The sequence below is a fragment of the Prosthecobacter sp. genome (assembly GCF_044236155.1).
In the GTDB taxonomy this organism is placed as follows: domain Bacteria; phylum Verrucomicrobiota; class Verrucomicrobiia; order Verrucomicrobiales; family Verrucomicrobiaceae; genus Prosthecobacter.
Genome location: NZ_JBIIHA010000006.1, coordinates 57,672 through 114,344, shown reverse-complemented (window position 1 = coordinate 114,344; position 56,673 = coordinate 57,672). Strand labels below are relative to the sequence as shown.

General features: G+C 61.0%; 49 protein-coding genes (2 of these 49 running past the window's edge). 10 read left to right on the top strand and 39 right to left on the bottom strand.

Annotated elements, in window-relative coordinates:
- The 4 genes in view from ACILSE_RS07425 to ACILSE_RS07410 are tightly spaced (at most 47 nt apart) and all read right to left on the bottom strand, a layout consistent with a single transcriptional unit that may run on beyond the window.
- Positions 1 to 146, bottom strand: the 5' end (the start) of a protein-coding gene (locus ACILSE_RS07425; protein WP_395716739.1) for a DUF1501 domain-containing protein. 1,264 nt of this gene lie to the left of the window's left edge; 146 of the gene's 1,410 nt are visible here — the first part of the coding sequence; its start codon is at positions 144 to 146; the stop codon falls past the left edge of the window.
- Positions 143 to 841, bottom strand: a complete 699-nt coding sequence (locus ACILSE_RS07420; protein ID WP_395716738.1) for a DUF1080 domain-containing protein — start codon at positions 839 to 841, stop codon at positions 143 to 145. Before ACILSE_RS07420 ends, ACILSE_RS07425 begins: the two co-directional genes overlap by 4 nt.
- Before the next feature lie 4 nt (positions 842 to 845).
- On the bottom strand, positions 846 to 3,158 hold the full coding sequence (locus ACILSE_RS07415) for a PSD1 and planctomycete cytochrome C domain-containing protein (RefSeq protein ID WP_395716737.1): 2,313 nt from the start codon (positions 3,156 to 3,158) through the stop codon (positions 846 to 848).
- A 47-nt stretch (positions 3,159 to 3,205) separates the two neighbouring features.
- Positions 3,206 to 4,441 (bottom strand): hypothetical protein, encoded by a 1,236-nt coding sequence (locus ACILSE_RS07410; protein WP_395716736.1) that lies wholly within the window; start codon positions 4,439 to 4,441, stop codon positions 3,206 to 3,208.
- Positions 4,442 to 4,516: 75 nt separating this feature from the next.
- Between ACILSE_RS07410 and ACILSE_RS07405 the strand changes: the two genes are divergently transcribed.
- Positions 4,517 to 7,228, top strand: a complete 2,712-nt coding sequence (locus ACILSE_RS07405; protein ID WP_395716735.1) for a PQQ-binding-like beta-propeller repeat protein — start codon at positions 4,517 to 4,519, stop codon at positions 7,226 to 7,228.
- A 31-nt stretch (positions 7,229 to 7,259) separates the two neighbouring features.
- On the opposite strand, the gene ACILSE_RS07400 is transcribed toward ACILSE_RS07405, so the two are convergent.
- The 14 genes from ACILSE_RS07400 to ACILSE_RS07335 form a co-directional block, all read right to left on the bottom strand.
- On the bottom strand, positions 7,260 to 8,237 hold the full coding sequence (locus tag ACILSE_RS07400; protein ID WP_395716734.1) for a galactose oxidase: 978 nt from the start codon (positions 8,235 to 8,237) through the stop codon (positions 7,260 to 7,262).
- Entirely contained in the window at positions 8,234 to 9,160 is a 927-nt protein-coding gene (locus tag ACILSE_RS07395; protein WP_395716733.1) for an aminotransferase class IV, read from the bottom strand. The genes ACILSE_RS07400 and ACILSE_RS07395 overlap by 4 nt, the downstream gene beginning before the upstream one ends.
- A complete protein-coding gene (locus ACILSE_RS07390; protein WP_395716732.1) occupies positions 9,157 to 10,341 on the bottom strand; it encodes an exo-alpha-sialidase in 1,185 nt (394 codons plus the stop codon). The genes ACILSE_RS07395 and ACILSE_RS07390 overlap by 4 nt, the downstream gene beginning before the upstream one ends.
- A 4-nt stretch (positions 10,342 to 10,345) precedes the next feature.
- Positions 10,346 to 11,449 carry a lactonase family protein gene (locus ACILSE_RS07385; RefSeq protein WP_395716731.1) on the bottom strand — a complete coding sequence of 368 codons (1,104 nt, stop codon included), beginning with the start codon at positions 11,447 to 11,449 and terminating at the stop codon, positions 10,346 to 10,348.
- 23 nt (positions 11,450 to 11,472) lie between these two features.
- Complete coding sequence (locus ACILSE_RS07380; protein WP_395716730.1) at positions 11,473 to 12,909, bottom strand: Gfo/Idh/MocA family protein; 1,437 nt, start codon at positions 12,907 to 12,909, stop codon at positions 11,473 to 11,475.
- Positions 12,910 to 12,972: 63 nt separating this feature from the next.
- Positions 12,973 to 13,965, bottom strand: a complete 993-nt coding sequence (locus ACILSE_RS07375) for a WD40 repeat domain-containing protein (RefSeq protein WP_395716729.1) — start codon at positions 13,963 to 13,965, stop codon at positions 12,973 to 12,975.
- Positions 13,966 to 13,978: 13 nt separating this feature from the next.
- Positions 13,979 to 15,217: a DUF1501 domain-containing protein gene (locus ACILSE_RS07370; protein WP_395716728.1), complete on the bottom strand. Its 1,239-nt coding sequence runs from the start codon at positions 15,215 to 15,217 to the stop codon at positions 13,979 to 13,981.
- 4 nt (positions 15,218 to 15,221) lie between these two features.
- Entirely contained in the window at positions 15,222 to 16,910 is a 1,689-nt protein-coding gene (locus ACILSE_RS07365; RefSeq protein WP_395716727.1) for a DUF1549 domain-containing protein, read from the bottom strand.
- A 27-nt stretch (positions 16,911 to 16,937) separates the two neighbouring features.
- Positions 16,938 to 17,933, bottom strand: a complete 996-nt coding sequence (locus ACILSE_RS07360; RefSeq protein WP_395716726.1) for a Gfo/Idh/MocA family protein — start codon at positions 17,931 to 17,933, stop codon at positions 16,938 to 16,940.
- Positions 17,934 to 17,935: 2 nt separating this feature from the next.
- Entirely contained in the window at positions 17,936 to 19,246 is a 1,311-nt protein-coding gene (locus ACILSE_RS07355) for a hypothetical protein (RefSeq protein ID WP_395716725.1), read from the bottom strand.
- Positions 19,247 to 19,297: 51 nt separating this feature from the next.
- Positions 19,298 to 20,572: a dGTP triphosphohydrolase gene (dgt, locus tag ACILSE_RS07350; RefSeq protein WP_395716724.1), complete on the bottom strand. Its 1,275-nt coding sequence runs from the start codon at positions 20,570 to 20,572 to the stop codon at positions 19,298 to 19,300.
- A gap of 51 nt (positions 20,573 to 20,623) precedes the next feature.
- Positions 20,624 to 20,818: a hypothetical protein gene (locus ACILSE_RS07345; RefSeq protein WP_395716723.1), complete on the bottom strand. Its 195-nt coding sequence runs from the start codon at positions 20,816 to 20,818 to the stop codon at positions 20,624 to 20,626.
- Positions 20,819 to 20,849: 31 nt separating this feature from the next.
- Positions 20,850 to 21,218, bottom strand: a complete 369-nt coding sequence (locus ACILSE_RS07340; RefSeq protein ID WP_395716722.1) for a CoA-binding protein — start codon at positions 21,216 to 21,218, stop codon at positions 20,850 to 20,852.
- On the bottom strand, positions 21,215 to 21,568 hold the full coding sequence (locus ACILSE_RS07335; protein ID WP_395716721.1) for a hypothetical protein: 354 nt from the start codon (positions 21,566 to 21,568) through the stop codon (positions 21,215 to 21,217). The genes ACILSE_RS07340 and ACILSE_RS07335 overlap by 4 nt, the downstream gene beginning before the upstream one ends.
- 97 nt (positions 21,569 to 21,665) lie before the next feature.
- Here ACILSE_RS07335 and ACILSE_RS07330 point away from each other — a divergent pair, with 97 nt between their 5' ends.
- From ACILSE_RS07330 to ACILSE_RS07310, 5 genes are all read left to right on the top strand, one after another.
- Positions 21,666 to 22,442 (top strand): creatininase family protein, encoded by a 777-nt coding sequence (locus ACILSE_RS07330; protein WP_395716720.1) that lies wholly within the window; start codon positions 21,666 to 21,668, stop codon positions 22,440 to 22,442.
- A complete protein-coding gene (locus ACILSE_RS07325; protein WP_395716719.1) occupies positions 22,439 to 23,359 on the top strand; it encodes an ABC transporter permease in 921 nt (306 codons plus the stop codon). Before ACILSE_RS07330 ends, ACILSE_RS07325 begins: the two co-directional genes overlap by 4 nt.
- Positions 23,356 to 24,225: an ABC transporter permease gene (locus tag ACILSE_RS07320; protein ID WP_395716718.1), complete on the top strand. Its 870-nt coding sequence runs from the start codon at positions 23,356 to 23,358 to the stop codon at positions 24,223 to 24,225. Before ACILSE_RS07325 ends, ACILSE_RS07320 begins: the two co-directional genes overlap by 4 nt.
- A gap of 77 nt (positions 24,226 to 24,302) precedes the next feature.
- On the top strand, positions 24,303 to 24,656 hold the full coding sequence (locus tag ACILSE_RS07315) for a hypothetical protein (protein ID WP_395716717.1): 354 nt from the start codon (positions 24,303 to 24,305) through the stop codon (positions 24,654 to 24,656).
- A gap of 101 nt (positions 24,657 to 24,757) precedes the next feature.
- Complete coding sequence (locus ACILSE_RS07310) at positions 24,758 to 26,389, top strand: peptide ABC transporter substrate-binding protein (RefSeq protein WP_395716716.1); 1,632 nt, start codon at positions 24,758 to 24,760, stop codon at positions 26,387 to 26,389.
- A 65-nt stretch (positions 26,390 to 26,454) separates the two neighbouring features.
- Here the strand turns inward: ACILSE_RS07310 and ACILSE_RS07305 are convergent, their stop codons facing one another.
- The 9 genes from ACILSE_RS07305 to ACILSE_RS07265 all read right to left on the bottom strand — a co-directional run bounded on the left by ACILSE_RS07305 (position 26,455) and on the right by ACILSE_RS07265 (position 36,758).
- The gene (locus tag ACILSE_RS07305; protein WP_395716715.1) at positions 26,455 to 28,287 is read right to left on the bottom strand and encodes a heparinase II/III family protein; all 1,833 of its coding nucleotides are present in this window, start codon (positions 28,285 to 28,287) and stop codon (positions 26,455 to 26,457) included.
- Positions 28,287 to 30,419: a bi-domain-containing oxidoreductase gene (locus tag ACILSE_RS07300; RefSeq protein ID WP_395716714.1), complete on the bottom strand. Its 2,133-nt coding sequence runs from the start codon at positions 30,417 to 30,419 to the stop codon at positions 28,287 to 28,289. Before ACILSE_RS07300 ends, ACILSE_RS07305 begins: the two co-directional genes overlap by 1 nt.
- A 16-nt stretch (positions 30,420 to 30,435) precedes the next feature.
- Entirely contained in the window at positions 30,436 to 31,821 is a 1,386-nt protein-coding gene (locus ACILSE_RS07295) for a phenylacetate--CoA ligase family protein (protein ID WP_395716713.1), read from the bottom strand.
- 49 nt (positions 31,822 to 31,870) lie between these two features.
- The gene (locus ACILSE_RS07290) at positions 31,871 to 32,659 is read right to left on the bottom strand and encodes a hypothetical protein (RefSeq protein ID WP_395716712.1); all 789 of its coding nucleotides are present in this window, start codon (positions 32,657 to 32,659) and stop codon (positions 31,871 to 31,873) included.
- Positions 32,660 to 32,733: 74 nt separating this feature from the next.
- Complete coding sequence (gene larB, locus ACILSE_RS07285) at positions 32,734 to 33,501, bottom strand: nickel pincer cofactor biosynthesis protein LarB (RefSeq protein ID WP_395716711.1); 768 nt, start codon at positions 33,499 to 33,501, stop codon at positions 32,734 to 32,736.
- Positions 33,498 to 34,298: an ATP-dependent sacrificial sulfur transferase LarE gene (gene larE / locus ACILSE_RS07280; RefSeq protein ID WP_395716710.1), complete on the bottom strand. Its 801-nt coding sequence runs from the start codon at positions 34,296 to 34,298 to the stop codon at positions 33,498 to 33,500. The genes larB and larE overlap by 4 nt, the downstream gene beginning before the upstream one ends.
- The gene (locus tag ACILSE_RS07275; RefSeq protein ID WP_395716709.1) at positions 34,295 to 35,008 is read right to left on the bottom strand and encodes an exosortase-associated EpsI family protein; all 714 of its coding nucleotides are present in this window, start codon (positions 35,006 to 35,008) and stop codon (positions 34,295 to 34,297) included. Before ACILSE_RS07275 ends, larE begins: the two co-directional genes overlap by 4 nt.
- Positions 35,005 to 35,970, bottom strand: a complete 966-nt coding sequence (locus ACILSE_RS07270) for an exosortase/archaeosortase family protein (RefSeq protein ID WP_395716708.1) — start codon at positions 35,968 to 35,970, stop codon at positions 35,005 to 35,007. The genes ACILSE_RS07275 and ACILSE_RS07270 overlap by 4 nt, the downstream gene beginning before the upstream one ends.
- A complete protein-coding gene (locus ACILSE_RS07265) occupies positions 35,967 to 36,758 on the bottom strand; it encodes a class I SAM-dependent methyltransferase (RefSeq protein WP_395716707.1) in 792 nt (263 codons plus the stop codon). The genes ACILSE_RS07270 and ACILSE_RS07265 overlap by 4 nt, the downstream gene beginning before the upstream one ends.
- Here ACILSE_RS07265 and ACILSE_RS07260 point away from each other — a divergent pair.
- On the top strand, positions 36,757 to 37,788 hold the full coding sequence (locus ACILSE_RS07260) for a glycosyltransferase family 9 protein (protein ID WP_395716706.1): 1,032 nt from the start codon (positions 36,757 to 36,759) through the stop codon (positions 37,786 to 37,788). The two genes, ACILSE_RS07265 and ACILSE_RS07260, sit on opposite strands and share 2 nt — an antisense overlap.
- On the opposite strand, the gene ACILSE_RS07255 is transcribed toward ACILSE_RS07260, so the two are convergent.
- From ACILSE_RS07255 to ACILSE_RS07205, 11 genes are all read right to left on the bottom strand, one after another.
- Entirely contained in the window at positions 37,766 to 38,500 is a 735-nt protein-coding gene (locus ACILSE_RS07255) for a class I SAM-dependent DNA methyltransferase (RefSeq protein WP_395716705.1), read from the bottom strand. The two genes, ACILSE_RS07260 and ACILSE_RS07255, sit on opposite strands and share 23 nt — an antisense overlap.
- Positions 38,497 to 39,648, bottom strand: a complete 1,152-nt coding sequence (locus ACILSE_RS07250; protein WP_395716704.1) for a glycosyltransferase — start codon at positions 39,646 to 39,648, stop codon at positions 38,497 to 38,499. Before ACILSE_RS07250 ends, ACILSE_RS07255 begins: the two co-directional genes overlap by 4 nt.
- Entirely contained in the window at positions 39,645 to 40,751 is a 1,107-nt protein-coding gene (locus ACILSE_RS07245; RefSeq protein WP_395716703.1) for a glycosyltransferase, read from the bottom strand. Before ACILSE_RS07245 ends, ACILSE_RS07250 begins: the two co-directional genes overlap by 4 nt.
- Positions 40,744 to 42,303: a hypothetical protein gene (locus ACILSE_RS07240; protein WP_395716702.1), complete on the bottom strand. Its 1,560-nt coding sequence runs from the start codon at positions 42,301 to 42,303 to the stop codon at positions 40,744 to 40,746. The genes ACILSE_RS07245 and ACILSE_RS07240 overlap by 8 nt, the downstream gene beginning before the upstream one ends.
- Before the next feature lie 3 nt (positions 42,304 to 42,306).
- Positions 42,307 to 43,638 (bottom strand): flippase, encoded by a 1,332-nt coding sequence (locus ACILSE_RS07235; protein ID WP_395716701.1) that lies wholly within the window; start codon positions 43,636 to 43,638, stop codon positions 42,307 to 42,309.
- 21 nt (positions 43,639 to 43,659) lie between these two features.
- On the bottom strand, positions 43,660 to 44,241 hold the full coding sequence (locus ACILSE_RS07230; RefSeq protein ID WP_395716700.1) for an SIS domain-containing protein: 582 nt from the start codon (positions 44,239 to 44,241) through the stop codon (positions 43,660 to 43,662).
- Between the two features lies 1 nt (position 44,242).
- Complete coding sequence (locus tag ACILSE_RS07225) at positions 44,243 to 45,232, bottom strand: bifunctional heptose 7-phosphate kinase/heptose 1-phosphate adenyltransferase (RefSeq protein WP_395716699.1); 990 nt, start codon at positions 45,230 to 45,232, stop codon at positions 44,243 to 44,245.
- The gene (locus tag ACILSE_RS07220; RefSeq protein ID WP_395716698.1) at positions 45,229 to 46,293 is read right to left on the bottom strand and encodes a 3-deoxy-7-phosphoheptulonate synthase; all 1,065 of its coding nucleotides are present in this window, start codon (positions 46,291 to 46,293) and stop codon (positions 45,229 to 45,231) included. The genes ACILSE_RS07225 and ACILSE_RS07220 overlap by 4 nt, the downstream gene beginning before the upstream one ends.
- Before the next feature lie 374 nt (positions 46,294 to 46,667).
- Positions 46,668 to 47,267 carry a translation elongation factor Ts gene (tsf, locus tag ACILSE_RS07215; protein ID WP_395716697.1) on the bottom strand — a complete coding sequence of 200 codons (600 nt, stop codon included), beginning with the start codon at positions 47,265 to 47,267 and terminating at the stop codon, positions 46,668 to 46,670.
- 36 nt (positions 47,268 to 47,303) lie between these two features.
- Complete coding sequence (gene rpsB, locus ACILSE_RS07210; RefSeq protein ID WP_395716696.1) at positions 47,304 to 47,996, bottom strand: 30S ribosomal protein S2; 693 nt, start codon at positions 47,994 to 47,996, stop codon at positions 47,304 to 47,306.
- A 204-nt stretch (positions 47,997 to 48,200) separates the two neighbouring features.
- Positions 48,201 to 49,580, bottom strand: coding sequence for a DUF1501 domain-containing protein (locus ACILSE_RS07205; protein WP_395716695.1), 1,380 nt, complete (start codon positions 49,578 to 49,580; stop codon positions 48,201 to 48,203).
- A gap of 55 nt (positions 49,581 to 49,635) precedes the next feature.
- Here ACILSE_RS07205 and ACILSE_RS07200 point away from each other — a divergent pair, with 55 nt between their 5' ends.
- Positions 49,636 to 51,891 carry a PVC-type heme-binding CxxCH protein gene (locus ACILSE_RS07200; RefSeq protein ID WP_395716694.1) on the top strand — a complete coding sequence of 752 codons (2,256 nt, stop codon included), beginning with the start codon at positions 49,636 to 49,638 and terminating at the stop codon, positions 51,889 to 51,891.
- Between the two features lies 1 nt (position 51,892).
- Here ACILSE_RS07200 and ACILSE_RS07195 read toward each other — a convergent pair whose 3' ends face one another.
- Complete coding sequence (locus ACILSE_RS07195) at positions 51,893 to 53,308, bottom strand: GDSL-type esterase/lipase family protein (protein ID WP_395716693.1); 1,416 nt, start codon at positions 53,306 to 53,308, stop codon at positions 51,893 to 51,895.
- 122 nt (positions 53,309 to 53,430) lie between these two features.
- Between ACILSE_RS07195 and ACILSE_RS07190 the strand changes: the two genes are divergently transcribed.
- On the top strand, positions 53,431 to 56,568 hold the full coding sequence (locus ACILSE_RS07190) for a PSD1 and planctomycete cytochrome C domain-containing protein (RefSeq protein ID WP_395716692.1): 3,138 nt from the start codon (positions 53,431 to 53,433) through the stop codon (positions 56,566 to 56,568).
- Positions 56,565 to 56,673, top strand: the 5' end (the start) of a protein-coding gene (locus ACILSE_RS07185) for a DUF1501 domain-containing protein (RefSeq protein ID WP_395716691.1). The gene runs 1,316 nt beyond the window's last position; 109 of the gene's 1,425 nt are visible here — the first part of the coding sequence; its start codon is at positions 56,565 to 56,567; the stop codon falls past the right edge of the window. The genes ACILSE_RS07190 and ACILSE_RS07185 overlap by 4 nt, the downstream gene beginning before the upstream one ends.

Here is a 56,673-nt window from a genome sequence, read left to right as displayed (position 1 = left end):
ACGCTCTTCGCCTTCGCGGGGAAGTGCGTCTTCTTCGGCGTCAGCGCGTCCTCACGCGCCAGAAGCTGCGAAAGCGCCATCGTGCCGACGCCGACACCGCAGCGGCTGAAGAAATGACGGCGTGTTTGGTGAAGAAGGGGATTCATGGCAGTTCGCGGATGCGGAGTTTGCGGAAAAGAATGGGAGAGCCTTCACTTTCGAGGCACAGGAAGCCCTGGGCAGGGTTGCAGCCGGTGCCGCCGCTGACTTCCTCACCATTCACCCAGAGGCGCACCTCGCCATTGATGGCGCGGATGTAGTAGTGGTTCCATTCGCCGTGGCCTTTCGCAAGGTGCTTGCGCGGGAAGCTACGGCTGCCATCGGGTGAGAGCGGCGGGAAAGGCGTCATCTTCACGCCCACAGGAAACACATCGCCATTCGTGCCGAACCAGTCGGTTTTGCCGCCCGCGGCCTTAACCTTGTCTGTGTAACCATGATCGAGCACCTGCACCTCGATGCCATGAGGCAGGCCGGGCTTTCCAGCCGCAGTGAGCTTCTCAATCGACGCCGGAGTGGCCCAAACAAACACGCCGGAGTTCCCGGCCGGCTTTTGATGGCTCCACTCGACGACCATCTCGAAGTTTTTGAACTCCTTCACCGTGCGCATCACGCTCACGGGCTTCCCGGTGCAGTGCAAGACACCATCCTTCCAGTTCCAGGTGTCATCGGCGCTGTTCACCTTCGTAAAATCCTCCGCCTTCAAATCGCGGAAACCGGGCTGAGTGTCGTCGATGAAGGCGCGAACAGCATCATTGGCGAACACGGTGAATGCGGTCAGAAGGAGGGTAAAAATCAGTTTCATGGTCTTATTCACGGGTGATGGTTTCATCCAGATTTAGCAGCGTGCGGGCCGCATTGAGCGTGTCGAGCTTCTTCAGCACCGCGAGCTCGTCCGGCTTCGGCGAGCGGGCGGTGCAGCGTTTGAAGGCGGCTTCGAGGCCGTCTTTCTTGATGATCTTCTCCAACGCGGTCGCGAACTCGTAGAAGCCGGGATCGTTCATCAGCGTGAGCGCCTGCAGCGGTGTGTTGCTGCGGATGCGGCGGGTGCAGCTGTTGAAACCCTCTGGCGCGTCGAAAACCGTCAGCTCTGGCGGTGGCGAGGCTCGATAGACGAAGGTGTAGAGGCCGCGACGGTATTTGTCTTCGCCCTTGCTCACGGTCCACACGCGCTTCACCTGCCCCTGGCCCATCACGCCATCCGGAATGGGCGGGTACACCGGCGGACCGCCAATTTTCGACGATAGCAGGCCGCTGGCCGACAGGCAGACATCGCGCACGAGTTCAGCGTCGAGGCGCAGACGCGTCTGCCGGGCAAGAAGGTAGTTGTTGGGGTCCTTTTCGATGAGTTCCGGCAGGTTGGAGGAGCTTTGGCGATAGGTGTGCGAGGTGACGATGAGGCGATGCAGTTCCTTGAGGCTCCATTTCTTCGCCAGGAACTCGGTGGCGAGCCAGTCGAGCAATTCCGGGTGCGAAGGCAGCGTGCCCTGCGATCCGAAGTCGTTGTCCGTCTCCACGATACCGCGGCCAAAGTACTGCTGCCAAACGCGATTCGCGATCACACGCGCCGTGAGCGGGTTCTGCGGGCTGACGATCCATTTGGCGAGATCGAGGCGATTGGGTTGCGGATTGGTTTTTTCAAACGCGTGCAGCACTTTCGGCGTGCCAGGCGTCACTTCATCGGCGGGACGTGTGAAGTCACCTTTGATGAACACCGTCGTCTTGCGCGGCTTCGGCAGTTCTTTGAGCACCATCGTCGTCGTGCCTTTGTTCAGCAGCGTGTCGAGTTCCTTGTGCCGGTCGTTCAGGATGCGCAGCGGATCGCTCGGCTGCGTGAAGACGGTGAAAATGGTGATGTTATCGGCGAGCGAACGCTTGGCCTCTGGCTTGTCCACGGCCTTCTTCACCGCGGCAGTGAGCTTCGTGCGGAAATCGGGAGCCATTTCCTTCTCCCAGCGGCGCTCCTCGTCATAGCGCTCCTTGATGAGCGCGTTGAGCCTCTTCTCGACGTCTTTGAACTCGGCCGCGAGCGCTTTCACATTCACCTTCGGATCAAAGACCTTCAGTTCCGGCTCGTCCTGGTTGTTCAGGAACGCAAACATGCGGTAATACTCCTTCTGCTCGATCGGATCGAACTTGTGGTCGTGGCATTGCGCGCAGCCGACCGTGAGTCCGAGCCAAACGCTACCAGTCGTCGCCACGCGATCGAACACGCTGTCGATACGGAACTGCTCCTTGTCGATGCCGCCCTCCTGATTGATCTGCGTGTTGCGATGGAATCCGGTGGCAATGACCTGGCTCTCACTGGCCTTCGGCAGCAGATCGCCAGCGAGTTGCTCGATCGTGAACTGATCGAAGGGCATGTCCTTGTTCAGCGCATCCACCACCCAGTCGCGGAACTTCCAAATCTGACGCGGTGCGTCGATGGAGTAGCCGTTTGAGTCCGCGTAGCGCGCCTGATCCAGCCACCAGCGGCCCCAGCGTTCTCCATAGTGCGGGCTCTTGAGCAGGCGATCCACCAGAGCGCGGTATTTTTTGTCGGACCAGGTCGCCGCGTCGGCCAAATCAGCGGGCGAAGGCGGCAAGCCGGTCAAATCGAGGCACACACGCCGAATCAGCGTGGCTGGATCGGCTTCGAAAGAGGGCTTCAATTTCTCCTCCGCGAGCCGCTTCTGAATAAACCGGTCAATCGGATGCGAAGCACCCTCGATAGCAGGTGGATCCTCACGCTTCGGCGGCTCAAAGGCCCAATGGCGCTGGTAAGTAGCGCCCTGCTCGATCCACGCCTTCAGAATCTCGCGCTGCTTGCTGCTGAGCGGCTGTTTGTGCGACTTCGGCGGCGGCATGACCTCGTCCTTGTCGTCGCTGATGATCCGCTGCCACGCGTCTGATTGGGCCAGATCACCCGGCACAATGCCGCGTGAGCCATCGCGGTTCTCCGTGGCTCCCTCGAACGTATCCAGCCGCAGCCCGCCTTCACGATGCTTCGGATCGAAGCCATGGCAGGCAAAGCAGTTCTCAGACAGGATCGGGCGCACGTCGCGATTGAACTCGACCTTCACCGGCGCGGCAGGCAGCGAGGTCAACGTGGCGGCAAAAAGGACAAGAAGGGGGCGGATCATGGGCACTCCAAGAATACGTCAAAAACGTGGCCTGTCTGGCGCTGGAATCACGTTAGCAGCCCTTCGATGTCGATCAGGTGAAGCTGGCGACCGTTCGCCCCATCGGGAGCGTCGATGCAGACGAGCTTCTCATCGCGGCTGCTGCGCGGATGGCAGTCGCAGCGCCACTCGCCTTTGTATTCCGGCGGCTGCGGGAAGTAGCCCAGGTCGATGCGTTTCTTCGAGGCGATGTGATACAGGTGCGGCGTCTGGATGCGGCGCACGCCTTGAGCGTAGGTGTCGTTGAGAATCCACTCGTTGTTCTTGAGGTAGGTGAGGTGCCCGCCTTTATCGAGGATGCCGTGACCGATCTCCTCCACGATGCCGCTGTCCTTGTCCTCAAACAGGAAATCACCCCAGTCGTTGTTTCCCAGCCAGCCCTTCGCCTGTGAGAGGATGTGCGTGGCATCCCGCCAGATGAAATGAGACGCGTAGCCATTCGGGATGACGATGCGCAGGTCGCTGCCGTCCATGTTTGCCGTGATGAGTCGCGTCAGATGACCGCCCTTTGGCTGCGTCCAGCGGTGCAGCATGATGAAGCGCTTCCCATCCGGCCCCACGAGCAAATGATACGCGTGATGCTTCGAGTCCGGGTGATTTTCCATCACCGGGCCGGTGTTCGCGAGCGTCTTGTGGCTCACGATGAGCTTCTCCGCTCCTGTTTCGAGGTTCACATGCGTCACGCCGCTGCCCTCGGGAGCCATGTCTTCGAAAAAGCGGTCCTTGATACCCGCGTAGCCATATCCAGGACGGCAATCGGCCACGCGGGAAAAGTCGCAGCTCACGCCTTCCTTGCCGTTCGGGCTCAAAGCATAGACCGGGAAGGGAAGGGTGTGCTTCTCCATCGTCTTCACATCGAGGATGTGGCTCACGAACTTGTCCTTCTCGCGGTCATTCCAGATAACCTTCGACTCCGTGCCTGGAATCCATTGCAGCATGCAGCCTTGCTGCCAGTTCCACGCGTTCGATTTGCCGAGCGGAATCCATTTATCGCCATCCTGAATGTCCACCATGCCGACTTCGATCACATCGTCCGCCGTCGGCGAGCGATGCTCGAAGCTGACCTTGTTCGACAGCACGAAGCGGTTGTCCGGCGAGAACTGCAGCTTGTCGTAGTAGGCGAACCAGTGGAATCCCGGCCCTTTCGTGATCTTACGGGTCGGCGGAAACGTTGGCGCGTCCTGGCTGCGGGCGGCGAGAGGGGCCAAAGCGATTGTGGAGAGAAAGTGGCGGCGGTTGGGCATGCGGTAGGTAAACACGATAAACAGGAAGATTCTTCAAGTTGCGAGTTCGGCCGCCTCATTTCGTATTCTCAGCCCATGAAGCGCCTGCTCCTGTCTTTTGCCCTCGTTTTCAGCTTGAATGCCTCCGCCGAGGACTGGCCGCAGTTCATGTTCAATGCCGCCCACAGCGGCAATGCGGCTCAAATCGACCTTGATGTCGAGAAACTCGGCCTGCAAGGCGCGGTGGCGATGACGGATGGCATTTACACCTCGCCGGTGGTCGCGAGTGAGAAGGTGTATGTCGTCGATGGATCGGGCTGCGCGGCTTGTTTTGATGCGAAGACGCTCAAAGAGCTCTGGCGATTCCAAAGCAAGGGTGGGAAGCAAAACGTCAATAATGTCAGCTCGCCTGCCATCGCGGGAAAGTGGCTTCATTTCGGCACGACGGCTGGAATCTACTATGTGCTGGACCGCGACAGCGGTGCCGTGGTGGCCGAGATCGACTGCGGCGAGCCGATTTTCAGCACGCCAGTCGTGGCGAAGGATCGCGTGTATGTGGCCACGCTCGGGGCGCAGGTGCTGGCGATGACGTTTGAAGGCAAGCAGCTCTGGAAATGGGATTTCGTGAAGGAAGTCGTCGGCTTCGATGGCAACCGCTGGAGCGGCGAGTCCTGGGCCGCGTTTTGCGAGAAGCGCATGCTCGCCACGCTCAAACCGGGCACCAAACCGACCTCCAGCGATGGTCGCGTGACGTGGAAGGATCACTTCGTTTGCTCGCGGGACATTTGTCTGATCAAAGGCAATGTCGTCGTCATTCCCGCCGGTGGTCGCACGCTCTTCCTTGAAGACACCGGTGCTGCGCCGAAGCTCAAAGCCACCGGCGAGATCCCCGAGTGGTCCGGCAAGGAATTTCCCGCCACCTTCGGCCAAAGCGCCGATGACGACGGCAACGTCTATGTCCAATGGCACCGCCGCGACAACGCCGGTCGCGTGGACATCATGCGCCTCGAAGGCGACACGCTGAAAACCGGCGACTTCGTGCCCGGCACCGACACGAACATCCGCATGGATGGCTTGCTGAGCTTCTCGCCGGTGGCGATTCGGGGTAGCGAGGTGTTTCGCGTGAAACCGGAGACCGCACGCGGCCTCATCCGGCACGATATGACCTCCAAAGAGCTGAAAACGCTGAGCGGAGCCGGAGCCATCGCGCCGCCGGTTCTGACGAAGCGGCATGTGATCTTTGGTAGTTTGGATGGAACGCTTTATGTTGCCGCACTTAGCGGCGACGTGCCTGTAACAAAGCTGGGTGTAAGTACAAACTCGATCTCAACCCCGGTCGCTGTTGCCGATGGCAGTATCTATGTCACCGACGAAGGCGGACACCTCTCCAGATACGCTCCTTATAAAACGGATCAGCTTGTGACGGGTCACAACGTCACCGGCACTGCCACTTACCCCATCCGCTCCCCGCTCACCGGCAAGCTCGCCGATGCGAAATACGACTGGTACACGAACTACGGCAACTTCGCGGGCCAGAACTCGAACAACCAGGACCTCAAGCCGCCGCTGCGCATGCGCTGGGCGCGGCGCCTTGAAGGCACGGTGAAGCATCTGCCGGTTTGCGGCGGAGGGCGGATGTACACGCACACGGCGGAGGGCCAGATCATCGCCTGCGAGCAGGACACGGGGCGTTTGCTTTGGCGGAAGTGGTTTCCGGATGTGTATTTGAGCTTCACCTCGCCGCTTTACATCGACGGCAAGCTGCTGGTGCCGCAGGCGGGCATGAAGAAGTCGTTTGTGCGCTGTCTCGATGCTGCGACGGGGAATCTGCTGTGGGAAGCGCCTTTCACCGGTAGCCCAAGCTGGAGCCGCCAGTTCCCGCCAGTCGTTTCAGGCAAGGTGGCGATCTACGCCAGCGGCAGCGGCGATTACGCGCCGCAAGGCAGCGAGAAGCCCTACACCTTTGGCGGCACGCCCGTGGTGCCTGCGGACGGCAGCGAGGTGATGAGCTTCATCTACTCGAACGACAACCCGTATTACCCGAAGAACCATCATCCGCGCCTCTGGGCCTGGGATTTGGACACGGGCAAGGTCGTGTGGGAGAAGGACTTCTTCGAGTTCGGGCGCGGCGGCAATGACTGCGGCATCTGCGTGCTAGATGGAAAGCTCTACTACAGCGTCTTCTTCGGCTACGATGCCGAAACGAAGCGTCGCCGAGGCCTGCCCGTCGAAAACAACGGCCTCACCTGCTGCATCGATCCCGCGAGCGGCAAGGTGCTGTGGCAGACGAATGAATACTACGTCACCTCCAAGTGCACGCTCAGCGCCCGCGATGGGAAGCTCTACATCGGCGGCTACAACAAGGCGAACGCCAGCACCGAGGACCGCCACGTGTGGTGTCTCGACGCTAAAACCGGCAAGCTCGTGTGGAAGAGCGACGCCGTGACCTCCGCGCTCAACGTGGTGAGCGTGGGCGAGAAGTTCATGTTCTCCAACGCCCTGCGTGGCAAAGGCAACGTCTTCGACAGCGCCACCGGCAAGGTCGTTTACAGCATCCAAACGAACTACGCCTGCTGCCGCTTCACCATGAGCGAGCCGTATGTGCTCGGTGCGAACATGGACATGATCGATCTCTCCCAAGACGGCAAACTCGTCTCCACCGGCCCCGCCATCGATTCCCGCGAGTGCCTCGGCGCCGTGGTGAGCAATGGGCGCATCTTTTACACCTCACAAGCCAGCGGCTTCATCGTCTCGCAGACGTATGGGCCGGAGTCGAAGGACTTGCCGCCTGCGTGGGAGGTGCGGTGATTGCCTGCGCCAGCGTCCTCACCTGCTGTCTTCACGGCTTCCAATCCTTCGGCAGACTCAGCGACCACACCTCGCTCGAAAGCGGCCGCGCATGACCACCCGCGACCCACAGTTTGTCCTGAAAGACGAACACCGAATGCTCATGTCTCGCTTTCCAACACGTCTTCGTCTCAAGACGCTGCCAGTTCTTGCCATCGGCGCTGTGCCACACGTCGCCAAAGTTGTCTTTCTCTTTGGACCAGCCGCCGAGCACCCACATGCGCCCGCGATACACCGCAGAGCTGAACCACAAACGCGGCTCCCACGGCGCGGACTCGGTCTCGCAGGTCCAGTTCACGCCATCGCTCGATGACCAAACGTCGTTCTTCGCGTGATACGACGGCACGTAGTTCCCGCCGCCGAGGACGTAGATTTTGTCGTTCAAAACAACCGCTTGATGATACGCCCGTGGTGACCATGGCGCTTTCAATGTCTCCTGCTTCCACGTTTTGGCATCCGCCGATGACCACACGTCATTTTTCAGGCTCTTCTCGTCGCCAAAGTAGTAGTTCTCCGTGCCGCCGAGCATCCACATCCGGCCGCGATGCTCTACGAGGCCAGCAGCGAGCCGTGGTGACCATCCAGCGCGCGCGGTGACCTGCTCCCACTTCACGCCATCACTCGACGACCACACTTGATTGCTCGCCGAATGCCCTGGCAGCCGTCCTTTGTGCCAGCCGCCCATGATCCACATTTTGTCGGCAAAGGTGACGTTCATCGGCAGATCGCTGTGCAGCCACGGCGCGCTCTTTTCGATCAAAGACCACGTTTTGCCATCGGCGGAGGCCCACACATCGCGCGGCGGCTCCGCATAGGACTGAAACCACCCACCGCCGATCCACAGCCGGTCTTTGAAGACCCACTCCGCCTGCGAATCCCGCGCCTGCCACGGTGCGGTGCCTTCGAGCACCCAATCTGGCTCGGCACTGGCGATAGTGATTCCCAAGATTAACCATGCCAGCAGCTTCATGATGAAACATCGCCTCCCATGATCTGCGCTTCGATATTCAGGTCCACACGCTCGCTCCACGCCGTTATCATCTTCCTGAACCATGGTCCCGGCTTGCCATCGCCAATTGGGCTGTTGTTGATCTTGGTGCATGGGGCCAAGCAATAGGGCGTTGTGGTCAGCCACGCCTCATCAGCATTCACCACGTCGTAGGGCTGGAAGTCCTTCTCCACGAACTTCATGCCGATCTGCGGCGCGAGTTCCTTCACCGTTTCCAGACTCACGCCCCGCAGGATGTTCCGTGTCGTCGGCGAAAGGATCGTATTGCCTTTGATGATGACGAAATTGGAGCCCGCACACTCGGTCACGTTGCCGTCGAGGTCGAGTAGCAGCGTGATCGCACGTGGATCGACGGTCTGCGACTGCTTGTCAGCCAGCCACCAGTGCAGACGGCTGCGGTTCTTCGTCTTGGGCTCGATGCACTGCGGAGGGATGTGCCGGATCGATGGCGTGACGACATGCGCGCCCTCGATGAACAGATGCCGCCACATCTCAAAGAGGAGCGGGAAGCTGTGGATGCAAATGGTCGGCCGCAAAGGCCCTGAAGCGCCTGCACTGCCGGCGTAGAGCGCGTTTTCGCCCGGCGTGATGAAGTGCACAATGCCGATGTCTTCGTTGGGACCGATGAGCTGGCAGTTCGCCTCCGCCAGCTCGTTCGTGCGGACCAGCATCTCCTCCGGCGGGAGTGGCACCGTGATGCCAGAGAACTTCAGCGAGCGATACAGCCTCGCCACATGGTCCTCCGCGCGAAACGGCCGGTGCCGGAACGTCCGCGTCATCTCCGTCAGCGTCGCGCCAAGCACGATGCCGAGGTCGTAGATGTTCAGCTTCGCCTGCGAGGCGGGCATGAAGCGGTCATTGAGATAGACAAGCGGTTCGCTCATGGGCTTGGTGGGTTCGGCTTCGACCACAGGATGCGTGCCACAAACGTCGCACCCTCGGCACCGCGGGCTTTGGAGTCCTTCATGAACATGCCTTCGCACACGGTCACCCACGATTCGTTCTCGTTGATGCGGGCGCAGCCGAAGTTGCCCATCTCGGCGCCGCGCTCGGGGACGACGACTTTTTCGGTCGCGCGGATGACTTGAAGCTTCTCGGGATCGACGCGTGCCATGAACAGCGGCGCACGGTGACGGACGATGTGGTCGTTGTTCGCGCCGCGGCGGGTATAGACGAGGAAAAGGCCGTCGCGATGCGCCAGCCAGTGCTGCTGCGTGTTGTAGCTGCCGAGTTCCACGCCGTCGTCGAAGGTCCACGGCTTCGGTTCGGCAAAGTGCAGGCCATCATCGCTCACGCTGACATAGCCACGCACATCATTGCGCAGCGTGAGGTAGTAGCGGCCGCCAAACGCGATCAAAGATGGCTCATAAAGCCCACGAGCCACGTCGAGGCGCAAAACGTTGCCGTTTCGCTCATAGACGAGCTTTTCGCCATCGAAGCGGCACTCGGCCACGGTCGTGCTGTAGCGGTCTTTGGCGCTTTTCGCGATGTAGAGCGGCACGAGCAGTTTCCCGTCGCTTTTCACGACCCACTGCGCGCAGGCGTTGCGGGCGAAATTGAACTCCTCGACCTCCGGAAGCTCCAAAACCTGCCACGGCGTCCACTTTGAGGTTTTCGGATCGAAGACGGCATACACGGTCTGATGCGAGCGCTTCACGTCATCGAGTTGCTTGCCCTTTGGGCTGTAGCGCACGCGGCAGCCGATGGCGATGAGTTTGCCCGTCTGCTCATGCCAGCCCGGCGTGACATCGGCCACGCTAAGCGTCACGCCATCCGCCTGCGGCTGCCAGTCGATTTCTGGCGGCAGCACCGGCCCGCTCCATGCGCCATCCAAGCCCTCGCGTCGCATGAAATACAGCCCGGAGTAATAATCGGAGACCTTCAGGTGCTTCTGGATCGTCATCACCACGCCACCCGGCACCGGCGCGGCGCGTGGATGAAACCACAGGAACTTCCCATCATCATGCTTCATCACCGTTTCGAGTTTCACCGTGAAATCGAGCGGCTCGGCGGCGGGCAGAGCTTGCACCGCTGAGATTAAAAGGACGCAGAGAAGTTGTTTCATGATGTTACTCCATCCAACGGATGCACGAGGCCATGGGCACTTCGACGGAATCGCCCTTCGCGGTGAGCGAGCCGCTGGCGGAATCGATCTGGAAAACGACGACGTTGTTGCCGGGCATGTTCGCGCACAGCAGCCAGCGGCCGTCGGGGGTGATGAGGAGGTTTTGCGGGCCTTTGCCACCGCTGGGTTGGATGGTGAGCAGCGTGAGCGTGCCGTCGGGGGCGATGCGGTAGCTGGCGAGGCTGTCGTGGCCGCGGTTGGTGCCGTAGAGATGTTTTCCGTCGGGTGTGATCTTCAGATCGGCGGTGTAGCTCTTGCCGGTGAAGTCTTTCGGCAGCGTGGCGATGGTTTGTTTCTCCTTCAGCGTGCCAGCGGCGGCAGTCCAGTCGAAGACGGTGATCGTGTTGGCGAGTTCGTTGATGACATAGACGAGCTTGCCGCCGGGATGAAAAGTCAAATGCCGCGGGCCGCTGCCGGGCGTGAGCTTGGTGAAGGGCTGCGTGGCATGCGGGGTGAGCTTGGCGCTGGCAGCGTCGAGCGTGTAGATCATGACCTTGTCGATGCCGAGATCGCAGGCGAGCGCGTGTTTAGCATCGGGGCTGATGATGAAGCAGTGCGCGTTCGGTCCTTTCTGGCGCTCCGGATCGGCGCTGGAGCCGCTGTGCTGGAAAAAGGAGGCCGCTACACCGAGCGAGCCGTCGTTCTTCACCGGAAACGAGGTCACATCACCGCTGCTGTAGTTAGCGATGAGCACCGACTTGCCCGTGGGATCGACTTCGACAAAGCACGAGGCCGTGCCGCGTGTGTTTTGGCGGTTCAGCGGTCGCAAATCCCCGCCACGACCTTCAATCGCAAAAGCAGCGACGTAATTGTCCTTCCCGCCAAACTCGTCGATCGAATACAGGAACCGCTTGTCCGGCGAGATCGCGATGAAAAACGGGCTCTGAATGCCCGTGGTGCGTTTCAGCGGCTTTAGCGTGCCAGCTTCCGAATCGAAGCCAAACGCATGAATCCCTGCCTTTTCGCCCGAGGCAAAGGCCGAGACAAAAACGACAGGTTCAGCTGCAAAAGCAGGCACGGCGAGCAAAGCGAGGAGGATGGAGCGCATCAGGTCCAAACGGACTTGGCACCTCAAATCTCACTCAGCTTCGGCACCACAAACGGTGCACGATACTCGCGGGTGAGCAGCGCATTTGCAGCGGCGTTGTCGAGGAAGCTTTCCTTGTCGCCATCGACGCGGAGATGCTGGCCGAGGGTGACTTGGGTCTTTTCGAGATCGACTCCGGCTTCGGCGAGGTAGTGCTTTGTGCGTTCCAGCGTGTCCTGCACATCTTCGTGAGCTTGGATGTCGCTGAGACGCTTCGAGATGTCGTTCACGGAGGTTTTGGAGCCGAGGCGATACGAGATGTTCGCGATGTGACAGAGCGCGGTGCTTTGATGGCCTTCTTCGATGTCGGCGGCGAGGTCGGTGTGTTTGCGACTGCGCACGGCGCGGAGGAAATTGGCAAAGTGGTTCTCCGATTTGCCTTCGAAGGCGCGGACGAGATTGCCTTTGGGATCAAAGAGGCTGGTGTCGGCAATGATGCCTTCGCTGCCGTAGAAGAACCACATGGATTTGATCGTGGGATGAAACGGCGAGGTTTTGAGGCCGCGTGTTTCGGAGACGATGGTCTTGTCGCCGAAGTCGAAGATGCCGACCTGCGAGTTCGGTGTCTCGGCAACGTCGGTGTAGCCGAGGCGACCGCCGTAGCTGAGCACGCTGCGACCCAATCCGGTCACGCCGAGGCCCCAGCGGCAGATGTCGAGCGAGTGGACGTTGTTGTTGCCGATCTCGCCGTTACCGGTGTCCCAGAACCAATGCCAGTCATAGTGAAACTTCGGCCGCGTGAGCTTCGTCATCGGTGCGGGGCCGGCCCAGAGGTTGTAATCACAGCGCGGCGGCATCACGCACTCCGCCGGGCCGCCGATGCTGCCGCGTCCGCTGTAGATGATGCTCTTCGCCAGCTTCACGTCGCCCAGTTTGCCCTCGCGCATGAATTTCACCGCCTCGGCCAAAGCACCGCGCGAGCGGTTCTGCGTGCCCGTTTGCGCGATGCGCCCGAGCTTCCGCGCCACCTGCACGATGCGGCGGCCTTCCTCGACATTCTGGCTCACGGGTTTCTCGACATACACATCCTTGCCCGCCTGCATCGCCCAAATCGCGGCCAGCGCATGCCAGTGGTTCGGCGTCGCGATGAAAACGACATCGACGGCTTTGTCTTCGAGCACCTTCCGCAAGTCCTGCACCTTCTTCGGCATCGGCCGCTTCAGTTCGACCATCAAAGCACCCACTTCATACGCACGGTCGAGATCGGGATCGCAAACATACGCCACATCGCACTCCGCGAGCCTCGCCAACTCCCGTGCATGCGCCTTCCCGCGAATCCCACATCCAATGATGGCAGCGGTGATCTTCTCATTCGCTGAAACCGGTGCCGGATCGGCACCGAGCAAATTTTTCGGCAGAGCGACCGCCGCAGCGGCCATGAGCGAGTCTTCAAAAAAGCGTCGGCGTGTAGGTGTGAGCATGGTGGTGTTGGTTTACGGGTTTGTAGAAGGATGTCTGTGAACTTTGTTGAGGTGATCCATGATTCATGCCTGCCACTCGTAGATCGCCAGTACGCCCGTTTCAGGATATGAACTTTTTCCAATGGCTTGAGTGATGGCGAAGCGTGTGCTGTCGGGGTGAATGTCGAGAGCGGTGCAGGGGCCTGCTGTGGCAGTGTCGGCGAGGGATTTGTCCTGATCGGTCTTCCAGGCACGAAACTCGCCCTTGGCGATCTCGCCGCTGGCGGCCATGACAAAGCCATCGCGATGACAGCGGGCGCTGTAGCAGAATCCTTTGAGCGTGGAGGAGAGTTTGCGGTGCAGTTTGCCGCTGGTGATGTCGTAAAGCAGCATGCTGGCCGGGCCGTCATATCCTGCACGTCCGCAGGCCATGATCAGGCTGCCATCTGCGGAGAGCGTGAGGCTGCGGATGCCGCCCCACTCGATGTCTTCCACGCGTCGATAACCAGAGAGCTCGGGCACTTCGATTTTCAGCAGCTCTTTGCCACTGGCGATATCCCATACCTGAATCGTTGGCTTTTGCGGTCGGCGGTCAGCGGTGATGATGCGTTTTCCATCCGGGTGCAATGCGAGTCCATAGATGGGATGCTCGCTCTTGGGGAACTCGCGCATCATTTTGCCATCGCCGCTCTGCCACAGACGCACGGTGCCATCGCGGTCTCCGGTGGCGAGGATCTTGCCATCGGCACTCACTGCGAGAGCGCGAATGGTGCTGGGATGGGCCGCGATTTTCCAGCGCAGCGCGGGCAATTCTCCGCTGCAATCCCATGCGATGACGCCTCCGATGTAATCGCTGGTGAGCACCAGATCATCGCCAGCACGTGCCATGTCGCCGACCCAGCTCTCATGTCCGGTGAGCATCGTTTTTTTACCACTGGCAACCTCAATGCACACAACTCCGGCATCGCGTCCACCCGCCAACAGATGCCTGCCGGTTGGCGAAAAGACGCAGCTCATCAGCGGCACCTCGTGCTTGTGCTCGATGATGAGTTTGGTTTTGGTTGGGTTGACGGGCATAAGCGCGAGTGGTTTACGCCAGCACGGCTTTGATTGGCCTGGCAGCAGGATCGGCGACGGGATTGGTCTGGCCGTTGAGATGGTAATCGGCGCTGGAGTCGATGCCGAGCGCGGTGAGGTAGGTGTGAAAGAGATCACCGATGCCGACTTCGTCCTCTTTGACCTCTGTGCCGAGGTCATTGGTCATGCCATGCACCACGCCCTGTTTGATGCCACAGCCCGCCATCGCCACGGACCACGCACGGCCCCAGTGATCACGTCCGCCGAAGTTGTTGATCTGCGGCGTGCGGCCCATCTCGCCAGTGACGACGACGAGCGTGTGCTCCAGCATGCCGCGCTGTTCCAGATCATCGAGCAGCGTGACAAAGGTGCGGTCAAACTCCGCACAGCGCATCTGGTGCCAGTAGAAGTTGTCCTGGTGTGCGTCCCAGTCGAAATGCACCACGCGCACGCAGGGCACACCGGCTTCGAGAAGTCGGCGAGCGAGCATGCAATTCTGGCCGAAGTCGTGGCGGCCATAACGCTCGACATCCTTGGGCGACTCGGCCTTGAGATCAAAAATCTCGCGTCGCTGCATGAGTGCCCTGGCTTGGTCAAAGGTCGTGCCGTAGCCGTTGATCGGTGCCTTGGCATGGGTGCGGAGGAAGCGTTCATCCGCAGCGCGGCGTGCGGCATCGCGTGTCTGGAGCGCAGCGGCATTGATGCCAGCGGGAACGATGAGATTCTCCGGTGGCAGGCCATTGATGACGCGCACGCCTTCATATTTCGCGCCGAGAAAGCCAGCATCACCTGTGTCTGTGTAGGCTTTCGGTCCATCGCGTCGCAGGGTGATGTAACCGGGCAGCACATCACCGGGTTGCTCCAGCAGCTTCGCCACTGCCGATCCGAGCACCGGATAGCCAGGGGCCAGGCGGCCGGCTTGGATCGCGTAGTGGCCTTTTTCGTGATCTGGCAGATTCGAGTTCACACTGCGCACCACAGCGAGCCTGTGCATGATCTTCGCCGTGCGCGGCAGCAGCTCGCCGATGCGCACGCCATCGAGTGAGGTGTTGATGGCACGAAACGGGCCACCGAACTTGGTGCCTGGCTTCGGGTCCCAGGTCTCCAGCTGACTCGCGCCACCGGAGAGAAACAGCACGAGCAGTTGCTTCCGATGCGGCGATGCCGCGAGGGCCGATGGTGCCATGGCGGCTGCTCCGGCGAGTCCGAGCGTGCGTGCGATGGCTTGGCGGCGGGTGAGGTTGAGTTGCATACGATCAGTGGTTAAAACGAAACTCCGCCGATAAGAGCAAACCCCACACGAGCGGCTGCAAGGCTTCCGCCCGCTCCTTTGGCGTCTTGGTGCTTTTCACGAGGCTGGTGACTTCCTCCGTCTCTGGCGCAACGGGTCTGCGATTCAAAAGGCTGAGATAAAGATCCTCAGCGAGTGCCGCTGGATCACTCAAAGCCGCCCAGCGATCAAACGCGGTGCCAGGAGCCACTTTGGTGAGCTCGATGATCTTGGGGCTGTTCAGCAGGAAGAGCGCGTGATCGACGACAGGATCGATCTTGCTGTCATCGGTGCCCGGCAGAGGAGAAAAGGCGGCAATCACGGCGCTGGATTGCTTTTCGAGCATTTCGTAGCCGTCTTTCTTCCAGTGCCAGTCTTTGAGCTTGGTTTCGACCTCAGTGGGCTTGGTCTTTTTGAGCTGTTCCAGCGTGCGGATAAAATGAATATCAATGCGACCCGTCGCCTGGAGCAAGGACCAGCGCATCTGCTCTGGCGTGAGCGCCCGCATAGCCGCAGCAGCAAATGCGTCCACTGGAGACTCGACCCCGCCCGGCAATTCACTCGATAGCTGATAGCAACGACTCAGCGCGATCTCGCGCAGGCATCCCTTGATGTCGTAGCGGTGCTGCACCAACCACTGCTCGATGGCTGCGAGCACTGCCGGGTGCGATGGCGGATTCTTGGCGTGATGCAAGTCGAGCGGATGCACCAGTCCCCGGCCAAACATCAGCGCCCAGAGCCTGTTGCCGAGGTTTCTGGAAAAACCCGGCGTCTCCGCACGCGGCATCTGTTCGGCCAGTTGCTTGCGCCGACTGTAAACCGGCACTCCTCGTGCCGAGTTGCTCGGTGCCATCAGATACTCCTTCCCCTTCTCCAGCTTCGGATCAGCGATCATCTGGCCACCCGGAAGACGCGGGTCCGTCTTGCCCTGCTTTGTCGTGAAAACGGAGGTGAAGGTCACATCGCCCATCGCTTTCTCGCCGACGAAGGAACGATTCAGTTTGTTGTCGCGAAAGAACGAAAGGCGGCTCACGAACGCATAGATGCCGAAGTAGTCCGCCTGCTTGTAGTCATCGAACCGGGGATCATCGTGGCACTGTGCGCACTGCAAGTCCGCACCGAGAAATACGCGTGCTACATCACGCGTGATCTGATGAGGCTCAGCATCACGAGCGACATAAAACTTCACCGCTCCAGGCTGTTTCTCATCGCTGCCATCGCTCGCCAAGATCTCACGCGCCATCACATCCCAGGGCTTGTTTGCCGCGAAGGACTCCGCCAGATAGCCCCGCCAAGCCGTAGCAGCGACATCATACGACTTCACCGCAGGCAGCCGACGCTCAGCGAGGATCACGTCAAACACTCGTGCCATGTGCAGCGCATACTCAGGCCGTGAGAGCAGTGCATCGATTGCTCGAGAGCGCTTATCAGGCTTTTGGTCATCGAGGAACGCCTTTGTCTCGGACTGCGTCGGAATCACGCCATTCAGGTCTAGATTCAGTCTTCGGAAAAATTCAGCATCCGTGCTTGTGACTGCCGGTGTGATCTTTGCTGCCGCCCAATCCTTCATCATCAAGCCATCGATTTGCTCATGCAAGTGCACGGCTTCTCCCGCCGACAAGCTGGTGCCCGCCATGAGGCTTAGCAGCTTTAGAAGGCGAGAGATGCGGTTCATGAAGTGCGTCCGAGCTTGCTGTGTTCGTCATTCGCGGATGAGTTTCGCCGCTTCCTCCTTCGCCTTCGCGAGCACATCAGCTAGGGCGACAGGCTTGCCGCCGTGGCGGAGGCTTTCGTCGGCGGCTTCCATGAAAGTGAAGATTTCGAGAGTCTCGGCTTCGCTCACGGGTGGGGTGCCGGTGCGGAAGAAGGTGCCGATCTGACGGCAGAGGGCCTCGTAGCTGATGGTTTTGGCTCCTTGGCGCACACCGGCGCTGCCGAAGACAAGCGCCCCGAACTCCGACTTGCCTTTCACGATGCCGCGATAGGTGCCGACGCGTCCGTCTTTCCACACGCCAGTGACTTGATCAGTGACAGGGCCTTTGGTGCGTGAAACGGTCTCGCAGCCGGTGCCCATTAGCGCGAAGAGCGACTCGATGCCGTGGATGGCGTAGAAGAAGAGGTCCGGAGTGCCGCTCTGATACGAGCACGGACCCCAAGTCGTCACGCTGAGGATGTCGCCGATCTCGGGATTCGTCTTCATGGCGATCAAATCAGCCCCGAAGCGCGAGGATGAGCTCGACCAGATCTTCACGTTGCTCTTCTTCGCGAGTTCAAAAATCGCGATGGCCTCGGCGAGCGTGCCTGCGACGGGTTTGTCGATGAAGACCGGTTTGCCCGCTTTGAAGATCTCCCGTGCTTCTTGCAGATGGATGCGGCCATCCACGCTCTCCAGCAGCACCACATCGACCTTCGCGAGCAGTTCGGGAATGGTCGGCACGATCTCCACGCCCATGTCGCGAAGCTGCTGGGTGAACTTCTCTTTGCGGTCCTTGCTGGCCGGCATGTCCGTGCCGCCGGTGTAGCCGATGGTGATTTTGATGCCTGCGAGTTCGCCCTCGGTCTCGCCTTTGTTGAAGAGCTTCGTGAAGGCCGGGACGTGGGAGGTATCGAGACCGATGATGCCCGCACGCAGCGGTTTGAGGTCGTTTTGAGCGAAAGCGGTGCTGGCGACGAGGAGTGAGAGGAGGAGGCGTTTCATGGTCATTTCTTCAAAAGGTCCGAGAGGGTCTGTTTGATCACTTTTTCGGAGTTTGGGGCCGCATAGGCCTGTGAGGGCTCGTAGCCGCCTTCTTTGAATGAATGCTCCAGCGGGATGTAACCCGTCACGCCATCGCCATAGCTCGCGGTGCAGACAAAGCCACCTGCCCGCTGCTGCTGCGCGAAGAGTTGATACTCGACAAAGCTCTCGCCGGGCAGATGCACGAGGCACACGTCGTCGCCGAGATGCAGGCTGGTGAAGGGAATTGGCTCGCGATGGCGGATGAAGCCGATGCGCAGGGCGGCGGCGATGCGTGTGGTGGGCGCGGTGGCGGTGTTTTGCATCACTTTGAGCATGCGCTCCTCGGGGAACTCGGGATCGGGCTGCAAGACGACGGGCACATGCTTCCAAGCGAGCTTGGTGAGCGGCACACGCTTTGCATTTTGCTCGGACGCGACCATCGCGGCGTGGATGCGGCCCGCGAGCAAGGGGCGCATCGGCGGCGTGCCGTCGTTGTATTTGCCTGCGCCGATGTTGCCGCCGCAGGCGGTGAAGTAGATGTGCGGCACGCCATCCTCCTGCGTGCGCTTTTCGCGAGCGATGCCAGCGAAGTCGTGACTGATGATGCCGTCGCCGTAGTAGCTCATCGGGTGCGTGGCGTAGTAGTGCAGCGCGGCGAGTTTCCTGTCGCCATTCCAAAAGCTCACGGTCTTCAAAAACGGGTCGATGAGGCCTTCGGGCAAGGCACGCAGCACCGGGTCTTTGCTGCCGCTGCCGCGCATTTTGCCCACTTTGCCGTCGATGACCTGCACGCGTCGGTTTCCGGCCACTTCGAGCACTTTGGCCTCGCCGGTGGAGATGTGCGTCACGGTCTGCGGAGCCTTCAAAGCGGCTTCGATGCTCGCTGCGATGCCGACGAGTGCTTTTTCGGTCGCTGCGGCATCGAGGATGCCGATCTCTGGCAGGAGCTTTTGCGCCGCGTTGTCCACGAGAGGTGCGTTGTGTTGATGCAGCGAGTGCAGGGCAACGCGTTCGGGCGTGGTGGCGGCGGCTTTGGCCAAAACCTCGCGCCAGTGGATGTGATCCGCGCCGCGAATCTCACAGAAGTCGATAGCGCAGAGCACGACGGGCTTTTCATTGCTCAACAGCACGATACCAAGCGCCAGCAAGGGCTCGCTGACACCTGCGGCCGGTTTGACGAGGCCACCACACAGCGGTGCGCCGATGGGCGGCGTGACAACGGCACGGAAGGTCGCAATCTGAACCGCGAGCACGTGAGCAGCCGAAAGGAGGAAAAGTGTGAGGAAGCGCATGACCACAATACGTTCCGAACCTCGGGAACAAGCAGGCCACGCACGATAAGCTCACACGAAATCCGTGATCGAGCCAAAGTCGGCGTCGAAAAGGCGGCGGTAGGTGCGGAACGCGAAGTGGTCGGTCATGTTGGCGATCCAGTCGCAGACGAGGCGGGCGCGTTCGTTTGCGGTTCCGGCCTTCTGAATCTCCTTTTCGATCGACTGCGGCATCAGGTGCAGGCCTTTCGGCTGCGAGGGTTCAATGTAGCGTTCGCGCAGCACCTCGAACACACGTTTGAGGATGAAGTCGGCCTTGTGATCGAGCTGCTGGAGCTGCGGGCTGCGGAAGACGAGATCGAACGCGATCTTCTTGTGCAGATCGGCCCGGCGGCGTTGCGCGGGATCAATCTCCAGCGCGAACTGATGCCGCTTCGTGCTCTGGCTGAGGAAATTCGCCGTCGTTGCGAGCTTTATGGCACGGATGCATTCTCCAATGAGACGATTGAGACGGCCTTCGACACGGCCGTCACGCATCGCTTTGCAAAGGAACTCCACGTCACCGCTGTCATCGCTGCTGAGCGTTTGCTCCGCCGCCCAGCGTTCGACACGACTCACGTCGATGAAGCCCGCGTGGATGCCGTCGGCGAGATCATTGAGGGAATACGCGGTGTCATCCGCCCAGTCCATGATCTGGCATTCGATGCTCTTGAAGCTGTTGCGCGCCTTTCCCGGCGTGAGTTCGACAGGAAACGCCTGATTGCCCATCGCGAAATCGAGCCAGCGCTCCTGATCGTTGTAAAGGTAGTGGTTGGCCTTGTTCGCGGGTTTTTCTGCGAAGAGCGTCTTGTATTTCAGCACACCGTCGAGCAGCGCGCGCGTCGGATTCATTCCAACACGGCCTTCGCTGAACAAGGTCTGTGTCAGGATGCGCAGCGTCTGCGCGTTGCCCTCGAAGCCGCCATAAGGCTCCATCAGCCGGTGCAGCGTGCGCTCACCCGCGTGGCCGAAGGGTGGGTGGCCGAGATCGTGGCTCAGGCAGGTGCTTTCGACGAGATCAGGGTCGATGAAGCAGTCATCACCGAGGACGCTGCCCTGCTGCGCCAGCCATGCGCAGATGCTGCGGCCAATTTGAGCCACCTCGATGCTGTGCGTGAGCCGTGTGCGGTAGAAATCATACTCGCCCGACAAAAAAACCTGCGTCTTGCTTTGCAGGCGCCGGAACGCGCTGCTGTGAATGATGCGGTCGCGGTCGATTTGAAACGGATTGCGATACTCGCCGGCCTGCGGCGTGCGCGGATCGAGCGTCTCGAAGTCGAAGGAGGAATAGAAGCGGTTCGCGGGCATGCGGTTTGTGCCGCGATGCTAGCAGGTCGCGGAACCGGGGCAAGACGCCGCTCAGCCCTGGTGGCGAAAGGCGAACTGGGCGGTGGGCACATCCTCCGGGGTCGCCGAGTCGCGCGTCTTGCGTTTTCCGTCCACGAACGCCGGCCTGAAGGGCCTCCGCTGCCTTTTCACGATCTCCTCTTCAGCAACGCCTTTCGCACGCAGGCGGCTGCGTTCGTAGATGCGGTCTTTCTGGCTCTCGAGCATGGGTATTCAGACTGGCGGTGAAACGGGGCGTTCAAAACTGCCCCGTGTTCAGCAGCACCAGCGTGCAGGCTTCCTCACAGGCGATTCCGGCTTTTTGCAAAGCGCCCGCCAGTGCTGAATTCTCCGCGCCAGGGTTGAAAATGACACGCCGAGGCCTCAGCGCGGTCAGTTTCTCCGTCAAGCCAGCGGAAATCGCCGGGCCGACATACATCGTCACCGTGTCCACCGGACCGGTGACGGCGGCGAGATCAGGCACGACCTTGATTCCCTCGATCTCCGCCAGCTTCGGATGAACGGGGACGACTTCGTGTCCGTGTCGCCGCAAAAGCAGCAGCGCCTTGTGGCTGTAGCGTTCGGGATTGTCACTGGCACCGACAATAACGATTCGTTCCTGGCTCATGATTTCTCATCCTCCTCTTCCAGGTGAAACAAATGCAAGGCACGATGCGCCAGCGGGGCCAGCACCATGCCCATCACTGTGATGGCCACCAAGCCGCTGAACAAGGCGTAGGCGGAGGCAAAAAACTTCGCGGCGTCATTTTTCAGCGGATCGACCGGCCCCATGCCGCCGAGGATCATCGAGGCGTTTAGCAGGCTGTCGATCCACCCCAGTTCCGCGATGTAGTGGTAACCCAGCACTCCGGCGCCGAGCGAGAGGCCGACCAGCACCATCGCGGCGGCGAGGTAGCGGAGAAAACGCCACAGGAAAACGTGGCGCGGCGCAAGAGGGGCTGTGCGTGACTCAAACATGATATGACACCATCATGGATCAGGGATGAAGTTCAAGACCGCTTGATGCTCGTTTTGTCTCCTTTGCATCAGCGGTTTGCCTCTTTAACATCTCCCCATGAGTCCGAGACCCTGGATCATTGCCGAAACGAACTGGAGACATGTCCAGCAGACCCGCTACGATGTCGCCATGCTGCCCTGGGGAGCAACAGAGGCGCACAACTATCACCTGCCCTACGCCACCGACTCGTTGCAAAACGACGCCATCGCCGCCGAGGCCGGGCGCATCGCATGGGAAACGGGCGCGAAGGTCGCCATCCTGCCAAATGTGCCGTTTGGCGTGCAAACCGGCCAGCTCGACATCCCTTTCTGCATCAACATGAATCCCAGCACGCAGCTTGCCGTTCTGGAGGACGTCATTTCCAGCCTCGAAGGCGTTGGAGTGAGGAAATTCGTCATCATGAACGGCCACGGCGGCAATGACTTCCGCCAGATGCTGCGCGAGCTCCAGGCACGGCATCCGAAGATGTTCCTCAGCACGGTGAGCTGGTTCCAGGCGGTCAAAGGCGAAGACATTTTCCAGATCATCGGCGACCACGCCGACGAGCGCGAGACCAGCCTCATCATGCACCTGCATCCGCACCTCGTGCTGCCGAAGAGCGAGTGGGGCCCCGGCACCGACAATCGCTGGAAGCTGAAGGCCATCAACGAGAAATGGGCATGGGCGCAGCGTGACTGGCTCAAGGCCACGAACGACACCGGCAGCGGCGATCCGCAGCACAGCACCGCCGAGAAGGGAAAACGCTATCTCGAAGCCCTCGGCGCGAAAATCGCCACTTACCTCATCGAACTCGCCGCCGTGGACATCGCCGAGCTTTACGAGAAGTCGAAATGATCCGCTTTCTCCTCAGCCGCCTCGTTCAAGGTGTCGTCGTCATCCTCGCGGTGATCACGATCACCTTCACGCTGTCGGAGATGGTGCCCGGCGGGGCGATCCGAAATGAGCGCAACGTTTCAGAGGAGACCAAGAAGGCGCAGGAAGAGTACTTCGGCCTCAACAAGCCGTGGATCGTGCGCCTCGGGCTCACGATCAAACACTACGCCACGCTCGATCTCCCGGAGTCGTATCACTACAAAGGCCGCGGCGTGGATGAGATCATCGCCTCCGGCTTTCCGGTGTCCGCGACGGTCGGAATGGCCGGATTGCTCATCGCGCTCGCCATCGGCGTGCCGCTCGGTGCCATCGCCGCGCTGCGGCCTAACACGCTGGAAGACCGTGGCAGCACACTCGCGGCCACTTTGGGCATCTGCACACCCAGTATGGTGCTGGGGCCTCTGATCGCGATTTTGTTCGGACTGAAGCTGCGCTGGTTCAATGTCGCCGGCTGGTTCGACTCGTCCGACTGGGTGCTGCCCGCGCTCACGTTGGGCATCATCTACAGCGCCTACATCGCGCGCCTCACTCGTGGCAGCCTGCGCGAGACGCTGGCGCAGGATTTCATTCGCACCGCGCGGGCTAAAGGGGCCGGCGAGGGCTCCGTGGTGTTCCTGCACGCCATGAAGCTCGCCTGCCTGCCTGTGCTCAATTTCCTCGGTCCGGCGGCCGCGGGCCTGCTCACGGGCTCATTCATCGTCGAGACCGTGTTCCAGCTTCCTGGATTAGGGCAGTTCTTCATCGCTGCGGCGACCAATGGCGACCATCAGCTCACCATCGGCATCTCCACTTTCTACGCCGCGCTCATCGTCGGCTTCAACCTGCTCGTGGACATCATACAAGCCGTCCTGAACCCGCGCATCCGCCTCCACGCATGAGCACCACGGCCTCCACAAGTCTTTCTCCCACCCAGGCCGCGTGGCGGCGTCTCATGCGGCATCGCTTGAACGCGTGGGCGCTGTGGTTTCTCGTCGCGCTGGTGTTGCTGTGCGTGATCGGGCCGGGGCTGTCTCCGTATGACCAAGCGCAGCAGAATCTTGACCTCAAGGCCACGGATCCCAGCGTGCAGCACTGGCTGGGCACGGATTCACTCGGGCGTGACATGCTCACGCGCATCCTGCATGGCGGTCGCGTGTCATTGGAGGTCGGATTGCTCGCCACCGCCGTCGCGGCGGTCATCGGCGTTGTTTATGGCATGGCCTCCGGCCTCGCGGGCGGTCGTGTCGATGCGGCGATGATGCGCCTGGTGGACATCCTGTATGCGTTTCCCTTCATCAATTTCGTCATCCTGCTTATGGTCGTGTTCGGGCGGCACTTCTGGCTCATCTTCGTCGCCATCGGCGCGGTGGAGTGGCTCACGATGGCGCGTGTGGTGCGCGGTCAGGTGCTCGCTTTGAAGAACCTCGAGTTTGTCATCGCCGCGCGTGCCAGCGGAGCGGGCTTCTGGCACATCGTGTGGAAACATCTGCTGCCGAACGTGATGGGCCCCGTCATCATCTACGCGAGCCTCACCGTGCCAGGCGTCATGCTGCTGGAGGCCGCGCTCAGCTTCCTCGGTCTCGGCATCCAGCCGCCGGACGCGAGCTGGGGTGTGCTCATCCGTGAAGGTGCCAACGCCATGGAAACCTACCCGTGGCTGCTGCTTTATCCCGGCATCTTCTTCTCCGCCACGCTGCTCGCCCTCAACTTGCTCGGCGACGGACTGCGCGATGCGTTTGATCCGAAGTCGATGTCGCAGCACTAGGCAAAAAATATTTTCATGGAGCCTGAATAGCCCTGAAACGGCCCCGTCAGAGAGTGCGGAAACAAATTCCACCTCTCATGAAAACACTCTTCACAGTTATTGCCGCAGCCGCCGTCCTTGGTTTTGCGGCCCCCTCCACCGCCAAAGCCGACCACTTCTGCAATGGCGCGCGCCGTGTGGTCAGCTATCTGCCCTGCGGCACCCCGGTGTATGCGGTTTATCAGGTCGTCGGCTACGACCGTTGCGGACATCCCGTGGGCCAGTGGGTCACCATCCCGGTGAACCACAGCCACTGCGGAGCCTGCAATCCGCGCCCGTCCTATGGTTACGGGCACAGCCATGGCGCCCCCGGATGCCGTCCGGGCTACAGCACTCCCTTTTTTGGACGTCCGCGCAGCGGCATCAGTTTCAGCTTCGGTTTCGGCAGGTAGTAGCGCCGGAATCTGAATTCTGAAAACCCCACGCGGCCCCGCCAGAGCATGGCGGGGCCGTTCTGTTGCCACGCATGGCATCGCATGGCATGATCAGCCTCATGCGCTGGCTCGTCCGTGTTTTCATCCTCCTCGCCGTCCTGGGCGGCATCGCGTGGTTTCATCATGCGCGCACGCATCGTCCGGCACGCGTCGAGGAGGCAGGCCGTGCGGGCATTCTGCTCATCGGCAACGGCAGCGAACCCGCCACGCTGGATCACCAGCTCGCCAGCGGCCAGCCGGAGCATCACATCTTTCACGCCATCTTCGAGGGGCTCATCGCCCCGCTGCCGAAGAATCCCGATGGTGACGGTCCGGGTGCCGCAGCGAGCTGGACACACGAAAATTTCACCACCTGGACCTTCAAACTCCAGCCCAGCGGCCGGTGGAGCGACGGCACGCCCCTCACCAGCGCGGATTTCCTCTACGCCTATCAGCGCATCCTTTCACCACGGCTCGGCGCGGACTACGCGAACATGCTCTACCCCATGCTCAACGCCGAGGAATACCACACTGGCAGGTTGAAGGACTTCACCCAGGTCGGCGCCAAGGCTCCCGACGACTACACGCTGCAAATCACGCTCAAAGGTCCCGCCCCCTATCTGCCGAGCATGCTGAAGCACTACTCGTGGTTTCCCGTGCCGAGGCACGTCATCGAAAAGCATGGTAAAATGGACGACCGTGGCAACACGCGCTGGACGCGTCCTGCCAACATGGTCTGCAACGGCCCCTTCAAGCTCAAAAGCTGGCGTGTGAACCAGACTGTCGAGGTGGAGCGCAATCCGCACTACTGGGACGCCTCAAATGTGAAGCTCAACGGCATCGTCTTCCTGCCCATCACCAGCGACACGACCGAGGAGCGTGCCTTTCTCGACGGCCAGCTCCACGTCACACAAACGCTGCCGCTGGCAAAAATCCCCGGCTACCGCGAGAGCAAATCCCCCTTCTTCCACTCCGATCCGCTGCTCAGCGTGTATTTCTACCGCTGCAACGTCACGAAAAAGCCGTTCAGCGATGTGAACGTTCGCAAGGCGCTGGCGCTCGCCATTGATCGCGAGAGTATCACGCGCAACATCCTCCGCGCCGGACAAAAGCCGGCCACAGGACTCACACCGCCCGGCACACTGGCCGATTACCGCACGCCGGAAGTCATGCGCTTCGATCCGGTGGAGGCGAAACGTCTCCTCGCCGCCGCAGGCTACCCTGACGGCAAGGGGTTCCCCGCCTTCGACATCCTCATCAACACCAGCGAGGCCCACCGCACCCTCGCCGAAGCCGTGCAGGCCATGTGGAAGCAGCACCTCAACATCCCGGTCCGCGTCTTGAATCAAGACTGGGGCGTGTATCTCGAATCCCAGCGCAAGCTCGACTACCAGGTCTGCCGCGCCGCGTGGGTGGGTGACTACCTGGACCCCTCCACTTTCCTCGCCATGTGGCAGACCGGCGACGGCAACAACAACACCGGATGGAGCAACCCACGTTACGACGAGCTCATCAACCAGAGCTTCCGCGAAGGCGATGCCGTCAAGCGCCTGCAAATCCTCAACGAGGCCGAAACCCTGCTTCTCAACGAGGCGCCGATGCTGCCCGTGTATTGGTACACCCACTCCTACCTCATGCGCCCCGAGGTCAAACGCCTGCTGCCATCCCTGCTCGAACATCGCAGCTACAAGGCGGTAGAGTTGAAGCCGTAAGTGAAAACGAAAAAGGCGCGGGATCATCTCCCGCGCCTCGTGCTCAGCTCAAACTCGAGCTCAAATCACTCGGACTTTCGCCAGATCGTCGTCAGCGTGCCTTTGAATGTCACCTTCACAGCCTGCGTGGTCACCAGCTCACGAAAATGTGGCGACGCCTCGCACTCCACAAGCTCGCATGACTCCAGATGATCGCTGTTGATCGTCACCTGGACAGGGATCGACTCCGGGTGCGTGCAGACAAAGCCCCCCGTGCGTTGCGGCTTGACCTGCCAGCCGGGTGCAAGCTGCCACGTCACCACATGCGCGGATTCGCCCCCAACCTCGTCGCAAATCTCGATGTGGCCCTCCACCAGATTCACTGCGCGACGAGCCTGCTGCCCCTCGTGATCGAAAGTCATCACGCAGATGTCGCCATGCAGCACGGTTTTTGGCGCGTCGTGATGTTTCGACCACAAAAACGGGCCGAGACGTTTCGGCGCTTCGCGTCCCGTCACCGGCACCGGGCCGTTGTGCGCCTCCCATGAGGCCAGTCGTGTCCGCAGAGCCTTGTTGCTGTAGTAGGCGCCTGTGCCAGGATCAATCACGAGCGCATGCTGCTCGAACCACAACGACACATGCAGCGCGTCAAGGTGCCCGTGTGCCGCCATGCTGCCGAGTCCAAGCGGCGAAGCGTCCAGCCGTGCTGTCCACCGTCCGTCACGCCAGACGGCGTGTCCGCTCTCAGCATGCACCAGCCACTGATTGCGCATGGAAGGCTTCACACCAGCCGGAGGATCGCCCAGCCAGAAGCGCAGCGACGCTCCCTCCGGCCGTTTGAGCAGCCAGCCGCGAAATTCCGCGGCGGCATTCGATCTCTTCAACGCCAGAGGCAGCACCTGCGCGTCGTCCGAGTCGCCAAAATCCCAAGGATCTGCTGTTTCCGCCAAATCCACGAAGAACTGCGCCGCCTTGGTCAACCGTTCGAGAACTTCGCCTTTCAAGCCGTCAGCCGCCCGGCCAGCATGCCAGATCATCTCCCACGCGAAGAGATGATAATGCAGCGCCTGCTCCTTGTTGCCGCCGTCCGGCGCAAACTGGCGCAAAATCTCGCGCTCCAGCAGTTTCCAGGCGTTTTGAGCGGACGTGGTCATGCGTGCGAGAGCCGGCCAGCGTGAAACGGCCATCACGAGCGCCGCGAGCTCGCCGATGAGATGATTGTTCGCCGATGATCCGAATGATCTGCGCCTCCACACCCACCACGCATGCACCGGAACGATGCGGGCCGTCAGCTCATCCTGGCGGCGTGCGAGCTCGAGATCGTTGCAGCCGCGCACCAGCGCGTCAAACCAGCAGAAGTTCATCAGACGCAGTGCTGCTTCGAGCGGACTTGTCCAGTTGATGCCATGGCCGGGGCGGTTGCGGTCGCACCAGTCCTCCAGCCAGAGCTGGGCCACACGGATCGCATGCACATCGCCGTTCAGCGCGCTGTGCATCGCCATGCGCGTCATTTCGGACCAGCGGTTGACCTCCCAGATCGCCCGTGCGTCCGCGTCGTGCTCCAGATGACGGTGATCGAGCTTTCGCGCTGGAATGTCCGGGTCAATCACCACGCCCAGCGTCGCGTCGCAATGCCAGCACGGCGGCGCGCCGACTTCGACACTCTTCCAGCCAAACAGCTCCCACTCGCCCCGCACCAGCTTCTCCGCATCCACGGCCAGTTGCTTCCGCAGTTCCGGGGGCACGCGTTCGCGCCATGGCAGCTTCGGATAATCGGTAAACGCGCCGTCCCAAGGCCTGCACGTGACTTTTCGCATTGCTTCCGGCTCGCGCAGGCGTCCACAGCGCTCAAGCACCCGCCGCCCGATCTCACCGACGCTCATCGCGCGCAGTCTTTGCGCATACCAGGCCGTCTTCATCACAGTTCGATGCTCCGCGCCTCCCGGATCGAATCCAGCACGGCAAACGTCAGCAGCATGCTCTGTCGTGATTGCTCATACGGAAGCGGATGCGGCGCTCCGTCCTTCAAAAAGGCCAACCAGGCCGTTATTTCCTCCCCGTGTCCCTTCGATGCGAACTTCATCACCTTCTCCTTCCGTTTGCGGTAAATGGAGAGCTTCATGAAGTTCTCGCACTCGACCACCAGCCCGCTCGCAAACAGGCGGAACGACTCCTTCGGAAATGCGGAGTCACCTTCCGCGGAGTAGATGATTTGGGCCGACGATCCACCGGCGAATTCGATCTGCGCCGTCACCGAATCCGGAACTTTCGGCCTGCCAACCGTCTGCGCCGTCACCTTCACCGGGGTGCCGAGCACATGACAGGCGAAGTCGAAGAAGTGGCATGCCTCTCCGAGCACTCGGCCGCCGCTCTCCGTCACGTTCGCATACCAGTGATCCGGCGCGAGAACACCCGCGTTCACATGAAACGCCAGCGTCTTCGGCCCGGAAATCGTTTTCAGCACCTCCATCATCGCCATGGTGGCCGGAGCAAAACGGCGGTTGAATCCCACCATCACGCTGCCAGTGCCGTAGTTCATCGCTTCATCAATCTGAGACAGCTCTTCCTTCGCCAGGCATAACGGCTTCTCCACAAACACCTGTTTGCCACTCTGAAGCGCCTTAAATACCAGAGGCGCGTGCAGATGATGCCGTGTGCCGATCATCACCGCGCCTCCTGTCGTCTCAAACACCTTCGACGCGCCGGTTTCCGCATTCGCGAAGCCAAACTTCTCCTTCACATGCCGGGCGCTGAGGCCCGTGGCGTTCACAATCGTTCCCAGCGCGATCTCCCCCTTCACATGGGGCAGCAACATGGTTCGCGCGAAGTTCCCTGCACCGATCACATCAAGTGTCGCGCAAGTCGCGAATGTCGAATCATGAACGGCGAATGACGAATGCCCGGATGGCTGGTCACATTCGACATTCGTCATTCGAAATTCGTCATTTGTGTAATCAATCACCACGCCAAGCTCGCTCTCCAGCTTGTCATAAATGCCCAACACATCCCCAAAGCCCACCCTCCGGGTCGTCACCGGCCTCAAATCAAGCTGCCCCGTCCGCATCAGTTCCAAACACGCCTCAAAATTCCGGTTCTCCGTCCAGCGCACGTGCCCGATGGGATAATCGTGCCCGCCCCACTCGTACTGCGGGTCGTAGCGACCCGGGCCGTAGCTGCGCGAGTAGCGCACCTGGATGTCCTTCATGTAGGCGGTCTTCCACGACAATTCCGCGTCATAAATGCCCACGATCACCATCACGCCGCGGTCGCGCAGGCAGGCGATGGCCGAATCCGCCGCCTCGCGGCCTTTTCCACCGACGCAGAGGAGCACCGCATCGACTCCGTGGCCGTTCGTCCATTCACGCACCATGTCTTCGAGCTTGGATTGCGACGGATTCACCACGCGCTCGGCCCCCATCTGCCGGGAAACATCCAGGCGCACCTCGACAAAATCCGATGCCATCACACGCGCGCCCGAAGCCTTGAGCAAGCTCGTCGCCAGCAAGCCCACCAGCCCCTGCCCCATCACGAGCACGCGTTCACCGAGCCGCGCACCGCTTTGACGCACCGCCTCCATCGAGATCGACGCCAGCGTCGTGTAGGCCGCCTGCCAGTCCTCAACGCCTTCTGGAATCGGAGCCGCCAGCAGATCAGGCACGGCAATCATTTCCGCATGATGCGCACACTCAGCCCCGCCACACGCGACACGATCGCCAACACGGAAACGCGAGTTCAGCTCATCCACCGCCACCACCACGCCCGCCGCCGAATAACCCAGCGGCGTCGGCGATTCGAGCCGGTTGCGAACTTTCTCCAGCGCCGCCTTCCAGCCCAGCGTCTTCGCCGTGTCGATCACCTTCTTCACTTGATCAGGCCGCGCCTTCGCCTTTTGCAGCAGCGACATCCGCGCCTGCTCCACCTTCATCCGCTCCGTCCCCGGCGAGATCACCGAACACTTCGTCCGCACTAGAATACCTCCCGGCGGCGGCACCGGCGCGGGCACGTCCTGGAGTTCCAAGCGTCCGTCTTGGTATTGAGCGAGTTGTTTCATCGATTAAAGTCCAAATTTATACTTTCAGCCTTGTGATCAGCCATTTGTGCTTTCCAGCGCTCGACTTTTCCACTTCCGTCACCTCACGCAGAGTGAACGTAAAATCATCACCAAGTTTCCTGAGCAGGCCTGCGCGTATTGGCTCAATGCGCGAGTTTTGCCATCGTGGGCCAGTTTGATAGCGACATTCCAACTCGCCTGGACGCTCTTGGTAGAACTGCACAGCTAGAAGACCTTCGAAAATGTCATCGTGCATGTTGATCGCGGTCAGTGAGATGCGTCGTCCGCTTGCACTGATGAGAAACTCGTAGTCTCGCCCGACGACGGCTTCGACCGAAGGCCAATTGAATTCCCCGCCGTCACTTGCAGTTCGGCAATAATCGCCTGTGCGATACCGAATCAGGGGCATGACGTGATTGTGAAACGAGGTGCCGATGATTTCGCGATGCCCCTCCGCATTCGCCTCACCAAACTCAACGAAGCCGTAAGAGGGCCAGAAATGCAGATGATTCGAGATGCGGCCCTGCGCGGCGAGCACGACGCGCTCGCTATGGCCATACCAGTGGAAGACGCGGGCGCCGAAGAACTGCTCCAGATGCTGCTGTGACTCCGATGTGAGCTTTTCCGAGCCACAGAGCAACGAGGTGACCGGGAAATCGAGCCTCAAGCCTGCTTGCTCCAGTCCGCGTGCCAGCAAGAGAGCAGCGCTCGGATAGGCATGCAGATGCTGCGGTCGAAACCGGTTCAACGCGGCCACATACTCCGGCAGACGCTCCGGCGTGAGGTGGTACGAGGAAAGGATGAGCCAGTTTCGCGTTGCATCGTAATAACTGATGCCGCCGCGTGCTTTACTGGACGTGACGCCGCCGCGAATGACCGCCACGCGGTCGCCAACACGATAACCACGCCGCGACCACTGCGCTTCGAGATAAGCCTGCTCTTTCGGTCGGCTCACGCCTTTCTGCAGATAGAAGCCCACCGGTACGCCGCTTGAGCCGCCCGTGGTGATGTAGAGCCGCTGCTTCGAGTCGTATTCCGGGTTCACCATCTGCTCGCGATGCAGCAGCAAATCTTGTTTCGTGAGCAACGGATAGTCCGCAAGTTGCTCCAGCGACTCGAACTTCGCCGGATTGACACGGTGTTGAGCGAATCGTTCCGCGTAAAACGGTGCCTTCGAGGCCGCGATCAATGAATCACGCAGCGCCGCGACCTGATACCGCCGAATCTGCTCCGCATCCCACTTCTCGACCGCCCGTGCCTCGTTTTGAAATCGCGCGTAGGCCGCACCGTAGCGCCATGAGGCCGGAATGGCCCGATACGCGCTGCCAGCCAGCGATTTGACCGGCTGCGGGGCTGCTTCGTAGAGCTTGAGCAGCGGATAGAGGGTGTCTTCGAGAGACATGACGTTTCGCGACGGTCATCGCGATGGTTCCACACGCAACGAACTCCAGTTACACGACCATCCGGCGACGACGCAACATGACCGCGACACCGCAGCAGGCGATCAGCAGCGCTCCGCCGGGCTCCGGCACGGGGGCGAAGGAGAAAATGATCAGCGCATCCTGGTAATTGTTCGGATCCGCCTCGGGATAGAGTGTGTTGGCGATGAGATAGCCATGCTGGGCGGTGTAGGTGTCAAAGAAACTTGCTCCGTCCTTTGCCGCCACGTCGCTGAGGATGCTCTGGAAGATACCGGACCGCGCGATGCCGGCGGCGGAAAAATCGGCCGAGTAGTAATCCATGTAGTCGCTCATGTCGGTGAAGTCGTTCTTCACGGCCTTCCCATAAGTCTCGGAGAGGAAGTTCTGCACGGCGAACAGAGGGTTGTAGAAGGCGTCGTTGTTCGCGTAGTTGGCCGAGTTGCTGTCCTGCTCGGCGAAACGGCCGGAGGCTCCTGCGAGCGTGTTCCAGGGCAGATAGGTGTCGAGCACATACTCCATCACCGCTACCTGCTTCGGGATGGTCGTGGTGTAGAGGCTCGGATCGCCGGTGTAAATGCCAAGACGCTCGGTGTTCTGCTGGTCCCAGCCGTCAAAAAAGAACAACGCGTCCGCTGTGATGGTCGAACTGATCGTGGTCGGCGTGCCGGGCTCGATGCACAGCCACCAGTAGTTCTGGCCGCCGATTTCGTAAACGCCCGCAGAGCCGTTGTCGTCCACGCCCGTGATGGAAACCGGGTCCGCCCAGACCGTGGCGGCGAGGGTGGTGGAAAACAGGGCGATGATCCAACGCGACTTCATTCGAGTTGAGTACGCTAAGAGGAACTTCAGCAGAACGCGAGCACTAATTTATGGAAATTATAAATCAGTCCTGCTCATGTGCCACTCCTGACCAACCGTGTGTGCAGCAGCCGCAACGCAGCCACTGCCGCTCCGAAGCCATTGTCGATGTTCACCACCGTCAGACCGCTGGCACATGAGTTCAGCATCGTCAGCAATGCCGCGATCCCATGCAGGCTCGCTCCATAACCGACGCTCGTCGGCACCGCGATGACCGGCGCGGCGACGAGCCCGCCGAGCACGCTCGGCAGCGCGCCGTCCATGCCTGCCACCACGATGACCATGCTCGCGGCACGCAGGTCATCGAGCCGCGCCAGCACGCGATGCAATCCAGCCACCCCCACATCGCTGATGCGCGTCACGCGTGCTCCGGCGAATTCGAGCGTCTGCGCCGCCTCCTCGGCGACCGGCTGATCCGACGTGCCTGCGCTCACCACGGCAACCGGTGGGCACGCAAAGGAGCCGCTCAACTGTCCGATTCGATACAGCCGCGAAACACCGTCGTAGCTGCCGGTGGGAAAGCGTTGCAACAACAGCGCGGCCGTTTCCGAATTCACCCGTGTCGCCAGCGCACAACCATGCGCGCCGACCAACGCCGTGAGCGCGTCCGTGGTCTGTGTGAGTGTCTTGCCCTCCGCATAAACGGCTTCAGGGAATCCCTGGCGGATGACGCGATGCGTGTCCGCAAGCACCTGGCCGGCCTCCGCGAACGGAAGCGTTCGCAGGCGTTCCAACGCTTGATCGGGCGGCAGCTTGCCCTCGCTGACCTGAGCGAGGAGTTCGCGGAGTTTCGATTCGTTCATGTGGAGCGGGCTTTGAGCACTTCGTTCATGCTTCCGGAGCGCAAACCGGTCAAATCAAGCGTGATGTAGGTGTAGCCAACGCCACGCAGCGCGGCGGTAATCTGCTCGCGCTGCTGCAAAGCGCGCGGCAAATCGGCCTCGGGCACCTCCAATCGCGCGACATCGCCATGATGACGCACGCGCAGCTCGCGGAAGCCGAGATCAAACAGAGCCGCCTCGGCACGTTCGATCTGCGAGAGCAGTTTCGGTGTCACGCTCACGCCGTAGGGCACCCGGGAGGCGAGACATGCGGCGGCGGGTTTGTCCCAGTTCGGCAGACCGAGTGCTTTCGCAGCTTCACGCACGTCTTGCTTGCTGAAACCGAGTTCGTGAAGCGGGCTGAGAATCTTCAGCTCACGGGCCGCCGCACGGCCAGGCCGCACATCGAGCGTGTCCTCCGCGTTCATGCCATCAAGCACATGCGCGATGCCATTCTGCTCCGCAAAATGGCGAAGAGCGCGATAAACGTGGTCCTTGCAGAAGTAGCAGCGGTTCGGGGCGTTCGCCTGATACTGCGGGTCGTTCGTTTCCTCCGTCGGCAGCAGTTCAAGACGCGCGCCGATCTGATGGGCAAGTGAAACCGCCTCGTCCTTCTCGCTTTGCGGCAGGCTGGGAGACACGGCGAGCAGCGCGATCACGTTCTCCGCTCCCAACGCATCCAGCGCAGCCTTCAGCACGAGCGTGCTGTCCACGCCACCGGAATAGGCGACCGCGACACGGCCCAAAGGCCGGAGACAAGCGTACAGCGTGGAGATCATGAATTCGGCATCAAACCCTTCTGCAAGTGCGGCGCAAGGCTGCGGATCAATGCGAGGATCATTTTCACCGTCTCTTCGTCGTCGCGGCTGCGCTCACCGCTCTGCTGTGGTGTCAAATTGTTCGTCACGCGGGCCATCACGGACGGATAGGCCCAGCGGTGGTTCACGTTGCGGAAGACGCTGTCGCGCAAGCTGATGAGCTGCCGCTCGAGATTGCTCGGCGTGTTCACGTCCGCGCCGACGAACCAGTAAACGTAATGCGCGCGCAGCGGCAGCTTCGTGCCGTCGTTGAGCAGCACCTCCCGCACGATAGCGAGGTCTCTCACGCGCAGAATCTCCCCGGAGAGCAGTTTGACCTCGCGTGTACGCGCGTCCGTGATGGTCCAGCCCTGCCCGTCGAGACAAACTTCGGGCCGATGGATGCTGCGACTGTCGTTTCCGGCAATGACGAGCGAGACATGGGCCTGATCGCGTCGCTCAAGCGGACGACCGGGCGTGCGATACTCGCGTTTCACGATGATCGTGTCCGCGGGCAGGAGGGAACGCTCCTTCTCGCTCGCCGGCTCGGGTTCGCCGACGAAGTTGCCTGCCACCATCGGCAAATCAGCCCGGAGGCCGATTTCGTCCCCGCCTTTCGATTGAGGCGAAAACTGGCACAGCAGCACGGTCATGCCGCACAAGGCGAAAAGAATGAACGAGCGCGCAATCATGTCACCGAGGAGATGATCTGACGCGAAACAACGCTGCTGCGACGGAAGCCGAGCCCGCCGCAAAGCCTGTTCAGCAGCCAGGAGGCTGACTGCAGCAGCAGCAACGCAACGAGGAACACCACGATGCCTGTCGCCTCATGAAACGCGGAGACCTCCTTCTCTGCGTCGCCGATGGCCCACTGCTGTCCGAAAATCATCGCGGCAAAGATCAAAACGAGGATCCGGATCATGTTCGCGGCGATGGCGATGGGCAGAATCGCGCTGAACAGGGCAAGCCTGCGCCACAACACGCGCTGGCGGAAATAACTGAACAGCGCACCCACCACGAGCAGCGCAAACAGCGAGCGCATGCCGGAGCATGGCGCGGCGATGCCCACGCTGAACAACTCGCCCGCCTTGCGGCCGAATTCGAGGTTCGGCATGGATTGCAGCGCGGTGCCGGACACCAGCGACTCGATGCCTGCCGCGTTCAACACAAAACCGGTCGCCCTCACCATGATCAGACGCATTTGATAGCCAATGCTCTCCTCCAGGAACGGCAGGGGCCACATGAAACCGAGCATCAACCAGGCAAACAGCCTTCCACGTGAACTTTCACGCCCATCCAGCCAGAGCGAGGAACCCGCGAGCAGTGCCATCACCGCCGCATAGCCACAGTAGAAGTTGTTCGCGCGGAATCCGGCGAAATAGAGGCACAAAGCGAGGACTATGAGCACCAGCCCGCGGTGATCGGCTGTTTCAGGAAGCTGTGCGGCATCGTTCCGACGACGCCAGATCAAATAGCCGGCGATGAACGGCAGCAGCGCCCCGTGCTGCCATGTCGCATCCTTCCAACGCATGAGCAACTCGGCCAGAATGGTACGGCGGAAACTGCCATAGCCGGCCGCATAGGGCTGCACGGCCATCAGCAGCACGAGGCTGGCGGCCAGCATCATCCAGGCGATGAAGGATTTGCGTTTCATGCGACTTTGAGGAAGGAGCAGCGCAGGATGTCGCCGAATCCAAGAATGCAGAGCAGTTTCTTCAGCGGCTCCTTCCATGCCTGGGCCTCGTTGATGGCAAAGGTGCGCCGGAACTCGACCGCGGCGCGCTTGAACCCGGTGTTTTCAACGAGACGGGTCAGGCTGGCGGCGGTGAAATGATTCACATGATGATCGAGCACGAACTCCCACTGCAATCCACGCAAACGACGCATGTGGCTCCCCCAATTCGGCACTTCGATGACCAGCAGGCCGCCAGGGCGGAGCTTGCGATGCAGTTGGGCCAGCGTGGTTTGCAGGTCAGGCAGGTGCTCCAGCACGTGAAAAAGCGTGATCACGTCCAGGCTGCCATCTCCGATGCTGTCGGGGATCGTTCTGCCTTCCAGCCACACGATCTCGGGATGATGCGCCATGCCATCGCTCACCGCCTTGTGGCTGTCCTCGAGGACGATGGCCGAAAAACCGGCCGCATGAGCCGCCAGCGCCGTTTTGCCAATGCCACCGCCGAAATCGAGCAGACGACCGTTGCGCACGAAGCGGCGCACGCTGGCGATTCGGTCGCGTTCGGTGGCGGTGATGCGCATCGGGTAGTTTTCCTCGGGTTGATTCGCCGGATCGTAGTAGTCCTTGTTCGAATACGGATCGCGCCACGTCGCACGGTCCGCGAAGACAAGTCCGCAGGCGCAGCGCCAGAGGTGGCACACGCCAGCATGGCCGAGATCAGCAACAGCGGAGGCATCGCAGGCCGGGCATTTCGGTGCCACGTTCATGACACAAGTCGTTGCGTGCCCGTCACGCGTGATGGTAGGGTTTGCCAGCATGACGCTGCTCGTCTTCAAAGTGAACCAACTCGGCGACAACGTCGTGTTCCTGCCTGTCGTGCAGTCGCTCGTGGCCGCGCATCCGGACTGGCGCATCGTGGTGCTCACGAGTACGACGGCGGCGCGTTTGTACGAGGTCTGCTGCCCGCAGGTGGAGCTGCGCGTCTTTGAAACAGCCCGGTTCAACGGAGCCTGGCGCCAGCCGTGGCATTTGATGCCAATGGCGGCCCAGCTTCGTGGGTTGAAGCCGGATGCTTGTTTGCTCGGCGATGACCAAGGAAACGTCGCGCATCTGCTGGCGCGGCTGAGCGGTGCGAAGCTGCGCGTCGGCCCTCAGACGCCCCATGTGAGCCTCAATGCTTTGCTGCATCATCGCGTTGCGATGGAAGGAAAAGAATCGGTGGCTTCGCACAACTGGCGCATTGTCAGAGAGAAGTTTGAATTGCCGGAGAACATGCCCGCGCCGGATTTGAGCGCGTTTGGCGGCGATAATGCCGGTGCGATTGTGATTCATGCAGGAGCGAGCCGGGAATACCAGCGATGGCCGCTGAACAACTTCATCGATCTGGCCAATCGTCTCGCGGAGACGCATGCGGTGCGCTGGATTGCGCAAGGTGGTGAGACAGGATTGAGCGACGCTGTGCAGCAGGTGAAAACCAAAACCCTCGATGAACTGGTACGCGTGATTGCCGGGGCAAAGGTGTTTGTCGGCAACAATTCGGGGCCGATGCATATCGCGTCGGCCTGCGGCACGCCGGGAGTTGTTTTGATCGGGCCGTCCTCGCCGCGTTGGGATCCGGTGTGGCATCGAGAACGATTCGATCTGCTGCGTGAGCCGCGCTTGAGCTGCCAGCCCTGCGATTTGCCGACAAAACCTGCGAACCGTTGTTTGAACCTGCAGGCACCGATGGCTTGCTTGAATCGCTGGAGCGTCGATGCGGTGCATGAGCGTGTGATCAAACTTTGCAGGCCATCGTGAACAGATCGGGCTGCGTGCAGTGCAGGTCGATGGCGCGTTCTTTGGCGGCTTCGCCGTGACGAATCTTCAACAGCAGGCGGGAGAGACCAAAAAAGATCTCGCCCAGGACGCGACGAGCCTGGCCGCTGGCGGAGTTGGAGCAGTAGTGGCGGCCTTGTACGGAGATATGCGAAAAACCGCAGGCACGGAGGCATTGCGCGATGCTGGCGGGTGTGAGGCCGATCTCGTGCGTAAAATCACCGTAACGGATGGCGGAAGAGAGCGGGCTCTGCGCATTGAAGGTGAGCAGCCACAGTTCCCCACCAGGCTTGAGCGCGTTTTTGGCGGCGGTGAGAAAGCGGATGAACTCGTCCTTGGTGAAATGCTCGATGATGTCCTTTGCGTGAAGCAGATCGAAAGTGCCGGCCTGCGATTCGAGGAAAGTGATGACGTCTGCCTCGATCCAGGCGCGGGAAGAATCGTTCTGACGTGCGATGGCGAGGTCGGAGGGCGAGAGATCGACGCCGGTGAGTTTTGAGAAGCCTTTTGATGCCATCCAGGCCAGCCATTCGCCTTTACCGCAGCCGAGATCAGCGACGGTGGCGTCACGATTCGATGGCAACGCATCATAGGTGGCCTCGTATTGGGCGTGCTGAACGCCGGCATCGAGCGCCTTCTGCGCGCCGAACGTGGCGGAGTAGTCGCGGTAGAGGATGTCGCGGTAAGTGCTCATGCGGCGAGGCGTTGTTGGATGAATCCGGCCCATGAGGCCGCGACGGCGTCGTGCGTGTAAAGCTGGCGGGCACGTTCGAGCTGGCTTTTCGCGAGATTGGTGTCGTTCATCACTCGTCGAATGCATTCAGCGAGGGCTTTGGCTTCGCCATGAGGAAAAATGGCTTCGTCGTGGCCGATGACTTCGGGGATGGCGCCGCTGCTGGAGCCGAGCGTGGCGACGCCACAGGCCATTGCTTCGATGAGAACATGGCCGAACTGCTCTTCCCAGCAGAGTTCCATCGTGCGCACCGGCTTGCTGGCGAGGACGAAGACATCCAGGCAGCGAAGAAAGCTCGGAATCTCGAAATGTGGGCGGGGAGCCAACAGGTGAAGCCATGGGCGCGTTTTCTGCTGCTGCTTGAGCCAGCCTTCGAGCCTGCCGGAGCCGAGGATCGCGAGATGGACGTTTTGCAGTTCATCGCAGGCCTGCAGCAGCTCTTTGATGCCTTTTTCCTCGGTCAATCGACCGCAGTAGCCGATAATGAAGGCGTCTGTGTGCAAGAGTTGTGCTTCGCGGAGTTGTTTACGCTCGGCGGGTGATGCGGGCTGGTGATTGATGAGATCGACACCGAACTGAGGAGCAACGTGAACGGCTTCTTTGCGAGCACCACGCTTTTGCACGAGTTGGGCGGCCGCCTGGTTGCCAGCGATGATGAAATCGGTCGTCATCGTCATGAAGCGATAGATGGCGGCGAGGATAAGGCCTTTCCAACTCGGACGCTCGACGTTTTCCCAGGTAAATTCGCCGAAGAGGGCGTCGCCTTGCAGCAAGGCTTTCCAAAACAGTGACTGCCAGCAGATGAAGGCCCAGGGTTCGTTTTCGACAAGAACGACATCGAAGCGTCGCGAACGCATGACAGCGGAGAGGCCGGCGTAGCGGAAGGTGGTGTCGGAATGGCCACGGCGTGGCAGTCGGATGAGTTGGTAGTGACGCGAGGATTCGTCGCTGTCGTTGTCAAAATCAGAGGACGGACGGCCCAGGATGGTCCGCTGCTCGATGGTGGAGGTGACGCAGACGAGATCGAAATGCGCGGCGAGCGCCTGGACCTTCTTGCGATTTTCGAGCGCGGCGCAGGCATGGCTGATGAGCAGCAGAGCGGGCTTCATGTGGCTTGCGCGGCCCCGGAGAGACTTTCCTCGCAGGCGTTGACCTCGGCATCGCAGGCGGCGGCGAAGATTTGAGCCCAATCATCACCCGCAGACAGGATGCGGTGATGTTTGACGAGCAGGCGACGTGAGTTTTCGAGTGCGTCGATGAAATCGGGCGAGGTGTGATCAGCCTCGATCCGCTGATAGGCACGCGCCCAGGCGTCGGGATCGAGGTTTTCAAGCATCGGGACGGGATACTGGCAGTCGTCGAACAGCTCGTTGAGGCCCATGCTGCGGTTGGCGAGGACGGGAACTCCGGCGGCAATGGCCTCCATCGCGGCGGTGAGGCCGGCGGAGCCGTCGCATGGCAAAATGGGCAGCAGAACGGCGGGCGCGGAGTGAAGCAGCTCGCGATAGTCGCGGTGCGCGGCGTTGGTGACGAGTTCAAAGCGCGGGTCGGCAATCTCGGCGGCGTGGCGCTGTTCCAAACTGGCAAGACGGGCGACGCGCGTGATGGAGATGCCGCGATGCAGCAGGGGCGCGACGATGGACTCGTCGCGGCTGATGTTGCCGGGCAGCACTGCGCGTGTCTTTGGCACATCGGGCGCGGGTTGGAACCAGCCTGTGTCGATTTTCCACGGCCGCGAGATGACGCGATGCGCGCCAAGCTCATGCGACGCGGAGGCAAACTGCTCACGGGTGATGCATTCGACTTGGAAGGCGGCGGGTGCGCGCTTGAGCTTGTCTTTGAGATTTTTCCAGGCGCTGTCGTGGAAGGCGAGGCGTCTGATGATTTTTCCCTTGCTGCGGAAAAGTCCGGCGAGCGCAAGCTGGACCAGGATGGCGTAATGCATGCCATCCAGGCAGTAGATCATGCGTGCGTGATGCAGCACGGCGTAGTTTTGAGCGATAAGGCGGAACGCGGCGAAGAGGCGTTGCACAGCGCCGCGTTGGCGGCGGTGGTAGTCGCGTTCGAGTTGCTCGTCGTTGTCAAACCACGCGCCGATGATCGCCCGTGAGCGAAAGGGCATGGGCGCCGGGTCGAGGTAACGACGCGGCCTGCCGGACCAGTCGCGCAGGGCGTAGGGGGCAAGCACCACAAGCCGGGAGGAATCAGACATGGGGCAGGCTGCGGTTGAACGGCACGGTTTGCACAGGCGTGAAGGCCGGATGATGCGGCGACATCGGGAGCGGGACGGGACTGACGCGGCGCCGCGAGGCCACGCGCAGGCTTTCCTGGTGCGCGATGCAGCCGTTTAGAGCACCGGCAACAAACCAGAAGAAGAAATTCACCGGAAATGTGGAGGTGACGTTTCCGGCGAAAATGTTGTGAATGAGCAGACCGAACTCCACGCCGACCATCCACAGGCAGATGCTGAACATCGGCGATCCGCGCAGATTCCACACACTGCGGTGGAAGGAATGCAACGCGACCGCCGCGATGATGAGCACGAGGCTCAGCGGCAGCCAGCCGATCTCAAGGAGCATGTTTGAGATGAGGTCATGGCTGGCGACCATGCGCGCCTCATGCATGTCGGCAGCGCCTTTGGAACCGTAGCCAAACATGGTCCACATGAGCGGGTTGTGCGCGAGATCGTGCATGCCTTCAAGACGGTCGCAGATGGTCCAGAAGCGCACGAACTGCTCGCCAATGGCGGTGCCTCCGAAGTTTTCGAGAGCCCAGAGCGTGAGCTTCGTGACCCAGTTGATCAAATCCTGCGCGTAAACGCAGGCGGTGACGAACAAGGCGACGACGGAGGCGTACAGCGTCGCGGTGCCGCGGGCGCTGCGCAAAACAGGCAGCAGCACGATGGGCAGCGCCCAGTTCACGTTGGCAAAACGTGTCATGCTGGCAACGCAGCCGGCGACGAAAAGCGCGAACAGGACGAAGCCCAGCACGCCCCAGGAGCCCGTGCCGGTGTCGCGATGATGGCGCCGCACGATGAGCGCGAGGCATGCGCAGATCGCGCAGCTCGTGCCGAATGGCGAGCTGTCCACAAGCGTGGAGAAAGGACGCGGCCGGACGTCTTCGAGATGCTTCGAGAGAACGGTGAGTCCGGAGCGCAGGTATTCGATTTCAAACTCGCTGAGCCCGAAGACCTGCTGCTTGAGCCCGTAGAGCGCCACAGGCACGAAGATGATGAGGCAGTATTTGATGAAGGCGATGATCTCATCCGGTCTCCGGAAAACGCAGGGCACGACGAAGAGCAGGAACATGTAGGCCGCGCCGTCGGCGAGCTGCGTGGCGGCCGCGTTGAAGCCGCCACCGCTGCGCAAGGCGGAAGCGCCGGAGATGATGAAGCCGAGGATGCAGACGAGCAGCGAAACGAGCCTGCGCCTTTGATAGAGCGAGCCGTCATGCAGCGAGCGCACAAGCGTGCCGAGGCAGATGCCGGCCAGCGTGAGCGGACAGAGCGCACGAACCCAGAGCACGTCGTTCATGGTGACGTGGCCGTCGAAGACCATCATGCGCTTCAGCAGGTCACTGTAGCCGGCATAGATGACCATCAGGTAGAGCGCGAGCCGCGGCTGCAACACGGCGAGGATGCAGGAGCCGATGGAGAGGAACTGCGCGAGCGCGCCGATGGAGTTCCCTCCGCCAAGCAGGACGGACAGCATGACATAAACCGCGCCGATGCCGCCGAGGAAGATGATGAGGGCCTTGCCTTGCATGTTTTAGTTCGCGGTTCGCGCTTCGCGGTTCTCAGTTGGAGTGAAAAGAGAACGCGCCCGGACAAGCGTGAAGCGTGGGAGGCCGATGAAGGCGCGGGTCATCAGACTGGAGACGTGTGCGCGAAGATCGGGTGAAAAGTAGGTCCAGATGATCCACGCAAGCGTGTAGGAGACGAGCGTGGCCCAGGCGGCGCCAACGCCTCCGTGCGCGGGAATCCATTCGGTGTTGAGCCAGGCATTTACGAAGACGGAGACGATAACGGAAGGAAGATTCGCGGCGAGCTTGTCCTCGACGGTGAGTATTTGCGTGCGCGCGATGCCGATCGCGTAAGGAATGAAGGCCCAGGCGTGGATGCGGAGCATTTCACTGCTGCGCTCGAACGCGTGGCCGAACGCAAACGGCAGCAACGGTGAGAGAATGAGCAGTCCGGCGGCCACCGCGAATGCCAGCATGACGGAAGCAGAGAAGTAGTCGATGACACGCTTGTCATAGCTCGAGCTCTGAGTCTGGCGGGCTTCCATCAAACGTGGCAGGAAGAGCGTGGCGAGAATGCCGGGCACGAAGTAGGCCATTTCAGAGACACGGACGGCCGCGCCGTAAACACCGGCCTCCTCCGGGCCGCGCAGCCATTCGATCATCATGGTGTCGAGGCGGAAAAGAAGGATGAGCGCCGCCTGGGAGGCGAGTTCGGGCCATGAGCGACTGAACAGAGCCCAGGCACGCGAAAATTGAAAAGCCCGCAGGTGAATGCGTCCGCCGTGGCGCCAGAAAGCGCAGGCGCTGAGCGCGATGAAGATCCAGCCTTCGAGCGCATAGGTGAGCGCGAAGAACCACAAGGGTTCGTTTTTCCAGATGCCGAAGGCAATGAACACGGCGCTGGCAAGGAAGCCGATGAACTGCGCGATGACAGCTTTGGAGACGCGGCCGTTGGCCTCCAGCCATGCGAGCACCTCGGTGGCGGGATTAGTGAGAAGCTGTGTGCCATAAACGATGTAGAGGAGCGAGGCGTGCGGCGAGCTTACGCCGATCCATGCGATCAGGCCGATGAACAGCAGGGCGGAGACGATGAGACGCGCGGTGATCGTGGTGCCGAGCACGTCGCCGGCATCGCTGCCGTCCTTCATGATCTCGCGCACGGTGTAGCGTGAGAATCCAAGCTCTCCTACGCTGAGCAGAATCGACACAAGCGCCATGGCGACGGCGAGCTCGCCGAAACCTGCTCCGCCAAGGTGACGAGCAAGCAGGCAGGTGAGCACGAGGCTCAACAACAGCCGTGCCATGCGCAGCATGGTGGCCAGCGAGAAGGTTTTGAGGATGTGGTTGCCTGCGGCCATGACGGACGCGAGACGCGGGCTTTAAGGCGCCGCGAAGCTTTGCTCGGCCACATCGCAGAGGAGGTGGCCGATAAGGAGATGGCACTCCTGGACGCGGGCGGTGATGCCCGAAGGTGCTTTGAAGGCGAGCCTGGCCTCGGCGGCGCAATCCGCGCCCTTTTCACCGGTGAAGGCAATGGTGACGCAGCCGCGTTTGTTCGCGGCCTGGAGGCCGAGGAGGACATTTTTGCTCGTACCACTGGTCGAGATGCCGAGCGCGATATCGCCGGGCTGTGCGAGAGCCTCGATCTGGCGCGCAAAGAGCGTCTCGAAGCCGAAGTCGTTGCTGTGTGCGGTGATGATCGACGTGTCAGTGGTCAAAGCGATGCCGGCGAGCGCGGGACGGTTGATGCGATAACGCACAACGAGCTCGGCGGCGAGATGCTGAGCGTCGGCGGCGCTGCCGCCGTTGCCGAAGAAGATGATCTTTTTGCCATTCTTCAACGCGGTGAGCCACGCGTCGGCCAGAGGGGCGATTTGGTCGTGCATCGCGCTGAGTTTGGCGATAGCGTCCTGGTGCTCGCCGAGGTGAGCTTTGAAAAGAGAGGAAAAATCGGTGCTCATGTCACGAGAAGGCTGCGAGAAGCTCGTCGGGGGTCAATGTGGCGGTGCCGAGCTTGCCAACGACGATGCCGCTGGCGTGATTGGCGATGTCGGCGGCGTCTTGAAGCGTGAATCCCGCCGCGAGCGCGAGCGTGAGCAGCGCGATGGCGGTGTCGCCCGCGCCGGAGACATCGAAGACTTCGCGAGCACGCGTCGGAATGTGATGCGGGCTTTTATCGCGCTCAAAGAGCATCATGCCGTGCTCGCCGAGGGTCACGAGCACGCTGGCGACATCCCATTTGCCGAGAAGAACGCGACCGACTTCGAGAAGCTCCATGTTTTCGACCGGCGGGCCGGGAAGCAGATGATCTTCGAGCCCGGCGGCGGCGAAGGCTTCGAGGCGGTTCGGTTTCACCAGCGAGACACCTGCCCACGGCAGAGGATTTCGCGGCGAAGGATCGACGGTGACGATGAGCTTGTGCTCGGCGGCGATCTTTGCGACCAACTGCATCAGCGGCGTAGTGACGAAGCCTTTGCCGTAATCTTCGAGAATGATGGCGTCGAGTTCAGGAGCGAGTTTGCGGAGGCGGTTTTCGATCTCGGCGAGCTCGCTGTCGGCCAACGGCATGAGTTTTTCGCGATCAACCCGCACAATCTGCTGCTGACGCGCGGAAACGCGGGCTTTGGAGATAGTCGGGAGCGTTTCGTGGACGAGAAGCGGCGCGGGATCGACTCGGTCTTCGATCAGCAGCGCGCGCAGGCGATCAGCGGCCATGTCCTTGCCGACGCGCCCCATGAGATGCGTGTGCGGCGAAAAGGGCGAGATATTGCGCGCGACATTGGCCGCGCCGCCGGGATAGAATTCCTCCTTGGTAACTTCCACGATCGGCACCGGAGCCTCAGGCGAAATGCGACGCACGTGGCCCCAGATGAAATGGTCGAGCATCACGTCCCCGATCACGAGGATGCGGCACTTTGCTAGACTTCCGAGGCAGTTGCGGATGAAGTTCATTTGCTGCGGCGGGCGCGGACGGCGGCGGCGAGTTCGTCGAGCATCTTTGCAGTGGTTTCCCACGACACACAGGCGTCGGTGATGCTCTGGCCGTAGGTGAGCGGCTGGCCGGGTTTCGTGTCCTGACGGCCTTCGACGAGATGGCTTTCGACCATGACGCCAGTGATGGCCTTGCCGCCTGCGGCGATTTGTTCGGCGAGTGAAGCGGAAGCGACGGGCTGCTTGCGGTAATCCTTCAAACTATTCCCGTGACTGCAATCGACCATCACGCTGGCGGGCAGGCCACGTGCGGTGAGCTGGTCGGCGACGGTCTTGATCGAGGCGGCGTCGAAATTGGTGCCGCCTTTGCCACCACGCAGGATGACGTGGCAGGCGTTGTTGCCCTTCGTGTTCACGATGGCGGCGACACCGTCTTTGGTGACGGAGAGGAAGCAGTGCTGGCCCTTGGCAGCTTCAATCGCATCCAGGGCGACCTGCACACCGCCGTCCGTGCCGTTTTTGAAGCCGACCGGCATGGACAAACCTGAGGCGAGTTGGCGATGCACCTGGCTTTCCGTCGTGCGGGCACCAATCGCGCCCCAGACAACGACATCGGCGATGTACTGCGGCGTGATGGTGTCGAGAAACTCCGTGCCGGCGGGCACGCCACGCTTCACGAGCTTGATGAGCAGGTCGCGGGCGCCTCGCAGGCCGCTGTTGATGTCGTAGGTGCCGTCGAGATGCGGGTCGTTGATGAATCCCTTCCAGCCGACGGTGGTGCGCGGCTTTTCAAAATAGACGCGCATGACGATCTCAAGATCCGCCCCGTATTTCTGCCGCGCCTCGATGATGTGCTGGGCGTATTCGAGCGCGGACTTGGGATCATGGATCGAGCACGGACCGACGACGACGAGCAGGCGGTCGTCCTTGAGAGCCAGAATATTCTCGCAGCGTTTGCGCGAATGCTCGACGAACTCGGATTCAAGCTCTCCAAGGCGAAATTCATGCATGAGCAGCGCCGGCTGGATCAATGGCAGGATTTCGGCGATGCGAAGGTCGTCAGTGGGATGGGAAAGACTCACGGGAAATGAAAGGGCAAAAAATGGGGACGCAGATTGGAGGATTCTGGCCTGGAGGAAACCGAAAAGTGCTCAGGACGCGCAGGCACCGATCAGCAGCATGCTGCCGCCATTGGTGCCGGATGACTCAGGCACCACCGCGAAACGATGGAGGTGAAGTGCGCACGAGACGCGGGCATGAGAAGCCAGACGGGTGGTTGCCACGCATGGGAAATATCCCAATTACGGAAATTTGGCACGAGGCAGGTGTTTTAGCAAAGCTAAATATCAAGTAATCGAGCATCATCTGGCCAACAGGCAGGACTTGGAGAAAATGGAAAAGGCGGTCGTCACCGACCGCCTTTTCTTGAGGTTTGATGGAATCTCCGCGGCAAGTATCAGATCTCTTCGCCCACGGCGTAGCGCACGAAGCGGCGCACGACGAGGTTTTCGCCGAGTTCGGCGATCTTGCTCTTTACGTAGTCGCCGATGGTCTGGTCGGGGTTCTTGATGAACGCCTGCTCGAGGAGGCACTGCTCGGCGAAGATCTTGTCGATCTTGCCCTGCACGATCTTCTCGACAATCGCGGCGGGCTTGTCCTTGATTTGCTCGGCGGCGATTTCCTTCTCCTTGGCGATGAGGCTTTCGGGGATTTCTTCGCGGCGGATGAACTTCGGGCTAGCGGCGGCGATGTGCAGGGAGATGTCGCGCACGAAGGCCTGGAAGATTTCGTTGCGGGCGACGAAGTCGGTCTCGCAGTTCACCTCGATGAGCACGCCGATGCGTCCCGCCATGTGGATGTAAGAGGCGATGATGCCTTCCTTGGTCTGGCGGTCGCCTTTGGAGCCGGCCTTCGTGATGCCCTTCTTCCGGAGGATGGTTTCGGCCTTTTCGAGGTCGCCACCGGCTTCTGCGAGGGCTTTTTTGCAATCCATCATGCCTGCGTTGGTCTTTTCACGCAGGGCCATGACGATTTTAGCGGAGATTTCTTCAGCCATGATCAGTCTGGGGTTGGGGGGATGAAAAATTGAGGATTACTTCTTTGCCTCGGAGGCGGCGATGATGACGGGGTCGATCAGCTTCTGCAGGATGATGCGGATGGAGCGGATGGCGTCGTCGTTGGCGGCGATCGGGTAGTCGATGATGTTCGGATCGGCGTTCGTATCGACGAGGGCGACGATCGGGATGTTAAGGCGGCGGGACTCATGCACGGCGATGTGCTCGCGGGCGGAGTCGACAATCACCACGGCGTCAGGCTTGCCGCCCATGTGGCGGATGCCGCGCAGGTTGCGCTCCAACTTGATGCGCTCGCGGTTCAGACCGGCCAGCTCCTTTTTGGACATGAGCTTGAACTCGGGCTTGTTCTCGATGTCCTCGAGGTAGTTCAGGCGGGCGATGCTCTTCTTGATCGTCTCCATGTTGGTGAGCGTGCCGCCCAGCCAGCGATGATTGACATAAAACTGACCACAGGCCTCGGCGGCCTGCTTGATGGCCTCCTGCGCCTGGCGCTTGCAGCCGACGAAGAGGATTTTCTTTCCTTTGCGGGCGAGGTCGGCCAGGAAATCAGCGGCCTTGTCGATCTGCTTCACGGTTTCCTCGATGTTGAGGATGTGAATCTGATTCTTGGTGCCCATGATGAAACCCTTCATCTTTGGGTTCCAACGCTTGGTCTGGTGACCAAAGTGAACGCCGGCTTCGACGAGCTCGGCAAGGATCTGTGCGGACATGTGTGTAATATAATAGAACAGCCTCTCTTCCGCACGCTTTGGGGGCAAAACGCTCAGCCGCGAGGCTGATCCGGTCGATTTGGCTTGAGGTGAAATCCTTTGGCTTGACCAACGTGGCCCGGCAAAAGGGGCGCGATGTTACCGGCAACCCCTGCTGCGGCAAGTGGTTTTTCGGCCCCGGAATCGTCACCCGCCAGATGCCATCTAAATCAGCTCCGCGATCGGCCTGCCGCCATCGACGATGAAATTCGGCCTGCCTTGATGATCGATGTAGGTCGCATCCAGCGGCACGCCCATGTGATGATAAATCGTCGCGGCGAGATCGGACGGCGTCACAGGGCGCTCGGAGATCTCCGCGCCGTCCTTCGTGCTCGCGCCGATGACCTGGCCGTGACGGAAGCCGCCGCCGGCCATGCACATGCTCATGACGACGGGCCAGTGATTGCGGCCATCCGTGCTGCCTTGCGTGCCGAGATTCGGTGTGCGACCAAACTCGCCCATCGCGATGACCAGCGTGTCATCCAGCATGCCGCGCTCGCGCAGATCACTGACCAGCGTGGTGATGACGTGGTCGAAAACCGGCAGCAGCGGCCGCAATCCATTCCAAATGCCGCCGTAGGGCGGGATGTTGTCGCCGTGATTGTCCCAGGTGCCGCTCGCGCTGTGATTGCTGAGGTCGATGGTGACGAAGGATGAGCCGCGCTCGACGAGACGACGCGCCAGCAGCGCCTGTTTGGCCCAATCATGGTCGCCGTAGCGGTCGCGCACGTTTTTCGGCTCTTGTTCCAAATCGAACGCTTCGTGCGCCCGGCCACCCGCGACGATGTCGAAGGCTTTTTGGCCGAAAGCATCCATCGCGCCCATCATGCCGCTCGCATCGATGTCCGAGCGCAATCCGTCCATCTGTCGGCTGAGCGTCTGGCGGGCGTGAAGGCGGTCCATGCTGAGCCCGGCGGGCAGTTGGAAGAGTTTGGAGGCGTTGTTGCCATCAAACGGATCATACTGCGTGCCGAGGTAACCGCCCCAGGCCACATGCGAGCGCGATTTCATGTTCAGCACGACGTAGGGCGGCATCGCCGGATGATTCGCGCCGTGATGCTTTGCCACGATGCTGCCGAAGGACGGGAAATACTTCGCCTTCGGGTTCGTGCGCGGCTCGTTGGTCAGATTCGCCGTCTGCATGACCATGTTCGGCTCATGATTGCTGAAACGGCAATCGACGGAGCGGATCAGCGTGAACTGATCCAGCATCGCGGCCTGCTTTGGCAGGAACTCGCAGATACGCACGCCGGGTAGCTTCGTTTTGATCGTCTTGAACGGCCCACGGTTCTCGATGGGCCGGTCCGGCTTAGGGTCCCAAGTGTCGATGTGAGATGGCCCACCCGTCATCCAGAGCAAAATGACCGATTTGCCGCTCTTCGTTGCTTTGCCGTCCGCACGCAGTTTCATCAACCCGGGCAGCGTGAGCCCGCCCAGGCCCGCGAGGCTCGTTTTGAGCACGGAGCGGCGGCTGTGCACGACCACACCGTCCCGCACACGCGGATTCATGAAGGTGAAGGCATGGCCGTGGTCATGGCTTGGCATGCGCACTCATACGTCAGTGCTGAAACAGCTTTGTCACCCAGGCTGTATTCCCTGCATGAGATTTCTGGTTCCAGTTCTCCTCACCGTCGTCTCCTCCGCCGAGATCCCGCTGCCCGATGACGCTCCGAAGCCGCTGCCGCCCGCGGAGAGCGCGAAGCGATTCGCCGTGCCGGATGGCTACTCCATCCGCCTCCTCGCCTCCGAACCGCTCATCACCGAGCCCAGCGGCATATGCTGGGATGACAAAGGCCGCTGCTTTGTCTGCGAGCTGCACGGCTACAACCTCGAAGGCCAGTATGACATCGATGAGCTGAACAAATCCGGCCAGCTCGACCTCGAAGTGCGCCGCATTCAGGCCAGCGAGGAGGCCAAGAAGAAAGCCGAGGCCGAAACTTACGGCACCGTGAAGCTTCTGCGAGACACCGATGGCGACGGCGTCATGGACAAGGCCATCGTGTGGGCGGATTGGCTGCCGCCATGTCACGGCATCGCCGCAGGCCATGGCGGCATCATCATCGCCTGCTCGCCGCACATCGTTTTCCTCAAAGACAGCGATGGCGATGACAAAGCCGATGTGCAGGAGCAGCTCTTCACCGGCTTCGGCACGCCGATCCTCGAGCGGCGCATCAATTCACCGACTTGGGGACCGGATGGCTGGCTTTATTTCGGCCGTGGCAATGCCACCGGCACCATCACCGGCCCGCATTTGAAAAAGCCCGTCGAGCTTCCGCCCACCGATTTCCGCATTCGCGCCGATGGCACGGCCATCGAGCCCGTCAGCGGCAGCACGAAGACCACTGGCATGGCCTTTACTGATGGCGGCGATCGCTTCACCGCCACCACGACGCATCCCGGGCTCTTCGTCACACCGATCCCGTGGAAATACCTCGCGCGAAATCCTGATGCCGCCGCACCGGCACTCGATGGACCGGCCAGCGATGACACACGCGTCTATCCCATCGCCGCACCGCATCCGTGGCGCACGAAGCGGGAGCAGCATGCCGAATACTTCGCCTTCTACCGCAAGATCAGCCTCAGCGATGCCGACGCGTCCGGTTACTTCACCAGCGCCTGCAGTCCCATCGTCTGGCGTGGGCAGTATTTCGTCTGCGAACCCGCGCAAAACCTCATCCATCGCGCTGACATCGTGCGCGATGGCACTCGCCTGCGGCTCCAGCGCGCGAAAGGCGAGGAACAGCGCGAATTTTTGGCCTCACGCGATGCGTGGTTTCATCCCATCGCGCTCACGCAGACCCCGCAAGGCCATCTGGCCATCGTTGATTACTACCGCGAAATTATTGAAGACTACTCCGCCATCCCGCGGCACCTCCAGCAGCAATACGGCCTCATCAACGGCCAGGATCGCGGACGTGTGTGGATCCTCGAAGCGAAACAAAAATGGTCCAAACCGCCACTCAGCGCCTCTGACGCAAAAGTGCTCCAACTCCGCGAAAACGACGACATCACGAAAATCGATCTGAAGGCCGATTTGGAGCCTCAACTCGCTCTTCAGCTCGCTGTAAGCGTCGGATCGCAACGCGAGGCACTTTTGAGCCTCGCACGCCGCTTCGGCCACCTTCGCTGGATGGACGCCGCCATCGCCTGCTCGGCTCACTCGATCGAAAAAGACCTCCTTCTCGCCCTCGCAGCCGATTCGGGGCAAAGCGAGCCCGTCATGACCAATCTTGCCGGCATTCTCGCCGCTCGCGGAAACGTCCAAGAAATTACGGAATGCCTCGCCGTCGTTAAAATGGGCAAAGCGCACGACATTCTCCAACTCGGCCTCGAAGACACCAAGCCGCTCGCGAACCCCATCGACGTTCCGGCTCCCACCGCGCCCACTGCCGACCAAATCGCTGCATGGGAAAAACGCGTTCCGGCCATTTTGAAGGCTTTGAAGCACAATCCCGACCTCGCCGAGGGCAAAACGCTTTTCACCGCCATCTGCGGAGCTTGTCACAAGTCCCACGGCATCGGAGTCGCCGTCGGTCCGGATCTCGATGCCGAGTTCCAACGTGCTCCGGAGGTCATCCTGCGCGACATCCTCTTTCCCAGCGAGGCAGCACGGCCCGATTACGACACCACGATGGTCAAAACGCGTCGCGGCGAGACCTTGCTCGGCATCACCACCTCCGATTCGCCCACCAGCATCACCTTGAAGCTGCCCGGCGGCATTGAACGGACTGTCCTGCGCAAACGCGCCGACATCCGCACCGTGCGCAACGTTTCCCTGATGACACCCGGCCTCGGTGATGCCCTGAAGCCCGAGCAAATTGCGAACGTCATCGCGTTTTTGCGGTCGCGGCAATGAATCACTCGCCCATCAGCTTCTTCACTGTTGGTTCGATGGCCTCGGCCCAGATGCGGTAAGCTTTTTCGTTCGGGTGAAGGAAGTCCGGCATGATGTCCTTCGTAATGAGGCCGTCGGGCGTCAGAAACTTAGCGCCGATGTCGAGGAAGGTGACTTTGTGAGTGCCGTCGAGCTTGGAGATGAGCTTGTTTATCTCGGCTATCTTCTCGCGCTGCGGGTTTGGCTTCTCACCGCGCGGAAAGATGCCAAGGAGCAGAATCTTTGACTGCGGGAGGCGTTTTTCGAGTTCCAGAACAATGGCCTCGATACCTGCGGCGATGTCAGGCGAGGAGCAGGTGCCGCTGTGGTTGGGGCCCAGGTTGCCGCTGTTGTTCGTGCCGATCATCACGACGACGAGCTTGGGGGCGATGCCGTCCACCGCGCCGTGTTGGAGACGCCACAGCACGTTCTCCGTCTTGTCCCAACCGAAGCCGAGGTTGCCGGCATTGCGTGGCGCGTAGAATTCATCCCAGGTGTGCTTGCCGCGCAGCGGATAGCTGTCGAACTGCTCACCACCGAAGAAATGAGTGATCGAGTCGCCAATAAAGAGGATCTGCGGCTTCGCATGCTTCACCGCGGAGATGGTCAGTTCGTGGCGCTTCGCCCAGTCATACTGCGGCCAGCTCCGGTCCTGCGTCACGGGCACCATCGTGCTGGGAAGGGGTTTGCGGCCGGGAAGCGGTTCGAGGGTGGCCTCGGCGACCCTGCTGACTGCCCGGCGGTCGGCGGTGAAAGTCGCCGCCATAAGATGCCCGCCGCTACTCAAGTCGATTGGGGCGACGTAGGGGTTTGATTTGGCCACCGGTGGCGTGTCGTCCAGCGTGTAGAGGATTACAGTGCCGGGTTCGCTGGAGTGCAGCGTCACCATCCCATCGGCAGTCTGGATCGCGGGAGCCGCTGGAATGACGGCCGTCTGTGCCTGGAGCAGGCTGCCAACAGTGAAAAGAGAGAGCAGGAGGTGATGATTCATGAGCGTAAGGCTAAGCAGCAAGCCTCGGATTGTCCATGCGAGCGTGCGTATCCAGTTCGTGAGGATGAGGCGACGCACAAGGCGCCTGTCCTTGCCGCTCCTCAGGCGGGAGTGGATGGGGGTCTGCAACAGGGCGGTCGAAAGCCAGATCACAGGGATCAGTCCGACCCCCAGCAGAAAGACGGCCGAGCATTGGCTCTGGTAAAGTAGCCAGGCCGCGGTGCCTGCCTCCAGTAACATCAGCGGCACCACGATGAGCCGGATCCGGGAGCAATGACTGAAATGGTAGGCCTGGAACTCCGCCTCCTTGAACCCGAGGAACTGCGGATAAACGACAACCTGTATCACCCAGATCAGACCGACAAGCATCCAGGTCGCCGCGAGATGGAGGGTGAAGAAGGTGTTCATGACATGCGCCGGGAGGGAGGGCGGCCGACATCTGCCTCCGGATACGGCTTTTTCAAATCCGCATCGTTCAGATGACGATGAAGTCGGCACTTCTCGAGCGTACTTCAAACTCCGCCTGTCGTATGCCCCCGTCCCGCGCCCCATCTGCCTTCCGCCAGTTCCTCAAGCGAGGATTGCCCGCGTTTGCCCTGGCCGTAGCGCCTGCGTTTGCCGCGGACTATGAGAAGGACATCAAGCCGCTGCTGAAGGAGCGTTGCTACGCCTGTCACGGTGCTTTGAAGCAGAAAGGCGGCCTGCGCCTTGATACGGTCGCGGCCCTCAAACAAGGCGGTGACAGCGGTGACGCGACCCAACTGCTCATTGATCGAGTGACAACGACCGAAAAGGCCGATCGCATGCCGCCGGAGGGCCAAGGCTCCATGCTCAACACCGACCAAGTCGCCAACCTCAAAGCCTGGCTCGCTGCCGGAGCGCCAGCGCCAGCCAATGAGCAGCCCGAGGCCGATCCGCGGGCTCACTGGGCTTATCAGGCACCGAAATCTTCCGGGAAGTCGGTGGATGCGCTGCTAGCAGCACGTTTAGCTTCCAGGAAACTCAAGCCGCAGCCTGAAGCCGCACCGGAACTGTGGTTGCGGCGCGTTTACCTCGATCTCATCGGCCTGCCGCCATCGACAGAGCAGATCGCGGCGTTTTTGAAGGACACGTCGATGCCAGCGCGGCAGCGCGTCGTCGATCATCTCCTCGGCACACCGCAATATGGCGAGCGCTGGGCCCGCCACTTCATGGACATCTGGCGCTACTGCGACTGGTATGGCCTCGGGGCGCAGCTTCGTCATTCGCAGAAGCACATCTGGCACTGGCGTGATTGGATTGTGGAGTCGCTGAACACCGACAAAGGCTATGACCAGATGATCGTGCAGATGCTCGCTGCGGACGAACTTTCGCCCGAGGATCGCGACAACCTTCGTGCCACCGGTTTCCTAGCCCGTAGCTACTATCTCTTCAACCGCACCACCTGGCTCGATGAAACCATTGAGCACACCTGCCGCGCCTTCCTCGGCCTGACGATGCAGTGCGTGAAGTGCCACGACCACAAATACGATCCCATCGAGCAGGCCGACTACTACCGCATGCGCGCCATCTTCGAGCCTTTGCACGTGCGCCTCGATCCTTGGCAGGGCGAGACGGACTTTGAGAAAAATGGCTTGCCTCGCGTTTTCGACCTCCATCTCGACAAGCCGACCTTCCGTCATGTGCGTGGCGACGAAAAAAACGAGGACAAATCGAAGCCGCTGAGCGCAGGCGTTCCGCAGGTGCTGGAGTTTGCCTCTTTTCAACCATCCTCCATCAAACTGCCGCCTGCATCCGCCAAACCGGCGCTGCTGCCCTTTGTGCTCGAAGATCACCTCCGCACCGCTGAACACGACATCGCCGCAGCTCAAAAAAATCTCGATCAAGCAAGACAGGCGCTCGCGAAATCGCCCCAACCCGCCGCCAAACCGGTAGCGGAGTCTAAGGTGCTCGTCAGCGATGACTTCACCTCCGCGAGGCCTCAGCAATGGGAGTCCCTCAAAGGCGACTGGAGGCATTCATCCACCGGAGTGCGTCAGCATGAAACCGGAGCCGAGCGTCGTTCGCTGCGTCTGAAAACAGCCCCGCCAGCCGACTTCGAGGCCAGTTTGAGCTTCACCATTCGCGGAGGTCAAAAATGGAAGTCCGTCGGCATCATGTTCGACGCTGCGGATGGCGACGATGTGATGGTTTACATGAGCGCCGTCAGCGGCGGATCGAAGATCCAGGTGGCCCTGGCCAATGGTGGCAAGACTGGTTATCCAACGAATGGCTCTGCACCACGCGCGATCTCACAAGATGTTCGTTACACGCTCGATCTGCGTGTGCGTGGCCAGCTCATCAATGCCAGCATCAATGGCGAACCGGTGCTCGCTTATCGTCTGCCGCAAAACCGCCGCCAAGGTGCGTTGTCGCTCACCGCCTTCGACGCCGATGTCGAGTTTCACAGCTTCAAGCTCGCCGAGCTAGCCGCAGATGCTGTTTTGCGTGAACCAGCAGGAGACAAGTCGGTGCCACTCGCGGACGCCAAAGCCGCCGTCGCACTCGCTGAAAAACAACTCGCTGCCGCCAAGGCCAAACCCGCGATGATTCGCGCCGTCTTTGCCGCAGATAAGGCCAGGCAGGACAAAGCACTCGCCCAAGCCGCCGCTGCCGCCGAGGCGAAGTACAAACTGGCACAGGCCGATGTCGATCTCGTGAAAGCTGAGGCCGATTCGAAGGCCAAGGACGCTGACAAGAAGATCAAAGCCGCACGCGAAGCCTTCGAGAAAGCCAAGAAGCATGCAGCAGCTCCCGGCGAGACTTACACCTCGCTGCCCGCGAGCCTGAAGGCACAGGAAGGCCCGGAGGAAAGCACCAATGCCAAGGTGCAAACCTATCCCGACACCAGCACGGGCCGCAGACTCGCTTTTGCCAAATGGATCGCCGACAAACGCAACCCGCTCACCGCCCGCGTGCTGGTGAATCAAGTCTGGATGCGGCACTTCGGCGTGCCGCTCGTCGCGAACATGGACGACTTCGGCCGCCGCTCACTCGCGCCGCTGCATCAGGACATCCTCGACACGCTCACGGTCGATTTCATGAACAGCGGCTGGAGCCTGAAGCATCTGCATCGCGCCATGGTGCTCTCGGAGTTGTATCGCCGCAGTTCCTCGAATGCGGAGGCCGATGCCGCTACTGTCGCCGCCGATCCCGACAACGCGAACTACTGGCGCATGAACCCACGCCGTATGGAAAGCCAGGTCGTGCGCGACAGCCTGCTACATCTCGCGGGCAAGCTCGATCTCACGCTCGGCGGCCCCAGCCTCGATCCCGCCTCGTCCGAAACGAGCCGACGTCGCTCGCTCTACTTCGTTCAGAACGCGGATACCGAGCACCGCTTCCTCGCCGTCTTCGACAACAGCAACGTCCTCGAATGCTATCGCCGCAACGAAAGCGTCGTGCCGCAGCAAGCGCTCGCTTTGACCAATAGCAAGCTCAGCCGCGAATGCGCCGACGCCTTGGCCACAAAGCTCAGCAAACTCGATGGCGATGCCTTTGTGACGCAATCCTTCCTCACCGTGCTCGGCCGTCCGCCTTCGGATGCCGAGCGTCGCACCAGCCTCGAAGGCTTTCAGGCGTTGAAACAGGATCACAGCCTCTTTCTGCAGGCGCTGCTCAATCACAACGACTTCGTCACCCTGCGATGAACCTCAAACATCAGCCCACACCTTTCCTCCGCCGCGACACCCTCGGCGGACTCGGCAGCATTGCGGTCGCTTCCATGCTGAAGGCCGAGGAAGGCTGGCAGCCTC

What these genes read in the sequence shown, in the direction of transcription:
- ACILSE_RS07330 (WP_395716720.1), top strand. Translation starts at nt 21,666, where the DNA reads ATGAGTCCGAGACCCTGGATCATTGCCGAAACGAACTGGAGACATGTC.
- ACILSE_RS07275 (WP_395716709.1), bottom strand. Translation starts at nt 35,008, where the DNA reads ATGATTGCGCGCTCGTTCATTCTTTTCGCCTTGTGCGGCATGACCGTG.
- ACILSE_RS07240 (WP_395716702.1), bottom strand. Translation starts at nt 42,303, where the DNA reads ATGCAAGGCAAGGCCCTCATCATCTTCCTCGGCGGCATCGGCGCGGTT.
- ACILSE_RS07405 (WP_395716735.1), top strand. Translation starts at nt 4,517, where the DNA reads ATGAAGCGCCTGCTCCTGTCTTTTGCCCTCGTTTTCAGCTTGAATGCC.
- ACILSE_RS07230 (WP_395716700.1), bottom strand. Translation starts at nt 44,241, where the DNA reads ATGAGCACCGATTTTTCCTCTCTTTTCAAAGCTCACCTCGGCGAGCAC.
- ACILSE_RS07375 (WP_395716729.1), bottom strand. Translation starts at nt 13,965, where the DNA reads ATGCCCGTCAACCCAACCAAAACCAAACTCATCATCGAGCACAAGCAC.
- ACILSE_RS07325 (WP_395716719.1), top strand. Translation starts at nt 22,439, where the DNA reads ATGATCCGCTTTCTCCTCAGCCGCCTCGTTCAAGGTGTCGTCGTCATC.
- ACILSE_RS07340 (WP_395716722.1), bottom strand. Translation starts at nt 21,218, where the DNA reads ATGAGCCAGGAACGAATCGTTATTGTCGGTGCCAGTGACAATCCCGAA.
- ACILSE_RS07380 (WP_395716730.1), bottom strand. Translation starts at nt 12,909, where the DNA reads ATGCTCACACCTACACGCCGACGCTTTTTTGAAGACTCGCTCATGGCC.
- ACILSE_RS07320 (WP_395716718.1), top strand. Translation starts at nt 23,356, where the DNA reads ATGAGCACCACGGCCTCCACAAGTCTTTCTCCCACCCAGGCCGCGTGG.
- ACILSE_RS07365 (WP_395716727.1), bottom strand. Translation starts at nt 16,910, where the DNA reads ATGAACCGCATCTCTCGCCTTCTAAAGCTGCTAAGCCTCATGGCGGGC.
- tsf (WP_395716697.1), bottom strand. Translation starts at nt 47,267, where the DNA reads ATGGCTGAAGAAATCTCCGCTAAAATCGTCATGGCCCTGCGTGAAAAG.
- ACILSE_RS07205 (WP_395716695.1), bottom strand. Translation starts at nt 49,580, where the DNA reads ATGCCAAGCCATGACCACGGCCATGCCTTCACCTTCATGAATCCGCGT.
- ACILSE_RS07385 (WP_395716731.1), bottom strand. Translation starts at nt 11,449, where the DNA reads ATGCGCTCCATCCTCCTCGCTTTGCTCGCCGTGCCTGCTTTTGCAGCT.
- ACILSE_RS07315 (WP_395716717.1), top strand. Translation starts at nt 24,303, where the DNA reads ATGAAAACACTCTTCACAGTTATTGCCGCAGCCGCCGTCCTTGGTTTT.
- ACILSE_RS07370 (WP_395716728.1), bottom strand. Translation starts at nt 15,217, where the DNA reads ATGCAACTCAACCTCACCCGCCGCCAAGCCATCGCACGCACGCTCGGA.
- ACILSE_RS07355 (WP_395716725.1), bottom strand. Translation starts at nt 19,246, where the DNA reads ATGCGCTTCCTCACACTTTTCCTCCTTTCGGCTGCTCACGTGCTCGCG.
- ACILSE_RS07295 (WP_395716713.1), bottom strand. Translation starts at nt 31,821, where the DNA reads ATGTCTCTCGAAGACACCCTCTATCCGCTGCTCAAGCTCTACGAAGCA.
- ACILSE_RS07270 (WP_395716708.1), bottom strand. Translation starts at nt 35,970, where the DNA reads ATGAAACGCAAATCCTTCATCGCCTGGATGATGCTGGCCGCCAGCCTC.
- ACILSE_RS07335 (WP_395716721.1), bottom strand. Translation starts at nt 21,568, where the DNA reads ATGTTTGAGTCACGCACAGCCCCTCTTGCGCCGCGCCACGTTTTCCTG.
- ACILSE_RS07225 (WP_395716699.1), bottom strand. Translation starts at nt 45,232, where the DNA reads ATGAACTTCATCCGCAACTGCCTCGGAAGTCTAGCAAAGTGCCGCATC.
- ACILSE_RS07290 (WP_395716712.1), bottom strand. Translation starts at nt 32,659, where the DNA reads ATGAAGTCGCGTTGGATCATCGCCCTGTTTTCCACCACCCTCGCCGCC.
- ACILSE_RS07360 (WP_395716726.1), bottom strand. Translation starts at nt 17,933, where the DNA reads ATGAAACGCCTCCTCCTCTCACTCCTCGTCGCCAGCACCGCTTTCGCT.
- ACILSE_RS07410 (WP_395716736.1), bottom strand. Translation starts at nt 4,441, where the DNA reads ATGCCCAACCGCCGCCACTTTCTCTCCACAATCGCTTTGGCCCCTCTC.
- dgt (WP_395716724.1), bottom strand. Translation starts at nt 20,572, where the DNA reads ATGCCCGCGAACCGCTTCTATTCCTCCTTCGACTTCGAGACGCTCGAT.
- ACILSE_RS07345 (WP_395716723.1), bottom strand. Translation starts at nt 20,818, where the DNA reads ATGCTCGAGAGCCAGAAAGACCGCATCTACGAACGCAGCCGCCTGCGT.
- larB (WP_395716711.1), bottom strand. Translation starts at nt 33,501, where the DNA reads ATGAACGAATCGAAACTCCGCGAACTCCTCGCTCAGGTCAGCGAGGGC.
- ACILSE_RS07300 (WP_395716714.1), bottom strand. Translation starts at nt 30,419, where the DNA reads ATGAAACAACTCGCTCAATACCAAGACGGACGCTTGGAACTCCAGGAC.
- ACILSE_RS07250 (WP_395716704.1), bottom strand. Translation starts at nt 39,648, where the DNA reads ATGAAGCCCGCTCTGCTGCTCATCAGCCATGCCTGCGCCGCGCTCGAA.
- larE (WP_395716710.1), bottom strand. Translation starts at nt 34,298, where the DNA reads ATGATCTCCACGCTGTACGCTTGTCTCCGGCCTTTGGGCCGTGTCGCG.
- ACILSE_RS07420 (WP_395716738.1), bottom strand. Translation starts at nt 841, where the DNA reads ATGAAACTGATTTTTACCCTCCTTCTGACCGCATTCACCGTGTTCGCC.
- ACILSE_RS07235 (WP_395716701.1), bottom strand. Translation starts at nt 43,638, where the DNA reads ATGGCCGCAGGCAACCACATCCTCAAAACCTTCTCGCTGGCCACCATG.
- ACILSE_RS07390 (WP_395716732.1), bottom strand. Translation starts at nt 10,341, where the DNA reads ATGAAACAACTTCTCTGCGTCCTTTTAATCTCAGCGGTGCAAGCTCTG.
- ACILSE_RS07310 (WP_395716716.1), top strand. Translation starts at nt 24,758, where the DNA reads ATGCGCTGGCTCGTCCGTGTTTTCATCCTCCTCGCCGTCCTGGGCGGC.
- ACILSE_RS07255 (WP_395716705.1), bottom strand. Translation starts at nt 38,500, where the DNA reads ATGAGCACTTACCGCGACATCCTCTACCGCGACTACTCCGCCACGTTC.
- ACILSE_RS07265 (WP_395716707.1), bottom strand. Translation starts at nt 36,758, where the DNA reads ATGAACGTGGCACCGAAATGCCCGGCCTGCGATGCCTCCGCTGTTGCT.
- ACILSE_RS07305 (WP_395716715.1), bottom strand. Translation starts at nt 28,287, where the DNA reads ATGAAGACGGCCTGGTATGCGCAAAGACTGCGCGCGATGAGCGTCGGT.
- ACILSE_RS07400 (WP_395716734.1), bottom strand. Translation starts at nt 8,237, where the DNA reads ATGAAGCTGCTGGCATGGTTAATCTTGGGAATCACTATCGCCAGTGCC.
- ACILSE_RS07245 (WP_395716703.1), bottom strand. Translation starts at nt 40,751, where the DNA reads ATGTCTGATTCCTCCCGGCTTGTGGTGCTTGCCCCCTACGCCCTGCGC.
- ACILSE_RS07200 (WP_395716694.1), top strand. Translation starts at nt 49,636, where the DNA reads ATGAGATTTCTGGTTCCAGTTCTCCTCACCGTCGTCTCCTCCGCCGAG.
- ACILSE_RS07260 (WP_395716706.1), top strand. Translation starts at nt 36,757, where the DNA reads ATGACACAAGTCGTTGCGTGCCCGTCACGCGTGATGGTAGGGTTTGCC.
- ACILSE_RS07190 (WP_395716692.1), top strand. Translation starts at nt 53,431, where the DNA reads ATGCCCCCGTCCCGCGCCCCATCTGCCTTCCGCCAGTTCCTCAAGCGA.
- ACILSE_RS07395 (WP_395716733.1), bottom strand. Translation starts at nt 9,160, where the DNA reads ATGAGCGAACCGCTTGTCTATCTCAATGACCGCTTCATGCCCGCCTCG.
- ACILSE_RS07415 (WP_395716737.1), bottom strand. Translation starts at nt 3,158, where the DNA reads ATGATCCGCCCCCTTCTTGTCCTTTTTGCCGCCACGTTGACCTCGCTG.
- rpsB (WP_395716696.1), bottom strand. Translation starts at nt 47,996, where the DNA reads ATGTCCGCACAGATCCTTGCCGAGCTCGTCGAAGCCGGCGTTCACTTT.
- ACILSE_RS07195 (WP_395716693.1), bottom strand. Translation starts at nt 53,308, where the DNA reads ATGAACACCTTCTTCACCCTCCATCTCGCGGCGACCTGGATGCTTGTC.